This is a genomic window from Streptomyces sp. 3-6, assembly GCF_056323165.1.
Genome location: NZ_JBWHZP010000003.1, coordinates 287,534 through 345,204, shown reverse-complemented (window position 1 = coordinate 345,204; position 57,671 = coordinate 287,534). Strand labels below are relative to the sequence as shown.

46 protein-coding genes and 1 pseudogene (2 of these 47 running past the window's edge) are annotated in these 57,671 nt (G+C 73.9%); 22 read left to right on the top strand and 25 right to left on the bottom strand.

The features are described from left to right. Both AC02VZ_RS07555 and AC02VZ_RS07550 read right to left on the bottom strand, forming a co-directional pair. Positions 1–2,328 carry the 5' portion of a glycosyltransferase family 2 protein gene (locus AC02VZ_RS07555; RefSeq protein WP_476474896.1) on the bottom strand. Its footprint begins 1,590 nt before the window's first position, so 2,328 of the gene's 3,918 nt are visible here — the first part of the coding sequence; it begins with the start codon at positions 2,326–2,328; its stop codon lies beyond the left edge, outside the window. A 260-nt stretch (positions 2,329–2,588) separates the two neighbouring features. Beyond that, positions 2,589–2,852 carry a WhiB family transcriptional regulator gene (locus AC02VZ_RS07550; protein WP_362101865.1) on the bottom strand — a complete coding sequence of 88 codons (264 nt, stop codon included), beginning with the start codon at positions 2,850–2,852 and terminating at the stop codon, positions 2,589–2,591. Positions 2,853–3,587: 735 nt separating this feature from the next. On the opposite strand from AC02VZ_RS07550, the gene AC02VZ_RS07545 reads away from it, so the two are divergent. The 4 genes from AC02VZ_RS07545 to AC02VZ_RS07530 all read left to right on the top strand — a co-directional run bounded on the left by AC02VZ_RS07545 (position 3,588) and on the right by AC02VZ_RS07530 (position 7,646). Then, complete coding sequence (locus tag AC02VZ_RS07545; RefSeq protein ID WP_432056199.1) at positions 3,588–4,190, top strand: cysteine dioxygenase; 603 nt, start codon at positions 3,588–3,590, stop codon at positions 4,188–4,190. 33 nt (positions 4,191–4,223) lie between these two features. Further along, the gene (gene cofD, locus AC02VZ_RS07540; RefSeq protein WP_432056198.1) at positions 4,224–5,207 is read left to right on the top strand and encodes a 2-phospho-L-lactate transferase; all 984 of its coding nucleotides are present in this window, start codon (positions 4,224–4,226) and stop codon (positions 5,205–5,207) included. Then, the gene (locus AC02VZ_RS07535; protein ID WP_432056197.1) at positions 5,204–6,517 is read left to right on the top strand and encodes a coenzyme F420-0:L-glutamate ligase; all 1,314 of its coding nucleotides are present in this window, start codon (positions 5,204–5,206) and stop codon (positions 6,515–6,517) included. Before cofD ends, AC02VZ_RS07535 begins: the two co-directional genes overlap by 4 nt. Positions 6,518–6,608: 91 nt before the next feature. Beyond that, entirely contained in the window at positions 6,609–7,646 is a 1,038-nt protein-coding gene (locus AC02VZ_RS07530) for a DNA-3-methyladenine glycosylase family protein (protein ID WP_432056196.1), read from the top strand. 245 nt (positions 7,647–7,891) lie between these two features. Here AC02VZ_RS07530 and manB read toward each other — a convergent pair whose 3' ends face one another. After that, on the bottom strand, positions 7,892–8,974 hold the full coding sequence (gene manB / locus AC02VZ_RS07525) for a mannose-1-phosphate guanylyltransferase (RefSeq protein WP_432056195.1): 1,083 nt from the start codon (positions 8,972–8,974) through the stop codon (positions 7,892–7,894). Positions 8,975–9,109: 135 nt separating this feature from the next. Next, entirely contained in the window at positions 9,110–10,519 is a 1,410-nt protein-coding gene (locus AC02VZ_RS07520) for a peptidoglycan recognition protein family protein (protein WP_432056194.1), read from the bottom strand. Between the two features lie 129 nt (positions 10,520–10,648). On the opposite strand from AC02VZ_RS07520, the gene AC02VZ_RS07515 reads away from it, so the two are divergent. The 5 genes from AC02VZ_RS07515 to AC02VZ_RS07495 all read left to right on the top strand — a co-directional run bounded on the left by AC02VZ_RS07515 (position 10,649) and on the right by AC02VZ_RS07495 (position 19,070). Continuing rightward, on the top strand, positions 10,649–11,422 hold the full coding sequence (locus AC02VZ_RS07515) for a TIGR03089 family protein (protein ID WP_432056193.1): 774 nt from the start codon (positions 10,649–10,651) through the stop codon (positions 11,420–11,422). 376 nt (positions 11,423–11,798) lie between these two features. Further along, positions 11,799–13,091: an LCP family protein gene (locus tag AC02VZ_RS07510; RefSeq protein ID WP_476474895.1), complete on the top strand. Its 1,293-nt coding sequence runs from the start codon at positions 11,799–11,801 to the stop codon at positions 13,089–13,091. A gap of 243 nt (positions 13,092–13,334) precedes the next feature. Beyond that, a complete protein-coding gene (locus AC02VZ_RS07505; RefSeq protein WP_476474894.1) occupies positions 13,335–15,092 on the top strand; it encodes an LCP family protein in 1,758 nt (585 codons plus the stop codon). A gap of 489 nt (positions 15,093–15,581) precedes the next feature. Next, positions 15,582–17,318, top strand: coding sequence for an LCP family protein (locus AC02VZ_RS07500; RefSeq protein ID WP_476474893.1), 1,737 nt, complete (start codon positions 15,582–15,584; stop codon positions 17,316–17,318). 153 nt (positions 17,319–17,471) lie between these two features. After that, positions 17,472–19,070, top strand: a complete 1,599-nt coding sequence (locus AC02VZ_RS07495) for an LCP family protein (protein ID WP_476474892.1) — start codon at positions 17,472–17,474, stop codon at positions 19,068–19,070. 286 nt (positions 19,071–19,356) lie between these two features. Here AC02VZ_RS07495 and AC02VZ_RS07490 read toward each other — a convergent pair whose 3' ends face one another. Beyond that, on the bottom strand, positions 19,357–20,394 hold the full coding sequence (locus tag AC02VZ_RS07490) for a glycosyltransferase family 2 protein (protein WP_432056188.1): 1,038 nt from the start codon (positions 20,392–20,394) through the stop codon (positions 19,357–19,359). A 127-nt stretch (positions 20,395–20,521) separates the two neighbouring features. On the opposite strand from AC02VZ_RS07490, the gene AC02VZ_RS07485 reads away from it, so the two are divergent. Then, complete coding sequence (locus tag AC02VZ_RS07485) at positions 20,522–21,991, top strand: LCP family protein (RefSeq protein ID WP_476474891.1); 1,470 nt, start codon at positions 20,522–20,524, stop codon at positions 21,989–21,991. A 180-nt stretch (positions 21,992–22,171) separates the two neighbouring features. Here AC02VZ_RS07485 and AC02VZ_RS07480 read toward each other — a convergent pair whose 3' ends face one another. Further along, entirely contained in the window at positions 22,172–22,747 is a 576-nt protein-coding gene (locus AC02VZ_RS07480; protein ID WP_432056186.1) for an acyl-CoA thioesterase, read from the bottom strand. 117 nt (positions 22,748–22,864) lie between these two features. Here AC02VZ_RS07480 and AC02VZ_RS07475 point away from each other — a divergent pair, with 117 nt between their 5' ends. Beyond that, positions 22,865–24,142, top strand: a complete 1,278-nt coding sequence (locus tag AC02VZ_RS07475) for an LCP family protein (RefSeq protein WP_476474890.1) — start codon at positions 22,865–22,867, stop codon at positions 24,140–24,142. 227 nt (positions 24,143–24,369) lie between these two features. Here AC02VZ_RS07475 and AC02VZ_RS07470 read toward each other — a convergent pair whose 3' ends face one another. Next, positions 24,370–24,732, bottom strand: coding sequence for a four-helix bundle copper-binding protein (locus AC02VZ_RS07470; protein WP_476474889.1), 363 nt, complete (start codon positions 24,730–24,732; stop codon positions 24,370–24,372). Between the two features lie 236 nt (positions 24,733–24,968). On the opposite strand from AC02VZ_RS07470, the gene AC02VZ_RS07465 reads away from it, so the two are divergent. Next, a complete protein-coding gene (locus AC02VZ_RS07465; RefSeq protein WP_476474888.1) occupies positions 24,969–26,165 on the top strand; it encodes a phospholipase D-like domain-containing protein in 1,197 nt (398 codons plus the stop codon). Between the two features lie 251 nt (positions 26,166–26,416). Here AC02VZ_RS07465 and AC02VZ_RS07460 read toward each other — a convergent pair whose 3' ends face one another. Continuing rightward, positions 26,417–27,574, bottom strand: coding sequence for an acyl-CoA dehydrogenase (locus AC02VZ_RS07460; RefSeq protein WP_432056182.1), 1,158 nt, complete (start codon positions 27,572–27,574; stop codon positions 26,417–26,419). A 188-nt stretch (positions 27,575–27,762) separates the two neighbouring features. Between AC02VZ_RS07460 and AC02VZ_RS07455 the strand changes: the two genes are divergently transcribed. Beyond that, complete coding sequence (locus AC02VZ_RS07455; protein WP_432056181.1) at positions 27,763–29,106, top strand: UDP-glucose dehydrogenase family protein; 1,344 nt, start codon at positions 27,763–27,765, stop codon at positions 29,104–29,106. Positions 29,107–29,459: 353 nt separating this feature from the next. On the opposite strand, the gene AC02VZ_RS07450 is transcribed toward AC02VZ_RS07455, so the two are convergent. Continuing rightward, on the bottom strand, positions 29,460–30,017 hold the full coding sequence (locus AC02VZ_RS07450) for a CGNR zinc finger domain-containing protein (RefSeq protein ID WP_476474887.1): 558 nt from the start codon (positions 30,015–30,017) through the stop codon (positions 29,460–29,462). A 110-nt stretch (positions 30,018–30,127) separates the two neighbouring features. Between AC02VZ_RS07450 and AC02VZ_RS07445 the strand changes: the two genes are divergently transcribed. Continuing rightward, complete coding sequence (locus AC02VZ_RS07445) at positions 30,128–30,487, top strand: VOC family protein (RefSeq protein ID WP_432056179.1); 360 nt, start codon at positions 30,128–30,130, stop codon at positions 30,485–30,487. A gap of 73 nt (positions 30,488–30,560) precedes the next feature. Continuing rightward, positions 30,561–30,953, top strand: a complete 393-nt coding sequence (locus AC02VZ_RS07440; protein WP_432056178.1) for a VOC family protein — start codon at positions 30,561–30,563, stop codon at positions 30,951–30,953. A 100-nt stretch (positions 30,954–31,053) separates the two neighbouring features. On the opposite strand, the pseudogene AC02VZ_RS07435 reads toward AC02VZ_RS07440, so the two are convergent. Further along, positions 31,054–32,207: pseudogene (locus tag AC02VZ_RS07435) on the bottom strand (dipeptidase). Between the two features lie 390 nt (positions 32,208–32,597). Here AC02VZ_RS07435 and AC02VZ_RS07430 point away from each other — a divergent pair. Beyond that, the gene (locus AC02VZ_RS07430) at positions 32,598–32,882 is read left to right on the top strand and encodes a putative quinol monooxygenase (protein WP_476474886.1); all 285 of its coding nucleotides are present in this window, start codon (positions 32,598–32,600) and stop codon (positions 32,880–32,882) included. Between the two features lie 214 nt (positions 32,883–33,096). On the opposite strand, the gene AC02VZ_RS07425 is transcribed toward AC02VZ_RS07430, so the two are convergent. From AC02VZ_RS07425 to AC02VZ_RS07415, 3 genes are read right to left on the bottom strand one after another with little or no spacing between them, the layout of a single operon-like run. Then, positions 33,097–34,275 (bottom strand): dipeptidase, encoded by a 1,179-nt coding sequence (locus tag AC02VZ_RS07425; RefSeq protein ID WP_476474885.1) that lies wholly within the window; start codon positions 34,273–34,275, stop codon positions 33,097–33,099. Between the two features lie 14 nt (positions 34,276–34,289). Continuing rightward, positions 34,290–34,820, bottom strand: a complete 531-nt coding sequence (gene purE / locus AC02VZ_RS07420; RefSeq protein WP_432056174.1) for a 5-(carboxyamino)imidazole ribonucleotide mutase — start codon at positions 34,818–34,820, stop codon at positions 34,290–34,292. Then, positions 34,817–35,956: a 5-(carboxyamino)imidazole ribonucleotide synthase gene (locus tag AC02VZ_RS07415; RefSeq protein WP_476474884.1), complete on the bottom strand. Its 1,140-nt coding sequence runs from the start codon at positions 35,954–35,956 to the stop codon at positions 34,817–34,819. Before AC02VZ_RS07415 ends, purE begins: the two co-directional genes overlap by 4 nt. A gap of 208 nt (positions 35,957–36,164) precedes the next feature. Here AC02VZ_RS07415 and AC02VZ_RS07410 point away from each other — a divergent pair, with 208 nt between their 5' ends. Further along, positions 36,165–36,662, top strand: a complete 498-nt coding sequence (locus AC02VZ_RS07410) for a GtrA family protein (RefSeq protein WP_476474910.1) — start codon at positions 36,165–36,167, stop codon at positions 36,660–36,662. 135 nt (positions 36,663–36,797) lie between these two features. Here AC02VZ_RS07410 and AC02VZ_RS07405 read toward each other — a convergent pair whose 3' ends face one another. Continuing rightward, the gene (locus tag AC02VZ_RS07405; RefSeq protein WP_432056172.1) at positions 36,798–38,069 is read right to left on the bottom strand and encodes an ATP-binding protein; all 1,272 of its coding nucleotides are present in this window, start codon (positions 38,067–38,069) and stop codon (positions 36,798–36,800) included. Between the two features lie 52 nt (positions 38,070–38,121). After that, on the bottom strand, positions 38,122–38,799 hold the full coding sequence (locus tag AC02VZ_RS07400) for a response regulator transcription factor (protein WP_432056171.1): 678 nt from the start codon (positions 38,797–38,799) through the stop codon (positions 38,122–38,124). 555 nt (positions 38,800–39,354) lie between these two features. On the opposite strand from AC02VZ_RS07400, the gene AC02VZ_RS07395 reads away from it, so the two are divergent. Next, a complete protein-coding gene (locus AC02VZ_RS07395) occupies positions 39,355–40,893 on the top strand; it encodes a peptide MFS transporter (protein ID WP_476474883.1) in 1,539 nt (512 codons plus the stop codon). Between the two features lie 666 nt (positions 40,894–41,559). Here the strand turns inward: AC02VZ_RS07395 and AC02VZ_RS07390 are convergent. Both AC02VZ_RS07390 and AC02VZ_RS07385 read right to left on the bottom strand, forming a co-directional pair. Further along, positions 41,560–42,162: an ATP-binding protein gene (locus AC02VZ_RS07390; RefSeq protein WP_476474882.1), complete on the bottom strand. Its 603-nt coding sequence runs from the start codon at positions 42,160–42,162 to the stop codon at positions 41,560–41,562. A 253-nt stretch (positions 42,163–42,415) separates the two neighbouring features. Beyond that, complete coding sequence (locus AC02VZ_RS07385) at positions 42,416–42,793, bottom strand: STAS domain-containing protein (protein WP_476474881.1); 378 nt, start codon at positions 42,791–42,793, stop codon at positions 42,416–42,418. A 239-nt stretch (positions 42,794–43,032) separates the two neighbouring features. Here AC02VZ_RS07385 and AC02VZ_RS07380 point away from each other — a divergent pair, with 239 nt between their 5' ends. Next, positions 43,033–43,959, top strand: a complete 927-nt coding sequence (locus AC02VZ_RS07380) for an RNA polymerase sigma factor SigF (protein ID WP_432056167.1) — start codon at positions 43,033–43,035, stop codon at positions 43,957–43,959. Between the two features lie 181 nt (positions 43,960–44,140). Further along, positions 44,141–45,742 (top strand): ricin-type beta-trefoil lectin domain protein, encoded by a 1,602-nt coding sequence (locus tag AC02VZ_RS07375; protein ID WP_476474880.1) that lies wholly within the window; start codon positions 44,141–44,143, stop codon positions 45,740–45,742. A 129-nt stretch (positions 45,743–45,871) separates the two neighbouring features. Here AC02VZ_RS07375 and hutI read toward each other — a convergent pair whose 3' ends face one another. From hutI to hutU, 4 genes are all read right to left on the bottom strand, one after another. After that, positions 45,872–47,047 (bottom strand): imidazolonepropionase, encoded by a 1,176-nt coding sequence (gene hutI, locus AC02VZ_RS07370; RefSeq protein WP_476474879.1) that lies wholly within the window; start codon positions 47,045–47,047, stop codon positions 45,872–45,874. A 187-nt stretch (positions 47,048–47,234) separates the two neighbouring features. Then, positions 47,235–48,608 (bottom strand): formimidoylglutamate deiminase, encoded by a 1,374-nt coding sequence (locus tag AC02VZ_RS07365; RefSeq protein WP_476474909.1) that lies wholly within the window; start codon positions 48,606–48,608, stop codon positions 47,235–47,237. Next, the gene (locus tag AC02VZ_RS07360) at positions 48,605–49,822 is read right to left on the bottom strand and encodes an allantoate amidohydrolase (protein ID WP_476474878.1); all 1,218 of its coding nucleotides are present in this window, start codon (positions 49,820–49,822) and stop codon (positions 48,605–48,607) included. Before AC02VZ_RS07360 ends, AC02VZ_RS07365 begins: the two co-directional genes overlap by 4 nt. Further along, on the bottom strand, positions 49,819–51,483 hold the full coding sequence (hutU, locus tag AC02VZ_RS07355; RefSeq protein WP_476474877.1) for a urocanate hydratase: 1,665 nt from the start codon (positions 51,481–51,483) through the stop codon (positions 49,819–49,821). Before hutU ends, AC02VZ_RS07360 begins: the two co-directional genes overlap by 4 nt. Positions 51,484–51,604: 121 nt before the next feature. On the opposite strand from hutU, the gene AC02VZ_RS07350 reads away from it, so the two are divergent. After that, positions 51,605–53,107, top strand: coding sequence for a type III PLP-dependent enzyme domain-containing protein (locus AC02VZ_RS07350; RefSeq protein WP_476474876.1), 1,503 nt, complete (start codon positions 51,605–51,607; stop codon positions 53,105–53,107). 187 nt (positions 53,108–53,294) lie between these two features. Here AC02VZ_RS07350 and AC02VZ_RS07345 read toward each other — a convergent pair whose 3' ends face one another. The 3 genes from AC02VZ_RS07345 to AC02VZ_RS07335 form a co-directional block, all read right to left on the bottom strand. Then, positions 53,295–53,879: a hypothetical protein gene (locus tag AC02VZ_RS07345; RefSeq protein ID WP_432056162.1), complete on the bottom strand. Its 585-nt coding sequence runs from the start codon at positions 53,877–53,879 to the stop codon at positions 53,295–53,297. Positions 53,880–54,137: 258 nt separating this feature from the next. Then, on the bottom strand, positions 54,138–54,980 hold the full coding sequence (locus tag AC02VZ_RS07340) for a MurR/RpiR family transcriptional regulator (RefSeq protein ID WP_476474875.1): 843 nt from the start codon (positions 54,978–54,980) through the stop codon (positions 54,138–54,140). Positions 54,981–55,078: 98 nt separating this feature from the next. Beyond that, entirely contained in the window at positions 55,079–55,621 is a 543-nt protein-coding gene (locus AC02VZ_RS07335; protein WP_476474874.1) for a GNAT family N-acetyltransferase, read from the bottom strand. Between the two features lie 448 nt (positions 55,622–56,069). On the opposite strand from AC02VZ_RS07335, the gene AC02VZ_RS07330 reads away from it, so the two are divergent. Further along, on the top strand, positions 56,070–56,507 hold the full coding sequence (locus AC02VZ_RS07330) for a hypothetical protein (protein ID WP_432056211.1): 438 nt from the start codon (positions 56,070–56,072) through the stop codon (positions 56,505–56,507). A 515-nt stretch (positions 56,508–57,022) separates the two neighbouring features. Here AC02VZ_RS07330 and AC02VZ_RS07325 read toward each other — a convergent pair. After that, positions 57,023–57,671, bottom strand: partial view of a cystathionine beta-synthase gene (locus tag AC02VZ_RS07325; protein ID WP_432056159.1) — the end only. Its footprint extends 740 nt past the window's final position; only the last 649 of its 1,389 coding nucleotides appear in the window; its start codon lies off the right edge, out of view; its stop codon occupies positions 57,023–57,025.

Below are 57,671 nucleotides of genomic sequence, written 5' to 3'. Positions count from 1 at the left end.
CCCGAGCAGGGCGGCGGCCAGCAGGGCGAGGCCGTAGACCAGGGTGGCGGGGCCGGACCAGGCGGAGCCGTTGGAGAGGACCGCGAAGAGCAGACCCGCCAGGGCCGCCGCCCAGGCCGTCAGGATGCCCAGCCGCCGCTCGGCCCGCAGCAGGGCGGCGAGCGCGGCGAGCACCACACCCAGCAGCAGCGGGCCGCCCGCGGTGCCGGGGCCGCCCGGGTTCGCGCCCAGCAGGTCCAGGGCGGAGGCGGGGGACGGTTCGGCGTCCAGGCCGGCCTCGCGGAAGAACCCGAAGGGCAGCAGGGACAGCGACCAGGGGGCCAGGACCAGCAGCGGCACGCCGAGCTGGGCCAGGAAGCGGGGCCCGTAGCCGGCGAGGTCGCGGCGGCGCAGGGCGAGGACGCCGAGGCCGAGGACCAGCGCGAGGGGCCAGACGATCGGGGTGAAGGCGGTGGTGAGGGTCAGCAGCAGCGCGTACGCCCAGGTGGCGCGCCAGCTGCCGCGGGTGTCCGCGGGCCGGGTGAGTCCGGCGGCGGCGATGCCCGCGCGGGCGAGGAGCGGCAGCAGGACGGCGAGCACGGCGGTGCCGACGCGGCCGTCGGCGAGCGCGCCGGTGACGGCGGGCAGGAAGGCGTAGGCGACGGCCGCCCAGGCGCGCAGCAAGCGGGACTCGACCAGCGAGCGGGAGGCGAAGTAGGCGGTGAGGCCGGCCAGCGGCACCGAGCCGACGAGCAGCAGGGTGACGGCGAGGCCGGTGGAGCCGAGCAGCAGCGTCGCGAACGCGGCGAGCACGGCGAGGTAGGGCGGGGCGGAGCCGGTGCCGCCGGTGCCCACCGCGTGCCAGGCGTCGGTGTAGCGCGCCCACAGGTCACCGGCGTCGGCGGGGGCCGGGAGCAGGGCGCCGCCGGCGAGGGCGCCGCCGCCGAGGAGGTGGCGGCAGGCCGCGAGGGAGACCAGCAGGAGCAGCAGGAAGAGCACCGGGGCCGGCTTGCGGGCGATGCGCTTGAGGCGGGCGAACTGCTCGACCTCCAGGAAGTCGGCGTCGTCGCCGCCGGGGCCGGACTCGACGGCGCCGCCGTGCCGTCCGGCGCCCGGGGCGGTCTCCGGGTCGGAGCGTCCGACGAGGCTGCCGGCGACCTGCTCGACGGTGACGCGGACGGTCGCCCCGGGCGGCGGGAACAGCGGGCGCAGTTCGGCCTGGTCGACCTGCGGGGTGCCGCGGCGGCGCCGTCCGGCAAGGATGCGTTCGGGGCGCAGCAGGGTGCCCAGCAGGCCGCGGATCTCGTCGAGGGCCTGGCCGGGCACCTTGCCCACGAGGTGGGCGAGGGTGCGCAGCAGGGTGCCGAGGACGAGCCGCAGCAGGACCCAGGGCAGCGCGGCGGTACGGGTGTTGACGAGCAGGGTGTGGACCGCGCCGGCCTTGTCGACCTTGTGCGGGGAGGCGGCGGTGCGGCCCACGCAGTCGACGGTGCGCCGCTCGCGGGAGGCGGCCTCGGCGTGCCGGACGACCGCCTCGGGGGCGACGAGGACCCGGTAGCCGGCGGAGTGCGCCCGCCAGCACAGGTCGACGTCGTCGCGCATCAGGGGCAGGTGCGGGTCGAAACCGCCGAGTTCCTCGAAGACGTCGCGGCGGACCAGCATGCCGGCGGTGGAGACCGACAGCACGGTGCGGACGTGGTCGTGCTGGCCCTGGTCCTGTTCCCGGCGGTCCAGGCCGGTCCAGCGGCGGCCGGAGTTGGCGATGGAGACGCCGACCTCCAGCAGCTGCCGGCGGTCGTACCAGCCGCGCAGCTTGGGGCCGACGACGGCCACGTCCTCGCGGCCGAGTTCGTACTCGTTCTCCACCACCCGCAGCATCTGGGCGAGGGCGTCGGGTTCGGGGGCGCAGTCGTCGTGGAGCAGCCACAGCCACTGCACCGGTTCCCCGTGGGGCAGTTCGGGCAGGTCGTAGGCGTCGTCGCGCCAGGTGCGGGTGACCGGGTCCCAGCCGCTGGGCCGCTTCAGGTAGGGCAGGTCCTCGGGGGTGAGGTGGGGGGCGCTGCGCTCGCACTCCTCGACGGCCTGGCCGAAGCCGGTGCGCCGGGCGAGGTGCAGGACGTGGTCGTCGCCGAGGGCTTCGCCGAGCAGCCGGGCGGAGTCGTCGGCGCTTCCGGTGTCGGCGCCCATGGCGTACTGGACGGGCCGCTCCTGGCCGAGCAGCCCGGAGAGCGCCTGGGGCAGCCAGCGGGTGCCGTCGTGGGAGACGAGGACCGCGGTCACCACGTGACGCGGGAACTCGGGTGCGGCGGCGGCGTCTTGGGCGGCTGCCGGGTGGCTGTGCACGGACATCGAGGTACGGGCCCCGGTTCGGTGGACTGAGGTGGACGCCCGTGCGCGCTGGGGGCGGCGGGGCGTCTCGGACGAGCGACCACACTAGCGGCTGGTCCGCACAGCGGCCCGCCGCCTGTGGACAACCCACGGGCGACGGGCCGATCGTGACGTATGTACTGGTCTGGCGGGTCCGGGGCGGCGGTGCGGCCTCCCGGGCGCGGGGTCCCGCGGCCGTCGGGAGCGGGGCTCCCGCGGCGGCGGAGGTGCCGCGCGGAGGGTCAGACGGCGGCCTTCTTCAGGCGGCGGCGTTCCCGCTCGGACAGGCCGCCCCAGATGCCGAAGCGCTCGTCGTTGGCGAGGGCGTACTCGAGGCACTCGGAGCGGACCTCGCAGGCGAGGCAGACCTTCTTGGCCTCCCGGGTCGATCCGCCCTTCTCGGGGAAGAAGGACTCGGGGTCGGTCTGGGCGCACAGTGCGCGCTCCTGCCAGCCGAGCTCCTCTTCCGCGTCGTCGACCAGCAGTTCCTGCACCAGCTCGGTCATGTGCGCCCCTCGTCCGTCTTCCACGTCCCCGTGATGCAGCCGTTACCGTTCCCGGCTGAACGACACGAGTGAAATTACAAGTGTGCTGCTCCGGGCGAGTCAAGCCGAGATCTGCTATTGGGCCCCTTATTCACTCTGCGGAACCAAGGCCAAGCGGAAAGTGTTCAAATCGCCATAAACCTTGACACACAGACTGGGCCCGCGAAGCACCCCGCCCCGCGCGCAACCTCCACAGGGAAGGACGTCCGGCAGAAAGCACTCGTTCCGGCACGCGCGACGAAGCGAACCTGATCACAGTCGGATCACAGGATCACAACGACGTTCATGCTCCCGGTCGTGCGCACCATGTGTCCCGGGATCCGTATGAGCAAACCTTTCACCTGCGAGATGAACCGGATGAGGTGAACCGCGTCCCACGAACGGGGCGTCGAGTTGACAGTGGGGGTGTGAACCGCTGTCCTTGTGGGCATGCTCGCGAACTCGGCACTCACCTCGACCCGCTCCGCCGGGTCCCCCGGTGCTGCCCCCGTTCGCTGTAGCTGTCGCTCCTGCGGCTGTTGAGCCCTTCCCCCGCTCCGGCCGCCGCTGCCGTGTCGTACCCGACCCGGCCGCTGTGACCCCGCTCCCCCGCAGGGCGCCCCGCGCCGCCGTCCGCGATCCGGACGCCCGCGACACCGTCCTCGCACCGCCTGCCCCCGCCTGCCACCGCCTCTGAGCCGAGGAACCACCGCACCCATGAACAGCGACAGCGACCTCCAGATCGCCGGCGACATCCTCGAAGTGCCCCACCTGCTCCAGGCCCCGCGCCGACACCCCGCCACCGTCGCCGACTTCGTCGGCCTGGCCCGCTCCCTGGCCGCCGACCGCGCCCAGTGGGAGCATCTGGTCCGCTTCGACGCCACCACCCGCTGGTACCACCGCCTGCGGGCCGTGCCCGGGGCGCCGGAGCCGGCGCCGTCGGCCGGCGGGCCCCCGCACGATCCCGCCCGCACCCCCGGTTATGAGGTCTGGCTGCTGTCCTGGGTGCCGGGGCAGGGCAGCGGGCGGCACGACCACGGCCGCTCCTCCGGGGTGCTCACCGTCCTGGACGGCGCCCTCACCGAGCGCACCGCCCGCGGCTCCCGCGTGCTGACCCCGGGCTCCCAGCGGGTGTTCGCGCCGGGCTACGTCCACGAGGTCGTCAACGACGCCCTGGAGCCGGCCGTCAGCCTGCACGTCTACTTCCCCGGCCTGACCGAGATGCCGATGCACCCCGCGGCCGGGTCCGCGGCGGCCGGGCGGCCCTCCGCCGCCGCCCGCCACGCGTCCGGGGCGCTGCCCGGGTTCCCGACTGCCTGACACGGAGTCGGGGACGCCTGCCAGACTTGCCCCATGCGCATTGTGGTTCTGGCAGGCGGCATCGGCGGTGCCCGTTTCCTGCGTGGTCTGAAGCAGGCCGCGCAGGACGCGGACATCACGGTCATCGGCAACACCGGCGACGACATCCACCTCTTCGGGCTCAAGGTCTGCCCGGACCTCGACACGGTGATGTACACGCTCGGCGGCGGCATCAACGAGGAGCAGGGCTGGGGGCGGGCCGAGGAGACCTTCCACCTCAAGGAGGAACTCGCCGCCTACGGCGTCGGCCCCGAGTGGTTCGGGCTCGGCGACCGGGACTTCGCCACCCACATCGTGCGGACCCAGATGCTCGGCGCGGGATACCCGCTGAGCGCGGTCACCGAGGCGCTGTGCGACCGGTGGAAGCCGGGCGTGCGGCTGATCCCGATGACCGACGACCGGGTGGAGACGCACGTCGCCGTGACCCTCCCCGACGACGACGAGGGCGCGGGCGCCGGCGAACGCCGGGCCGTCCACTTCCAGGAGTACTGGGTGCGGCTGCGGGCGTCGGTGCCCGCCGAGGCGATCGTGCCGGTCGGCGCGGAGCAGGCGAAGCCCGCGCCGGGTGTCCTGGAGGCGATCGGCGCGGCCGACGTGATCCTCTTCCCGCCGTCCAACCCGGTGGTGTCCATCGGCACCATCCTCGCCGTGCCCGGCATCCGGGAGGCAATCGCCGAGGCGGGCGTGCCCGTGGTGGGCCTGTCGCCGATCGTCGGCGGCGCCCCGGTGCGCGGCATGGCCGACAAGGTGCTGGCCGCGGTCGGCGTGGAGAGCACGGCGGCGGCGGTCGCCGAGCACTACGGCTCCGGTCTGCTGGACGGCTGGCTGGTCGACACCGCCGACACGGCCGCGGTGGAGCGGGTGGAGGCGGCCGGCATCCGCTGCCGGGCCGTCCCGCTGATGATGACCGACGTGGACGCGACCGCGGCCATGGCCCGCCAGGCGCTGACGCTCGCCGAGGAGGTGCGCGCCCTGTGACCGGAACGCACCGGGAGCCCGGCTACCGCGTCTGGGCGGTCGCGGGCCTGCCCGAGATCCGCAAGGGCGACGACCTGGCCCGGCTGATCGCCGACGCCGAGCCGGACCTCGCCGACGGGGACGTCCTGCTCGTCACCTCGAAGATCGTCTCCAAGGCGGAGGGCCGCGTCGTCGAGGCCGCCGACCGGGAGGCGGCGATCGACGAGGAGACCGTACGGGTGGTGGCCCGTCGCGGCCCGCTGCGCGTCGTGGAGAACCGGCAGGGCCTGGTGATGGCGGCGGCCGGCGTCGACGCCTCCAACACCCCGTCGGGGACCGTGCTGCTGCTGCCGGAGGACCCCGACGCGTCGGCCCGCTCGATCCGGGACGGCCTGCGCGACGCCCTCGGCGTCGAGGTCGGCGTGCTCGTCACCGACACCTTCGGGCGCCCCTGGCGGACGGGGCTCACCGACGTCGCGATCGGCGCCGCGGGGGTCCGGGTCACCGACGACCTGCGCGGCGGCGAGGACACCCACGGCAATCCGCTGAGCGCCACGATCGTCGCCACCGCCGACGAACTGGCCGCCGCCGGCGACCTGGTGAAGGGCAAGACGGCCGGGCTGCCGGTGGCGGTCGTGCGCGGGCTGCCCCGTCTGGTCACCCCGGAGGACGGCCCCGGCGCCCGGGCCCTGGTCCGTGACGCGCGCGACGACATGTTCCGCCTCGGCACCTCGGAGGCGGTCCGCGAGGCCGTCACCGGGCGGCGCACGGTGCGCAGCTTCACCGACGAGCCCGTCGACCCCGAGGCGGTGCGCCGCGCGGTCGCCGCCGCGGTGACGGCACCCGCCCCGCACCACACCACGCCCTGGCGGTTCGTCCTGCTCCCGTCGCGGGAGTCCCGGACGCGTCTGCTGGACGCCATGCGGGACGCCTGGATCGCCGACCTGCGCGGGGACGGCAGGTCGGAGGAGTCCATCGCCCGGCGGATCCGCCGGGGGGACGTGCTGCGCAACGCCCCCTTCCTGGCGGTGCCGTGCATGGTGATGGACGGGTCGCACACCTACGGCGACGCCCGGCGGGACGGCGCGGAGCGCGAGATGTTCGTGGTCGCGACCGGTGCCGGGGTGCAGAACTTCCTGGTCGCCCTGGCCGGGGAGCGGCTGGGCTCGGCCTGGGTGTCGTCCACGATGTTCTGCCGTGACGTGGTCCGCGAGGTGCTGGACCTGCCGGCCCACTGGGAGCCGATGGGCGCGGTGGCGATCGGTCACCCCGCCGGGGAGCCCGGGCCGCGGCCCGCGCGGGACGCGGACGCCTTCATCGAGGTGCGGTGAGGTGAGGTGAGCCGGTCCCGCGAGCGCCTACCCTCGTAGGGTCCCGGCGCGGCCCCGGCCGCACCTCCGCCCCCGTCCCCTGGAATCCCTCGTGGCAGGACGTTTCGCCCCCCGGCCCCCGCGCCCCGACGGCGCGGGGCGGGCCGCCCCTGCTCCCGTGCCCGGGCGCGGGGGCCGGACCGTGGCGCCCGCCGCCGGGATACCCCGGCAGGCGCCGGCGCCCGCGCGGGTGCGCACCTGGGTGCCCGGCGGCCCGCTGGACCTCGGCCTGGTCCTCGGCCCGCTGCGGCGCGGCACCGGCGACCCGACGTTCCGGACCCTGCCGGACGGGTCGGCCTGGCGGGCCAGCCTCACCCCGGCCGGGCCGGGCACGCTGCGGGTGACCCGGCGCGGCGCGGAGGTGCGCGGCGAGGCGTGGGGGCCGGGCGCCGACTGGCTGCTGGACCACCTCCCGGAGCTGCTCGGCTCCGCCGACGACCCGGACGCCTTCGTGCCCCGCCACCGGCTGCTGGCGCACACCCGGCACCGGCGGCCCGGACTGCGGCTGACCCGGACGGGACTGGTGCTGGAGTCGCTGATCCCGTCGGTCCTGGAGCAGAAGGTCACCACCGGGGAGGCGTACCGGGCGTGGCGGCTCCTGGTCCGCAGGTTCGGGGAGCCGGCGCCCGGACCGGCGCCGGAGCGGATGTACGTGATGCCGCCGCCGCGCACCTGGGCGCTGATCCCGTCCTGGGAGTGGCACCGGGCGGGCGTCGACGACAAGCGGGCGTCGACGATCCTGCGGGCGGTACGGGTCGCGCCCCGGCTGGAGGAGGCGGTGCGGATGCCGCCGGCGGCGGCGCGGGAGCGCCTGGAACGGGTGCCGGGGATCGGACCGTGGACGTCGGCGGAGACCGTGCAGCGCAGTCACGGCGCGCCCGACGAGGTGACCGTGGGGGACCTGCACCTGCCCGGCATCGTGGGCTGGGCCCTCGCCGGGGACCGCTTCGCGGACGACGCGGTGATGCTGGACCTGCTGGAGCCGTACGCGGGCCAGCGGCACCGGGCGGCGCGCCTGATCCTGCTCAGCGGCCGGGTCCCGGAACGCCGGGCGCCGCGCATGCCCCACGGGGACATCGGCCGACTGTAGCCGGGACGGCCCGGACGACCGGAACGGAAGGGACGACCGGGACGACGGAGGCCGTCGGCGGTCCGGGGCACCGGGTACGGGGACGCGGCGTACGGGCACGGGCGTACGGAGCACAGGCACAGGCAGGACCCCGCCGCCCCGCCCGTGTACCGCTCGGCCCGTGCACCGCCCCGTCGCGGGCCCCGGCCGCCGTACGGCTCGCGCCCCTGGTCGCGGGCCCCGGGGCCGTCACCGACCCCGGGCGGTCACTGGTCCGAGGAGAAGCGCACCGCGCCGGCCGGGATGCGGGCGTCGCACCAGACCCGGGCCCCGTCGAGGAACTCGTTGCGGGCGCCGACGACCGCGCCGTCCCCTATCACCGCCCCGGTGAGCACCGACCGCTCCCCGACCCGGGCCCGGGTGCCGATCAGGGAGTCGGTGACGACCGCGCCCGGTTCTATGACCGCGCCCGGCAGGATGGTGCTGCCGAAGACGCGCGCGCCCTCCGCCACGAACGCGCCCTCGCCGACCACCGTGCCGCCCGCCAGCTTCGCGTCCGGTGCCACCGTCGCCGTGGGCAGCACCAGCCGGTCGCCGCAGCGGCCTGGCACGGCGGGCGACGGGGCCCGGCCGAGCACCAGGTCCGCGGAACCGCGCACGAAGGCCGCCGGGGTGCCGAGGTCCAGCCAGTAGGTGGAGTCGACCATGCCCTGCAGGTGCGCCCCGGCCGTCAGCAGCCCGGGGAAGGTCTCCCGTTCCACGGAGACGGGGCGCCCGGCGGGGATGGTGTCGATGACCGAGCGGCGGAAGACGTACGCGCCCGCGTTGATCTGGTCGGTGACGATCTCCTCGGGGGTCTGGGGCTTCTCCAGGAACGCCAGGACCCGTCCGGTGTCGTCGGTGGGGACCAGCCCGTAGGCGCGAGGGTCGGTCACCTTCGTCAGGTGCAGGGAGACGTCCGCGCCGGTCGTCTCGTGCGTGCGCACCAGCGCCTGGATGTCCAGGCCGGTGAGGATGTCCCCGTTGAAGACGAGCACCGGGTCGTCGGGGCCCGAGTGGAGGCGGGAGGCGACGTTGCGCAGGGCGCCGCCGGTGCCGAGCGGTTCCTCCTCCGTCACGTACTCGAGGTGCAGCCCGAGCGACGCGCCGTCGCCGAAGTGCGGTTCGAAGACCTCGGCCAGGTAGGACGTGGCCAGGACGATGTGCTCGACGCCCGCGGCTCTGGCTCTCGCCAGCTGGTGCGTCAGGAAGGGCACTCCGGCCGCCGGGACCATGGGCTTGGGCGTGTGCACCGTGAGCGGGCGCAGCCGCGTGCCCTTGCCGCCGACCAGGAGGATCGCTTCTGTCACCTGTCGTCTCTGCTTCCTGCCGGGACCGGCCGAACTGTCTTTCGGCCGGTCAGTGTATGCAGACCGTTCCACCGCGCATGCGACGGCCGTGGACTCCGGCAGGAAGGGACGTGCGGCCCGGCGGCTCCGCGTGCCTCAGCGGCCCTGGTAACGGGCCGCCGTGGAACGGGCGCTGCCGAGCTTCTTGTAGAGCTTCCCCCCGGGGCACGCGGTGTTGAACCCGTCCCGGTGACCGGAGATCACGTTCAGTCGCACCTTCTTGCCCTTTCGGTAGAGGTTGCCACCCGCCGACGTGAGGTATGTCTTCCCCTTGGGATTCATGCCGTGCAGCCCCAGCTTCCAGGCCGTCAGCCGGGACACGGCCTTCACCGCCGAGCCCGACGGCTTCCTGGCGCCGTAGGAGCCGATGACCGCGATGCCCATGCTGTTGCTGTTGAAGCCGAGCGTGTGCGCGCCCAGCACCGGCTTGGCCACTCCCCCGGCGCGGCCCTCGTAGATGCGCCCGCACTTGTCGATGAGGAAGTTGTAGCCGATGTCCCGCCAGCCGAGGCTCACCACGTGGTAGCGGTAGAAGCCCCGGATGAGGGAAGGCGCCTGGGAGCACGTGTAGGTGTTGCCGGAGGCGGTGTGGTGGACGAAGGCCGCCTTGACCTTCTTGGTGTAGGAGAAGCCCTTCTCCCGCAGGCTCTCGTTCGCCCCCCAGCCGCGCCGGGTGGTGATGGCGGGACGCGGCCCGATGTACGGCTTCGCCTGCCGGGCGCCCGGTGCGGCGGCCCCGCGGTCGGAGAGGAGCTCCCGCTCGGTCAGCTCGCGGCTCAGGGCGGGGATCTCGGTGGCGCCCAGAGGGGCGAGGGAGGCGTTGGCGGCGGAGGCGGCCATCGCCTCGGCGCCCGTCTCCCCGGCCCGGGAGGCGTCGAGGGGTCCGGCGGGCGGCGGGGTGCCCTCCCCGGGGTCGATGAGTTCGACCTGGAGCCCGGCCGGGAGCAGCGGGACCGCGGCGCTGCGGGGGGCCGTGGCGGGGCCGGCCGGGGTGCCGTCCGGGGCGCCGGTCGCGGGAGCGGCCGTCGCGCGGACCCGGATCTCGACGCCGTCCGACGCGCCCACCCACAGGGGCGCGGTGGCCCCGCGCCGGGTGCCGGAGGCGCGTTCCGGGGTGCCGGGGTCGGCCGCGTGGTCGGCGTTGTGGGTCTCGACGTCCTGCCAGCCGGACCAGTCGCCGGTGGTGACGGACCGGGTGCGGACCTGGACCAGGCCGTCGAGGTGGGCGGCGGGATCGTCCCAGACGACCCCGAGGAGGGAGAACTGCCGTACGGTCCGCGGGCCGAGGCCCTGGACCACGGTGCCCGCGGCGCGGTCGCCGCCGAGCGGACGGAGGGACAGGGACTGGGTGCTGCCGGGGACGTCCGCGTCGGCCGTACCCGCCGCGCGCGTGGCCGCTTCAGCCGTCGGCGCCGGTCCCGCGACCGCCGCGGCGGGCGGGGCGAGGGGGAGGGCGAGGGCGGCGGCACACGTGACACCGATTGAGGAAGCAAGAATTCCACGCATGCCCCTGAGCTTGGACACAGTCAGACATGTCTGTCCATCGCGGACATGACGGGCCGTCGGGCCCCGTTCCGCCGAACCGGTGGACCGGCCGAGCGGTGCCCCGGGGCCCGCCCGCGTACGCTTGCCCGGGTGAACGCCAGCGACCGTACCCCCGCCGACCTGCTGAGTTCCGCGCTCGCCGCGGACCCGGCCCGCCCCCTGGTGACGTTCTACGACGACGCCACGGGCGAACGCGTCGAACTGTCCGTGGCCACCTTCGCCAATTGGGTGGCCAAGACCGCCAATCTCCTCCAGGACGAGCTGTCCGCGGAACCGGGCGACCGGGTGGCGCTGCTGCTGCCCGCGCACTGGCAGACGGCCGTGTGGCTGCTGGCCTGCTCGTCGGTCGGCGTGGTCGCCGACGTGGCGTCCGCCGATCCGGGCGCGGCCGACGTCGTGGTGAGCGGACCGGACACGCTGGAGGCGGCGCGCGCCTGTCGCGGCGCCCGGATCGCGCTGGCCCTCAGGCCGCTCGGCGGGCGCTTCCCGCAGCCCCCCGAGGGCTTCGCCGACTACGCGGTGGAGGTGCCCGGCCAGGGCGACCGTTTCGCGCCGTACGCGCCGGTCTCCCCGGACGACCCGGCGCTGATCGTGGCCGGACGGGAGTTCAGCGGCGCCGAGGTGGTGCAGCGTGCCGAGGCGGAGGCCGCCGACCTGGGACTGACCGGGCCGGGTACGCGCATCCTGTCGGGGCTCGCCTACGACACCTGGGACGGGCTCAACGCGGGTCTGTACGGGCCGCTGGCGACCGGCGGTTCGGTGGTGCTGTGCCGCAACCTGGACCGGCTCGCCGCCGAGGACCTGGACAAGCGGGTGGAGAGCGAACGGGTCTCGGTCATCGCGCGCCTGCCCTCCCAGCCGTAGGCCACCGCCTGCGCGCCGGGGTCCGGGTCCCGGGCACGCCGGGTTCCGGGTCCCGGGCCCCGCCCCCGGCGCCCGCTCAGGGGACGCCCCGCGCCCGCGTCGCGCACCCGCTCAGGAGCAGCCCCGTCCCCGCGCCGCGCGCTCCAAACCCTGAGGCCGCCCCTTTCACCCGTCCGCACCGCTCCGTCCCTCGTTCGGCGCAGTTCCGGCCGCGCGCCGCCGCCCGGCCGGGTCATCGTCGTGAGCGACGGCACGGCACGCGACGCGCCGGACGCACCGCACGCGGTGCGCCGCCGACGCGGTGGGCGGCGGCTGCTGCCCGGCGGCGTCCGGTCCGTACGACGTCCCCGCGCGCCAGGGAGGGGTGGACCCGGTCATGAGCGACACCGCAGACGCGTCCCCCGGCGGGCCGGGACCGGCCAGGCGCGGGCTCGGCCCGGGCACCGGGGCCTCGGCGAGCGGGGCCGGACCGGACCGGCCGAGGCGCCGGCGGTGGACCCGGATCACCGCACTGTCGGCCGTCGGCGTGCTGGTGGCGGCGGCCGTCGCCGGCTGGGCCGTCTACGCCAAGCTGGAGGGCAACATCACGCCGGACGAGGCCGCCGCGGCCGAACTCGCCCGGTACGAGAAGGAACGGCCGACCGCTCTGGTCAAGGACGCCCGGAACATCCTGCTCATCGGCTCGGACTCGCGGGCCGGCGACGGCAACGCCCGCTACGGCCGGGACTCGGGCACGGAGCGGTCGGACACCGCCATCCTGCTGCACCTGGCGGCGGGCCGGCGCGACGCGACCGCGGTGTCCCTGCCCCGCGACCTGATGGTCGACGTACCGGGCTGCCTGCGCCCGGACGGCACCCGGACCCGGCCGATGTTCACCATGTTCAACCAGGCGTTCGCGGTGGGCGGTTCCGCCTGCGCCATCCGCACCGTGGAGAAGCTCACCGACATCCGCGTCGACCACCACGTCGTCGTCGACTTCCAGGGGTTCGAGAAGATGGTCGACGCCGTCGACGGCGTGGAGGTGTGCCTGCGGCGGCCCATCGACGACGAGGACGCCGGACTGAGCCTGCCCGCCGGGCGGGTGACCCTGAACGGCGAGCAGGCGCTCGGTTACGTACGGGCCCGGAAGTCCCTCGGGAACGGAAGCGACACCGACCGGATGGAACGCCAGCAACGCTTCCTCGGGGCGCTCGTCAACAAGGTGCGCAGCAATGACGTTCTGCTGAATCCGGCGAAGCTCTATCCCGTTCTGGACGCGGCCACCTCGTCCCTCACGACCGATCCGGCACTGGCGAGTCTGCGCGGTCTGTACGAACTCGTGCGCGGCTTGCGGGACATCCCCACGGAACGGGTGCAATTCCTCACCGTCCCGCGGGAGCCCTACGTCCACGACGCGAATCGGGACCAGCTGGTGCAGCCCGCCGCGCGGGAACTCTTCGAGCGGTTGCGCAGGGACGAGCCGCTGGTCGTGGCGCGGGGAGCGGCGCGGAACCCGGCCGGGGACGGCGGACCCGGCACCTCCGGCGAGAACTCGGGCCGCACTCCCGCACGGAGTGCGGGAAAGTCCGACGAAAAGGCCGGCGGAAAGGCCGTGGGGGAAGCCTCCGAGAACAGCTCGCCCGCCCCCACGTTCTCCGGCAACACGGCCGCCGAGGACAGCTGCACCTGAGGAATGCGGACCCACAACTCCGCGACGGGCGGGCACCGTCCGAGGAAATGGGCGAATTGCCCGCTTGAACACGCGTGGAATGTGTCACCGGCGTCGCCCTGGACTGATCCGTGCCGTTAGTGTGAGCCGACCCGGTGCGCAGCGCCTCGGGACCGGTCCTGAGGTCGCGCGCCGTGACACCGAGACCCGAGCGCCTGGGAGGGGAAAGGCGCCGCGTGGCCCCGACGGAGGATTCAGGCGACCGTGGACGCGCAAGGCCGTGGGCGGGCGGACGACATCGACCCCGCAGACCAGTGGGTGCTCAACCCGACGACGGGTGAATACGAACTGCGACTGAGCCCTTCCGCGGCGCAGTCGCCGGTCCCCGAACCCCGCCGGGCACGCAGCGCGCCGCCGGCCGCGCCGCGCGGCCGGACCCAGGCGCCGCCGAGGACCACCGAGGCCCCCGGCCGCCGCTCGCCCGAGCGCGAGGTGCCGCCGCCCCGCCGGCGGAAGGGCGCGCCCGAGGAACCGCCGCCGGGACGGCGCGGACGCCGGCCGGTCAAGAAGAAGGGGAAGGGGAAGGCGAAGCGGGCCCTGCTGTGGACCGGCGGGGCCATGGCGTTCGTGGTGCTCGTCACCGGTGCCGCCGGGTACCTGTACCTGGAGCACCTCAACGACAACATCACCTCGGTCCCCGACGACGGCGCGGGCACGGGCGGCTTCAGCAAGGACAAGGCCATCAACATCCTGCTGATCGGCACCGACAAGCGCACCGGCAAGGGCAACAAGGGGTACGGCGACGCCGGGAGCCCCGGGCACGCCGACACCACGATCCTGCTGCACGTCTCCAAGGACCGCACCAACGCGACCGCGTTGAGCATCCCGCGCGACCTGATCGTCGACGTCCCCGACTGCCCGACCACACAGGAGGACGGCAGCACGAAGGTCATCCCGGGCACCAGCGGGGTCCGCTTCAACACCAGCCTCGGTCAGGACGGCCGGACGCCCAGCTGCACCATGCGCACCGTCACCGAGCTGACCGGCATCACGCCGGACAACTTCATGGTGGCGGACTTCAACGCGGTCAAGACGCTGACCTCGGCGGTGGGCGGGGTCGAGGTCTGCCTCGCCAAGGACATCGACGACCCCGACTCGCACCTGAAGCTGACCAAGGGAACGCACACCATCGAGGGCGAGACGGCCCTGGCCTACGTCCGCACCCGCCACTCGGTCGGTTTCGGCGGGGACCTGAGCCGGATCGGGCTGCAACAGCAGTTCCTGAGCGCGCTGATGCGCAAGCTGAAGTCCAGTGACACCCTCACCAGCCCGTCGAAGATGGTCAAGCTCGCCGAGGCCGGGACCGAGGCGCTGACCGTCGACTCCCAGCTGGACAGCATCAACAAGCTGAAGGACCTCGGCCTGGAACTGGGCAAGCTCAACACCGAGAACCTGACGTTCACCACGGTGCCGGTGAAGGACAACCCGGCGGAGCGGGTGAAGGCGACCGTCGTCCTCGACGAGGCCAAGGCCCGGCAGGTGTTCGACCTCATCCGCAACGACGTGTCGTTCACGGACGTCAAGCAGCGGAAGAAGAAGGAGAAGGCGGCCGTCGCCGCCCGCCTCAAGGGCGAGAAGGCCCCGGCCGCCGAGGTGCGGGTGCGGGTCCTCAACGGCGGTGCCGCCCCGGGCAGTGCCCAGCAGACGCTGAGCTGGCTCCAGGTCGAGGAGGGCGTCACCAAGTCCGAGAACGGCGGCAACGCGCCGGAGGAACGGAAGAAGACCACGCTGGAGTACGCGCCCGACCAGGCCGCCCAGGCCCGCCGCCTCGCCGAGATCCTCGGACTGTCGGGGTCGGGGATGAAACCGGGCGAGAGCGTCACCAACGCGCAGGGCGTGCCCGCGATGACGCTGACGCTGGGCAAGGACTTCAAGGGGCCGGGCGTGTCCCTGACCCCGCCGGACAAGGCGCCGGACGACATCGACAAGTCCACGGCGGACAAGGTCGAGTGCGCCAAGTGACCCGCCGGGTCCGCCCCGTGTCCCACCGGGCGCGGGGCGGACCCGCGCCCGGCGTGCGGGCTCCGCGGCCGGGGCACGGTCACCGCTGGGGCGCCCGGCACGGTCACCGCTGGGGCGGCCGGGGCCGCCCGGGTGCCGCCGCGCGCGTCCCGGACACGCACCCCGGCCGGGTGGCGGACGCCACTCGGACGCCGCTCGGACGCCGCTCGGCGGTTTCCCGCCGGGCGGTGGCGGAGGGACGAGTCCCGGTCGCCGGTAGTGGGAAAACCCTTTGATCCAGGGTCGGATGGCAGGGAATGTCCCGTTTCGTGAGCGAGGAATTCGTCACTGCCTTCACTCCTTCACCGGCGGGGCAGCTAATGTGAGCGCTCCAGTGCCCCCGGCCGCGAGGACTGCCGCCCTCGCGTCGTGCACTGGGGTGACCAGCACCGCGGGCGCCTTCCGGAGGGGGGAGGGCGCCACGTGGTCCCGACGAAGGATCCGGACACCATGGACACGCAAGGCCGTGGGCGGGGGGACGACATCGATCCCGCAGACCAGTGGGTAATCAATCCGGCCACCGGGGAATACGAACTGCGACTGGGCCCTTCCGCTCCGCAACCGGCCGTGCCCCGGCCCCGCACGGGACCGAGGGACGGCGCGGGTTCGCGGGAGGGCACGGGTTCGCGGGAGGGCACGGGCCGCACGCGGTCACCCGGGCGGGAGACCGTCCCGCCGCAGCGGCGGCGGGAGCCCGCGGAGCCTTCCCCGGGGCGGCGCGCGGGCCGGGCGCCGCAGAAGAAGCCGAAGGGCAGGCGGATCCTGCTGTGGACCGGCGGCACCATGGCGTTCGTGGTGCTCGCCACCGGCACGGTCGGCTACTTCTACCTCAAGCACCTCGAGGGCAACGTCACCACGGCCGACGTCGGTGACGCCGCGAAGAGCAACTTCAGCAAGGACGAGGCGTTCAACATCCTCGTCCTCGGCACCGACAAGCGCACCGGCAAGGGCAACAAGGGGTACGGCGACGCCGGCAGCGTCGGGCACGCGGACACCACGGTGCTGCTGCACGTCTCCAAGGACCGTACGAACGCGACCGCGTTGAGCATCCCGCGCGACCTGATCGTCGACATCCCCGACTGCCCGACCACGCTGGAGGACGGCACCGAGACCGTCGTCCCCGGGGTGCAGGGCGCCCGGTTCAACCGGAGCCTGGGCGAGCAGGGCCGGGACCCGGGCTGCACCATGCGCACCGTGGAGGCGGCCACCGGCATCAAGCCGGACCACTTCATGATGGCGGACTTCAACGCGGTGAAGACCCTCACCACGGCCGTCGAGGGCGTCGAGGTGTGCCTGGCGAAGGCGGTGGACGACAAGAAGTCCCATCTGAAGCTGCCCGCCGGGAAGTCGGTGGTCGAGGGCGAGCAGGCCCTCGCGTTCGTCCGCACCCGCTCCAGCTTCGGCAACCAGGGCGACCTCGACCGGATCAAGGTGCAGCAGCAGTTCCTGGGCTCGCTGGTGCGCAAGATGTCCTCCGGCGACACCCTCACCAGCCCCACCAAGCTGCTGAAGCTGGCCGAGGCCGCCACCGAGGCGCTCACCGTCGACAAGGCCCTCGGCAACGTCAACACGCTCAAGGACGTGGCCCTGGAACTGAAGAAGGTGCCGCCGAAGAACATCTCCTTCCTCACCGTGCCGGTGAAGGACAACCCCGCCGAGCGGGTGAAGGCGACCGTCGTGCTCGACGAGGCGCGGGCGCCGCAGGTGCTGGACGCCATCCGGGACGACGTATCGCTGACCGAGGTCAAGCAGAAGCAGAAGAAGGAGAAGGCCGCGGTCGCCGCCCGGCTGAAGGGCAAGAAGGCGCCCGCCTCCGAGGTCCGGGTGCAGATCCTCAACGGCGGGGCCCCCTCGGGCAGTGCCCAGCAGACGCTGAGCTGGCTGCAGGTCGAGGAGGGCGTCACCAAGTCCGAGAACGGCGGCAACGCCCCGGAGCAGCTGAAGAAGACCACGCTGGAGTACGCGCCCGACCAGGCCGAGCAGGCCCGCCGTCTCGCCGCGATCCTCGGCCTGTCGGGGTCGGCCATGAAGCCCGGCGAGAGCGTCGTCAACTCCCAGGGCCTGCCCGCGATGACCCTCACCCTCGGCAAGGACTTCAAGCGCCCCGGCGTGAAGCTCGACGGCTCGGGCGGGGTCCCGCCGGAGGTCGAGAAGTCCACCGCCGACAAGGTCGAGTGTGCGAGCTGACGCTCAGGTGAGAGCGTCGCGACAGCCGGCTTCAACGTGTTGAAGTCGTTGTTGTTTCCTGTGCAACTGACGGGCCCTTCGTGCGTCTAACAGGACGCAGGACGGGCCTGTTTCACGACACGAGAGGTGCCAGGAGTGGCGAGAACGGGGGCAGTGACGCGGAACGCCGACCCGGGCACACCCGGTGAGGGTGACCCGGCCGCGGACCGGGAAGGCGGCCCGTCCGACGGGGACGGCGCCACGGCCCCGGCCGGCGACGACAGCCCCCGTCCGCGGCGGCGGCGCCGGGTGCTGAAGTGGACCGCGGCGGTGCTCGCGCTGCTCATAACCGGCTCCGCAGGGGCGGGTTACCTCTACTACCGGCACCTCAACGACAACCTCAGGAAGGACCCCCTGAACCTCGGCGACAACAAGATCGCCGCGCCCACGCCCAACGCGGCCGGGCAGACCCCGCTGAACATCCTGCTGATCGGCTCGGACGCCCGCGACACCAAGGAGAACCAGCAACTCGGCGGTGCCCGGGAGACGTTCGGCTCGACGCCGCTGGCCGACGTGCAGATGCTGGTGCACCTGTCGGCGGACCGCTCGAACATGTCGGTCGTCAGCATGCCGCGTGACACCCTGGTGCAGATCCCCAAGTGCACCGACCCCGAGGACGGCACGGTGTATCCGGCGAGCAACGGCCGGGTGATGACCAACCAGAGCCTCGGTCACGGCGGTCCGGGCTGCACGGTGGCCACCTGGCAGGAGCTCACCGGCATCCACATCGACCACTTCGTCATGGTGGACTTCGCCGGCGTGGTGTCCATGGCCGACGCGGTCGGCGGCGTGCCGGTGTGCGTGGACAAGAACATCCACTCCCGCGACAGCCGGGGGCACGGCTCCGGCCTGAAGCTGGAGAAGGGCACGACCTACATCAAGGGCGAGCAGGCCCTGCAGTGGCTGCGCACCCGGTACGGCTTCGAGGACGGCAGCGACCTCGCTCGCGCCAAGGCGCAGCACATGTACATGAACGCGATGGTCCGTCAGCTGCGCGAGAACGCCACCCTGAGCAGCCCCAACAAGCTGCGCAGACTGGCCGAGAAGGCCACCACCGCGCTGACCGTCGACCCCGGTCTGGACACCGTCAAGAAGCTCTACGACCTCAGCAACGAGCTGCGGAAGGTGGAGCCGAAACGTATCACCATGACCACCATGCCCAACCGGTACGTGGGCTCCCGCGTGGAGCCCACCGAGGACGCCGAGCAGCTGTTCCGGCTGGTGCGCGAGGACATCGCCCTGGACGGCAGGGACGCCGAGGAGGAGCCGGCCGTGGAGGACGCCCCCGAGGAACCGGCGGCCCCCGACGACGAGATCGCCGTGCGGGTCCTCAACGGCACCCGGACGGACACCCTGGGGCCCGCCGCCGGGCGGGCGGGCACCGTGGCCGGACTGCTCAAGGAGAAGGGCTTCACGGACGCCACGGCCGACACGGTCGGCATCACGCGGGAGAAGCGCACCGTGGTGCACTACCCGAGCGCCGACCTGGAGGGCGACGCCCGGCGGGTCGCCGAGGTGCTGGGCATCCCGTCGGACGCGGTGAAGCGGTCCACCGAGGTGTCCGGCGTCACGCTCGTCGTGGGCGCCGACTGGCGCGAGGGCGACACCTACCGGGCACCGGAGAAGGACGACACCACCCCCGAGTCGGCCCAGCCCCTCAACGGCGCCGACGACTCGGCGTGCATGGAGGTCAACCCGGCCTTCAGCTGGTAGCGGGGGCGGACGGGGCGGGCTCCCGCGCCGACACGGGCCGGGCGGGGGCCTCGCGCTGCCCGCACGGAAGGGTCGGGCACGGCGGAGCCTCGCCCCCGGACGGCAAGGGCCGGGCGCGGCCGGCTCTCGGGCAGGGCACGAGCCGCCCCGGCACGGGTCACGCCCGGCAGGGCACGGGCCGGGCTGTCGAACTCCGGGTGAGGCAGGGCAAGGGCCCGGGATACGTGACACGGCTCCGGAACGGTGTCACGGGCCCTCCCCGTCGGAAGGGCCCGGGAACGGTCCGTCAGGCCGCCGGGGCGTCCGCGCGGACGGCGGGGCGGCGCGAGGCGATGACCTTCTTCGCCAGCGAGCGCGGGCTGGTCAGGAAGCCCCAGCCCCAGGACATGTGCATGGTGGCCAGGGCCACCGGTATCCGCAGCCGCGCCGCCAGGGGCAGGCCCTTGCCCGCCGGCACCGAGCCCAGCACGATGGCCGCCAGGTAGCCGCCGGGCACCACGAAGCCCCAGGGGGTCAGCAGGACACCGGCCAGGGTGCCCGCCGCGATCGCGCACACCGCGGCCGGCGGGGCCAGGTAGCGCAGGTTGATGGACCCCGCGTGGTAGCGGGCCACCACGTGCCGCCAACGGCCGTAGTCCTTGTACTGCTTGGCCAGGGCCCGCACCGTGGGCCGCGGGCGGTAGGACACCTTCAGCTCCGGCGAGAACCAGATCAGCCCGCCGGCCTCGCGGATGCGGAAGTTCAGCTCCCAGTCCTGGGCGCGGATGAACTCCACGTTGTAACCGCCCTGCTGCTCCAGCGCCTCGCGCCGGAACACCCCCAGGTACACCGTGTCGGCGGGACCGGCCTCGCCCCCGGTGTGGAAGGCGGCGTTGCCGACGCCGATCCGGGACGTCATCGCGGCGGCGACCGCGTGCTCCCAGTCGTTCTCGCCCTCGGCATGCATGATCCCGCCCACGTTCTGCGCGCCGGTCTCCTCCAGGAGCCGCACCGCGGTGGCGATGTAGTTCGGGGAGAGCATGCCGTGCCCGTCGACGCGGACCACGACCGGATGGCGCGAGGCCTTGATCGCCGCGTTGAGGGCGGCCGGGGTGCGGCCGGTCGGGTTGGGCACGGTGTGCACCCGCGGGTCCTCGGCGACGAGCTCGGCGGCGATCTCGTCCGTGCGGTCCGTGGACGGACCGAGGGCGATCACGACCTCCATCTCGCCGTCGTACTCCTGGGCGAGGATCGCGCGGACGGCGCCGCGCAGATGCCGCTCCTCGTTGAGGACCGGCATGATCACGGAAACGGCGGGGTGCCGCACGTCGGGATTGGCGTTCATAGGAGGCTCACGTTACCGCGTACGGGGGACACCGATGCGCGCGCCGGGGGCGATGAGCCGGGCCGCAGATCGTATCGGCCTACGGTGCTCAAGATCCACGCACGGCCGTCGTCCGGAGGTGTCCCCTTTGCCCACGCCGCCGCGGTCCCCCCGGCCCCGTACCACGCCCCGGCGCCCGCACCGACCGTCCCGCGGCGCCCCGCGTCCCCCCGCCCGCCGCCGGGCGCGCTGGGGGATGCGGGCCGTCACCACCGTGTCGGTGGTGGTGCTCGCCTCGGCGGGCATCGGGCACACGGTGCTCACCGGTCTGGAGTCGGGCATCGACCGGGTCGACCCGTTCCGGGACATGAAGAACCGTCCCGAGGCCGGCCACGGCATGAACATCCTGGTCGTCGGCACCGACGGACGCGACGGGATCAGCGAGGAGGAGCGGCGCAAGTACCGCCTCGGCGGGGCGCCCTGCCACTGCACCGACACGATGATGATCGTCCACATCTCCGAGGACCGGGACCGGGCCAGCGTGGTGAGCCTGCCCCGCGACTCCTACGCCATGACGCCCGCGCACACCGACCGGGTCAGCGGCGAGCGGCACGAGGGGCACCCGCTGAAGCTGAACGCCGCCTACGCCGAGGGCGGGCCGCAGCTGACCGTGCGCACGGTCGAGAAGATGACCCGGGTGAAGATCGACCACTACCTGGAACTGGACTTCACCAGCTTCATGAAGACCGTCGACGTCGTCGGCGGCGTCGAGATCTGCACCGACCGGCGGCTGAAGGACTCGCACACCGGCCTGGACCTGGCACCGGGCCGGCACACCCTGGACGGCGGGCAGGCGCTGCAGTACGTCCGCGCCCGGTACGTCGACGCGGCGAGCGACCTGGGCCGGATGAAGCGCCAGCAGCGCTTCATGGCCGCCCTGGTCGAACGGGCCACCTCCTCCGGGATCCTGCTCAACCCGATGAAGTTCCGGGACGTGACCCGGGCGGTGCTCGGCTCGGTCCGCGCCGACAAGGGCTTCGGCACCGACGAACTGCTGGACCTGGGGCGGGCGATGCGGAACTTCTCCCCCTCGTCCTCCGAGTTCACCACGGTCCCGATCGGGAAGATGGGCCACCGCGTCGAGGGCGTCGGCTCCACGCTGAAATGGGACCCGGAGAAGTCGGAGCGCATCTTCGAGGCGCTGCGCCGGGACGACCCGCTGTCCCCGCCGAAGGCGAAGGGCGGGGCGCTGCGGGTGGCCGTGGACCCCGCGCAGATCCGGGTCCAGGTGGAGAACGGCACCACCACCGCCGGGCTGGGCCGCCGTGTCGACGCGGCCCTGGCCGCGACCGGCTTCGCCACCACCCGGGCCCCGGCCAACGCCGCGACCCGGGACGTGACCCGCACCGTCATCGCCTACGACCCGCGCTGGGACCGCTCCGCGAAGTCCCTCGCGGCGGCCCTGCCGGGCAGTGAACTGCGCGCGGTCAAGGGCCAGGGCGCCACGCTCAAGGTGATCGCCGGGACCGACTTCGAGAAGGTCCGCAAGGTGCGGCCCGCGGACCCGGGCCAGGACGAGTTCGGTGTGGTGCGCGGCGACGAGGTCGGCTGCACCTGAGCGGCCCGGCCGGACCCGGCCACCGAACCGGCTGCGCCCGCCCACCGGACGGGCCGGGTCGGACCGGGGCGGGCCGGGGCCGGCCGCGTCGGACCGGACCGGCCGCACCGGACCGTCGGCCGCCCCGGCCACACCGGTCGCGACCGCCCCACGACCGCGACCGCCCCACGGCCGCGCGGCTCAGTCCTCGTAGCCCTCGGCGGCCCGCCGCTCGCGCAGCTCCATGATCGCCCGGCGGCGGGCCAGCCGGTGCGTGCGGCGGATCTGCGCCTCCTGGTAGCGGCGCCGGTCCCGGTCGGTCTCCGGCAGGACCGGCGGCACGCGGCGCGGCTTGCCGTCCGCGTCGACGGCCGCGAACACCAGGTAGGCGGAGCCGACCTGGGTGGCGGGGGCGGACTCGTTCCAGCGCTCCGCCAGCACCCGCACGCCGACCTCCATCGAGGTCCGGCCCGTCCAGTTGACCTGGGCCTTGACGTGCACGAGGTCGCCGACCCGGACCGGCTCCAGAAACGCCATCTCGTCCATCGACGCGGTGACCGCGGGCCCTTCGGAGTGCCGCCCGGCGACGGCGCCCGCCGCGTCGTCGACCAGCTTCATGATGACGCCGCCGTGCACCGTCCCCAGCAGGTTGGTGTCGCTGTGGGTCATGATGTGGCTGAGCGTCGTACGGGACGCGGACGTGGGCTTGCCCGGGATGTCCTGGGTGTCCGGGGTGCCCGGGGTGTCCGTCTGAGGGGCGGGGGCCTGGTCTGTCATGGCCTCCACCTTATGCCGAGGGACATCCCGGGAATTTGTGTCAGCTTCGCTACAGCGGCGACCTTATTTTCCGACGACCCTGTATGACACGGCGTCCGGACCTGCACACTGTTGCGCATGACTGATTGGCCCGACGCACGGCCCGACGACCACCGCGGCAGCCGCTACGGCCGCGGCAGCGCGAGCGCACAGCCCGAAGGCGCCCGCGTGATGCGGCAGGTCCGCCGCGGCCCGACCGCCCCGCCCGCGCACGGCGGTTACGGCGGTGTCCCGCAGCAGCCCTCCTACGTCGACGGCCAGGGCCACGGCGGCTACGGCGGCGGCCAGGGCGGTGACTACAACACCGGCCAGGTCTACGGGCGGCCCTCCGGGCCCGGCGGCCCGGGCGGCCCCGGCACCTACCCGCGGCAGTCCGCGCCGGACTGGCGGCGCCGCATCAAGGTGACCGCGATCACCGTCGCCACTGTGCTGATCGTCACCCTGGTGGGCACCTACTTCTGGGCCGACTCCAAGCTGAACCGCGAGGTCGACCTGTCCAAGGTGATCGAGCGGCCGGAGAAGGGCGCGGGTACCACCTACCTGATCGTCGGCTCCGACAGCCGCGCCGGGCTCAGTTCCGAGCAGAAGAAGAAGCTGCGCACCGGGTCCGCCGAGGGCAAGCGCACCGACTCGATGATGATCCTGCACACCGGTGACAACGGCCCCACGCTGATCTCGCTGCCCCGCGACTCCAACGTGGAGATCCCCTCGTTCAAGGGCTCCGACTCCGGCAAGACGTACCCGGGGACCGGCCGTCAGGTGAAGCTCAACGCCGCCTACTCCGAGGACGGGCCCGAACTGCTCGTGCGCACCGTGGAGTTCAACACCGGGCTGCACATCGACCACTACGTCGAGATCGGCTTCGCCGGCTTCGCGAACATCGTGGACGCGGTCGGCGGCGTCGAGATGGACATCCCGCAGGACATCAAGGACACCAAGTCCGGCGCCGACCTGAAGAAGGGCAAGCAGACGCTGGACGGCCAGCAGGCCCTCGCCTTCGTCCGCACCCGGTACGCGCTCGCGGGCTCGGACCTGGACCGCACCAAGAACCAGCAGAAGTTCCTCTCGGCCCTGGCCAACCAGGTGGCCACGCCGGGCACGGTGCTCAACCCGTTCAAGCTGTACCCGACCCTGGGCGCCGGCCTGGACTCGCTCATCGTCGACAAGGACATGGGCCTGTTCGACCTCGCGACCATGTTCTGGGCGATGAAGGGCGTCAGCGGCGGCGACGGCACCTCGATGAACATGCCCATCGCGGGCTCCACCGGCGGCAACCTGCTCTGGGACAAGGCCAAGGTCAAGCAGCTGGTGAACCAGCTGAACAACGACGAGAAGGTCACCGTCAAGGGCAACTGACGGACGCCACACGGCGGCTGACGGTACGTCGACGGACGAGGGGCATCCCACGACGGGGGGCCCCTCATCCGTTCCGCCGCGACGGCGGGCGGGCGTGGCGGTGCCGGGCTGGTGCCGTCGGTCCGGTGCCGTCGGTCCGGTGCCGACCCCGGTGCCGACTCCGGTGCCAACCCCGGTATGCCTGCCGTCGATGCGGTGTCGGTGTCGGTCCGGTGTCGGTACCGGCGTCACATCGTGGCGCCGGCCATCGTGCGGCAGGAGTCGGCGCAGCGGCGGCACGCCTCGGCGCAGCGCGTCATCTGCTTGTCGTCCGGCATGCTCATACACGCCTGGGCACACGTGTCGCAGGCCGTGGCGCACATCGCGCACATGTCGGGTGCGAGCGGCGAGCGGCGCATCATCATGTCGGCGCACAGCCGGGTCGTCTCGGCGCAGTCGATGAGCGCGCGCATGATCATGACCGGTGCCTCGCCGCCCATCTGCAGGCAGTGGCTCATGGTCTGCTCGCACATGCCGTGGCAGGTCATGCACGCGTCGATGCAGTCCTGCATCTCCTTGCTCAGCGGGGCGGCGGCGGATTGCTGCGTCATGGTTCCTCCCGGGAGTCCGCGAGGACCGGGGGGCGGCCCCCGCCCCTCCGTCCTACGCCCCTCGCCCCATGACCACCACAGGAACGGCCCCGCACCGGTCCCGCACCGGCCCCGCTTTCCGCGCCCGCCGGGCGACGGCCTGCTTGGGAGCGCCGACAACGGCAAGAAGAAGTGAGGCGCCCCGGTCGGAGCGACCACGCCGGGAGGAATCGACGAGCGGCCCAGGGAGAGCATCCATGACCCAGGTGACACCGGACACGGACCCCGCACGGACAGCGGAGGCGGAACGCAAACGGCTGCGCAGACGGCTGGAGCGGCTGCTCGGCATCGCGGCCACCGAGGGCAACGAGCTGGTGCCGTTGCGCAACGGCGACCGGATCTTCCCCGAGATGCTGGCCGCGGTCCGGGCCGCCGAGCACACCGTCGACATGATGACCTTCGTCTACTGGCGGGGCGACATCGCGCGGGAGTTCGCCGAGGCGCTCTCCGAACGGGCCCGCGCGGGCGTGCGCGTCCGGCTGCTGCTGGACGGCTTCGGGGCCAAGGAGATAGAGCCGGACCTGCTGGACGCCATGCGGCGGGCCGGCGTCCAGGTGGCCTGGTTCCGCAAGCCGACCCGGCTGTCACCGATGCGGCAGAACCACCGCTGCCACCGCAAGGTCCTGGTCACCGACGAGCACACCGCGTTCACCGGCGGTGTCGGCATCGCCGAGGAGTGGTGCGGCGACGCCCGCGGCCCGGGCGAGTGGCGCGACACCCACGTGCGGGTCCGGGGGCCCGCCGTGGACGGGATAGCGGCGGCCTTCGCCCAGAACTGGGCGGAGTGCCACGACGACCTGTACGACGACCGCGACCGCTTCACCGACCAGGACCAGCCGGGCACCGCCACGGTCCAGGTGGTGCGCGGTTCGGCGAGTTTCGGCTGGCAGGACATGCAGACGCTGCTGCGGGTGATGATCACCTCGGCCCGCGAGCGCTTCCGCCTCTCCACCGCCTACTTCGCGCCCGACCCCTATTTCGTCGACCTGCTGTGTGCCGCCGCCCGCCGCGGCGTGCGGGTGGAGATCCTGCTGCCGGGCCCGCACACCGACCAGCGCGCCTGCCTGCTGGCCGGACGGCAGCACTACGCGACCCTGACCGAAGCGGGCGTGGAGGTGCGGGAGTACCAGCCGACGATGCTGCACACGAAGATCATCACGGTGGACGGGGTGTGCTCCCTGATCGGCTCCACCAACTTCAACCGCCGCTCCTTGGAGCACGACGAGGAGGTCATGCTGGCCGTCCTCGACGAGGACTTCACGGCGGCCCTGGACGCCGACTTCGACGCGGACCGCGAGCTGAGCGAGCCGATCGACCCGGACCGCTGGCGGCGCCGCCCCCTGCCCGCGCGTCTGGCCGAGGCCGCGGTCACCCCGATCCGGCGTTTCCTGTGAGCCGCAGGCGGTGAGTGTCCGGCGTGGCGGTGTCCCCCACGGAGCGCGGCTCGGGGCCGCGGCCGGGGGCGGCCGGGGGACTCCCCCGACCCGACGACCTGCTCGACCAGCTCCGGTCGGACGTCGTGCCCGGCCCGAGCGGGCTGGCTCACGGCCCTCCCGGGCCGGGTGACGCGCCCGCCGCCGGGCCCGGACGGCAGCGGGGGGTGCCCCGGTCCCCCGGGGCACCCCACCTTCCGCCTCGCCCGCTGTTACGGCAGGTTGCGGGCCATCACGATCCGCTGGACCTGGTTCGTACCTTCGTAGATCTGGGTGATCTTCGCGTCCCGCATCATCCGCTCGACCGGGTAGTCACGGGTGTAGCCGTAGCCGCCGAGGAGCTGGACGGCGTCCGTGGTGACCTCCATGGCGACGTCGGAGGCGAAGCACTTGGCGGCGGCGCCCTGGAAGGTCAGGTCGGCGTCGCCCCGCTCGGACTTGGCCGCGGCGGCGTAGGTCAGCTGGCGCGCGGCCTCGATCTTCATGGCCATGTCGGCGAGCATGAACTGGATGCCCTGGAAGTCGGCGATCGGCTTGCCGAACTGCTTGCGCTCCTGGACGTAACCCTTGGCGTAGTCGAGGGCGCCCTGGGCGATGCCGAGGGCCTGGGCCGCGATGGTGATGCGGGTGTGGTCCAGGGTCTTCATCGCCGTGGCGAAGCCGGTGCCCTCCTCGCCGATCATGCGGTCGGCGGGGATGCGGACGTTGTCCAGGTAGACCTCGCGGGTGGGCGAGCCCTTGATGCCCAGCTTCTTCTCCGGCGCGCCGAAGGAGACGCCCTCGTCCGACTTCTCCACCACGAAGGCGGAGATGCCCTTGGAGCGCTTGGTGGGGTCGGTGACCGCCATGACGGTGTAGTACTCGGAGACGCCCGCGTTGGTGATCCAGCGCTTCACGCCGTTGAGGACGTAGTGGTCGCCGTCGCGGACCGCCTTGGTCTTCATGCCGGCCGCGTCGGAGCCGGCGTCCGGCTCGGAGAGGCAGTACGAGAACATCGCGTCGCCCTTGGCGAGCGGGGTCATGTACCGCTTCTTGAGTTCCTCGGAGCCGGAGAGCAGCACGGGCAGCGAGCCCAGCTTGTTGACGGCGGGGATGAGGGAGGAGGACGCGCAGGCGCGGGCCACCTCCTCGATGACGATGACGGTGGCGAGCGCGTCGGCACCGGCACCGCCGTACTGCTCGGGCACGTGGACGGCGTGCAGGTCGTTGGCGACCAGCGCGTCGAGGGCCTCCTGCGGGAAGCGTGCTTCCTCGTCCACCGCGGCGGCGTGCGGCGAGATCTTCGCCTCGGCCAGGGAGCGGACGGCGTCACGGAGCATGTCGTGCTCTTCGGACGGGCGGTACAGGTCGAAGTCAGCCGATCCGGCCAAGGTCTCTCACGCTCCAAAACGCGGCGGTACTGGCGCTAACTACTGTTAAGTAACACCAATTTTAGAGCTCCGCGCGCCCTCGTGGATAGGTGAGCTTGACGACAGCGGTCCGCCTGCCCCGCGCGGCCCCTCCGCGCGGCCCGGATATGCTCGGGCGCGCACTGTGCCGTAGACCCCTGGAGCACCCCATGGCCCTCAAGATCACCGTGATCGGGACCGGTTATCTCGGCGCGACGCACGCCGCGGCCATGGCGGAGCTCGGGTTCGAGGTGCTGGGCCTCGACGTCGTCCCCGAGAAGATCGACATGCTCCGCCGCGGCGAGGTCCCGATGTACGAGCCGGGGCTGCAGGAGCTGCTGCGCCGGCACGTGGCCGGGATCGAGGGCTCCACCGGGCGGCTGCGCTTCACCATGGACTGGGCCGAGGTCGGCGAGTTCGGCGACGTCCACTTCGTCTGCGTGAACACTCCGCAGCGGCACGGCGAGTACGCCTGCGACATGTCGTACGTGGACGCCGCCTTCGCCTCGCTGGCCCCGCACCTGAAGGGTCCGGCCCTGGTCGTCGGCAAGTCGACGGTGCCGGTGGGGTCGGCGGACCGGCTGGCCGCCTACCTGGCGGAGCACGCCCCGGCCGGCGGGGACGCGGAGCTGGCGTGGAACCCGGAGTTCCTGCGCGAGGGCTTCGCGGTGAAGGACACGCTGCACCCGGACCGGATCGTGGTGGGCGTGCGCGGTGAGCGGGCCGAGAAGCTGCTGCGCGAGGTGTACGCGACGCCGATCGGTGAGGGGTCGCCGTTCGTGGTGACCGACTTCCCGACCGCGGAGCTGGTGAAGACGTCCGCGAACTCTTTCCTGGCGACGAAGATCTCCTTCATCAACGCCATGGCCGAGGTGTGCGAGACCGCGGGCGGCGACGTCGCCAAGCTGGCGGAGGCGATCGGGTACGACGACCGGATCGGGGCGAAGTTCCTGCGGGCGGGGATCGGCTTCGGCGGGGGCTGCCTGCCGAAGGACATCCGGGCGTTCATGGCGCGCGCGGGTGAGCTGGGCGCGGACCAGGCGCTGACGTTCCTGCGGGAGATCGACTCCATCAACATGCGCCAGCGGGGCCGGATGGTCGAGCTGACCCGGCAGGAGCTGGGCGGCGGGCCGTTCCTGGGCCGGCGGGTGGCGGTGCTGGGCGCGACGTTCAAGCCGGACTCGGACGACGTGCGGGACTCCCCCGCGCTGAACGTCGCCGGTCAGATCCACCTCCAGGGCGGCCAGGTCACGGTGTACGACCCGAAGGGCATGGACAACGCCCGTACGGTCTTCCCGACCCTGGGGTACGCCGATTCCGCGCTGGAGGCGGTGCGGGGCGCGGACGTGGTGCTGCACCTGACGGAGTGGCGGGAGTTCCGGGAGCTGGACCCGCAGGCGCTGGGCGAGGTGGCCGCGGAGCGGCTGATCCTGGACGGGCGCAACGCGCTCGACGCCGAGGTGTGGCGGCGGGCGGGGTGGCGTTACCGCGCGATGGGACGGCCCACCGCCTGACGGGGTGGGTGCGGCCCACCGCCTGACAGGGCGGGGGCGGCCTACCGCCTGACGGAGCGGGGACGGCCCCCTGCCTCACGGAGTGGGTCGGAGGCGGTCCGGCTCCTGACGGGGCGGGTGCGGGCGGTCCGGCGCCTGACGGGGCGGGGGCTCGGCGCCCCCGGTCGACGACGGAGGACGCCGGTTCGGCCGAGGCTCAGTCGGCCGAACCGGCGTCCTGTTGCATTCTGCACCACGCGGGGCCACGGGGGTGTGGTCACGGCCACTCCCGCCGCCGAGGGCCCTCGCCGGCCCCGCCCCGGCGCCGGTCCCCGGTCGGCGGCGCGCCGGCCCCGGGCCCCGGCCGGCCCCTCTCAGGCCCGCCCCCGCGCTCCCGCTCCCCCGCCGTCCGGTGACGGCCGCTCCTCCGTCCCCCGGGCCCGGTAGCGACGCATCTTGGCGCGGGCCCCGCACACCTGCATCGAGCACCAGCGGCCCCGTCCGGCCGGGCTGCGGTCGTAGTACGCCCAGTGGCAGGTGACCGCCTCGCACGCCTTGAGCCGGGCCCAGGTGCCCGTCGAGACGGCTTCCGCCACGGCCGCGGCGACCCGGGAGAGCAGGGGTGCGCCGTCGAGCGGCGCGAGGGCGGCGGAGCCGTCGGCCGGGTCGACGGTGACGACGAGGGGGGCGGCGGCGAGCAGGTCGCCGAGCGGGGTCACCGGGCGGTGCGGCGGGTGGCCGGCGTGGGCGAGCAGCGTGGCGCGCAGCGATTCGCGCAGTTCCCGGGCGGCGGGGAGGTCGTCCTCGGTGAGCCCGTAGGGCGCGCGGCCGTCCGCGGTGTCGAGGGCGTCGGCGCCCGACTCCAGGTCCACCGTGTTGACCAGGGCCTGGATCAGGGCCGGTCCTCCGGGCGGGGCGGCTCTCTCACTCATGCGGGGACGGTACCTCTCGTATATCCCTTGCGAGGTTACCGGCTCTACGGGAGCATGCAGTAACCGTTACCGGTTACCCGCATCTGGGGGTAACCCGCGAAGGAGGAATCATGTCCGTAGCCAAGGTGGGCGCCGTCGTCCTGGACTGCCGGGACCCGCGGGCCCTGGCGGGTTTCTACGCCGACGTGGTCGGCGGCACCCCGGAGGGCGAGGGCGACTGGGTGCAGGTGCAGGTGCCCGGCGGCCCGCTCCTCGCCTTCCAGGGCGCCCCCGGTCACGTACCGCCGCAGTGGCCCGCGCCCGACCACTCGCAGCAGTTCCACCTCGATCTGGAGGTGGAGGACCTGGACGCGGCCGAGAAGGAGGTGCTGGCGCTCGGCGCCCGGCCGTTGGACACCGAGGACCGCACGCGGACCTTCCGGGTTTACGCGGACCCGGCGGGGCACCCGTTCTGCCTCTGTGCCTGCTGACTCCGTGCCCGCTGACTCCGTGCCCGCTCACTCCGTGCTTGCTGACTCCGTGACTGCTGCCCCGGGAGGAACCATGGCCGCCGTGGCCCGTCTGCGCTCCGTCGTCGTCGACTGCCCCGAGCCCCGTGAACTGGCCCTGTTCTACGCGGCCGTCGGCGGCGGCGTCCCCGAGGAACAGGACCGCGACTGGGTGGTGCTCCAGCTGCCCGGCGGGCCGCGGCTCGCCTTCCAGCGGGCCGAGGGGTACGCCCCGCCGGCCTGGCCGAGCGCCGACCACGACTCGCAGCAGTTCCACCTCGACTTCGACGCCGGCGGGACGTGGGCCGAGGTGGACGAGGCCGAGCAGAAGGTCCTGGCGCTGGGCGCGCGGGTGCTGGACCGGGAGGACGACGAGACGAAGGGCTTCCGAGTGTACGCCGACCCGGCGGGACACCCCTTCTGCCTGTGCCGCGTCGAGCAGCCCTGACGTCCCGGGACGCCTCGGCCGGCCGGGGCCGGACGGGGGCCTCACCGGCCCCGGCCGGGACGGACACCTCGTCACCGGCCCCGGCCCCGGCCGGACCGCGTCACCGGCCGCTGCCGTCGAGATCCGTGATCGTGGCCGTCGACGGGGGCCGCCGGTGCCGGGCCGCGCGGGCGGTGAAGTCCGCGGCGCGCAGCACCCGCTGCACGTTCCCCCAGGTCACGAGGCCCACCTCGGCCTCCGACCAGCCACGTCGCAGCAGCTCGGCGACCAGCGTCGGGTAGCCGGAGGTGTCGGGGAGTTCCTGCGGGTGGGCCGAGCCGGTGTCGTAGGTCCCGGAGAGACCGACGGACTCCGGCCCGGCCGTCCGGCGGACGTGGTCGAGGTGGTCGGCGACGTCCCGGACGGTCGGCCCGGTCTGCTCGGCGGTCAGCGGCACCAGGCACAGTCCGCCCGCCGCACCCACCTCGGCGAGCAGGTCGTCGGGCAGGTTCGCGGGGTGGGGGCGCAGGGCGCGGGCGGCGGACCGGCTGAACAGCGCGGGCGCCCGGGAGACGGTGAGGACCCGGCGGACCGTCCGGGCGGAGGCGTCGGTCAGCTCCGGCAGCACGCCCAGCCGGTTCATCTCCCGCACCACCTCCTCGCCGAACCGGGTCAGCCCGGCCGGGCCCGCCCAGGACGTGCCGTGCAGGGAGAGCACCCGCAGCCCGAGGCCGTGCAGCACACGCAGCACCGCCAGCGAGTCACCCATCGCCGACGCGTTCACGGTGCCCGAACAGCACCGCGATCCGGCCCCGGTGGCGGGCGTCGGCGACCTCACCGGCGCTGCCCGCCGGGAGCAGGCCCTCGTCGTGCGCGGCGACGACCGACCGGGCCAGGTCCAGCTGGTCCAGGGCCGCCACCACCGCGCGTCCGCCGTCACCCGCGTCGGGCAGGTCCAGGGTCCAGAACACCGCGCCGACCTGTCCCGCGCGCAGCCGCGGCAGGTCCGCCTCGACGGCGCTGTCCCCAAGGTCCAGGTCGTACCACGGCAGGGACCGCAGCACCTGCGGCAGCCCGCTGCACCCGTCGGCCACGGGGTGGACGGTGAGGACGGCACGGGCGCGGGTGAGCAGGTCCTCGTCCGGGTCGGAGAGGGGCCGGGCGGGGTCCGGGGGGACGACGACCCCCCTCGTCGACGAAGGCGGACGGTTCGGTCCGCTCGTCGAGGCGGCCGACCTCGCTCGCGGGGTGCAGGTCGTCCTGGAGATCGGCCATGACGGGCTCCGTACTCGTGACCTCGGGGCGCGACCACCGGAACCGACCGCGCGTCCGGGTGCTCGCTGTGCTCGCAGTACGGCCACCGTGGCACGGCGCGCCGGGAGACTGCCTGGTGGACGGGGCGTATGGGGGTACGGAGGCGGGCAGGGCGGGGAGGCACCCCGGCTGGACGCGGCGCCCCCGGTTCGACGGGCTCGACCGACGGGCTCAGGCCGGCGGGTTCAGGCCGACGGGTTCAGGCCGACGGTCCCGCTCCTGCGGTTCGTGCCGCCACCGATGAGTCCCATGCTCCGTCGGGGTCCACCCCCCGGGGTGGCCGCGCCGTGCATGGTCACCCCCGCACATCGCCTCGCCCGTGGAGCGAGGAACCGCCGACCGAGGAGTGACGTGATCATCATCGCCGGGAGACTGCGGGTGGACGCCGCGGAGCGCGACGCCTACGTGGCCGGATGCGCGAAGGTCGTGGCGCAGGCCCGGACCACCACCGGGTGTCTGGACTTCGCCCTGTCCGCCGACCCGGTCGAGCCGGACCGGGTCAACGTCTACGAACGGTGGGAGAGCGAGGAGGCCCTCGCCCGCTTCCGTGGCTCCGGTCCGGACACCGGGCAGACCGCCCTCATCCGCGAGGCCGACGTGAGCACCTACCGGATCTCGGACGTGGGGGCCCCGTAGGACCGCGGGCGCCGCGTCCCACAGCCCGCGCCTCCCGTTCCGGGACCGGGGCCGGCCACCCGGGGCTCGGCCCCGCGGCACCCGCCGCGTCCAGGGACCGGCCGACCGACGCCTGCGCCGGTGCCCGGTTCCGGGACGCGGTCCCCGAAACGGCTCCGCAACGAGGCCGGTTACGGGGTGAGGATGAACCCCTCACCTTCCGCCGACCCCGCCCTCAGCCGTCGAGATCCTCGAGGGTGGCGTTCGACGGGGGGCGGGTGGTGCGCAGGTCGCGGGAGACGTCCTCGGCGGCGGCCAGGACCCGTACCGCGTTCTGCCAGGTCAGCTTGGCCAGGTCGGTCCGGGACCAGCCGCGGTCCAGGAGCTCGGCGAGGAGGTTCGGGTAGCCGGAGACGTCGTCCAGGCCGTCGGGGGTGAAGGCGGTGCCGTCGTAGTCGCCGCCGATGCCCAGGTGGTCGATGCCGGCCGCCTCGCGCATGTGGTCCAGGTGGTCGGCCACCGTGGCCGTGGTGGCGACCGGGCGGGGGTGGCGCTCCTCGAAGGCGCGGTGCACCTTCATCGCCTCGGGGGTGGTGTCGAGGTGGTGGAAGCCGTGGGCCCGCATGTTCTCGTCGGCCGCGGCCGTCCAGTCGACGGCGGCCTGGAGCACGAACTTGGGCACGAAGGTCACCATCGCGATACCACCGTTGGCGGGCAGCCGCTCCAGGACGTCGTCGGGGATGTTGCGCGGGTGGTCGCAGACGGCGCGGGCGGAGGAGTGCGAGAAGATCACCGGTGCGGAGGTGGCGTCCAGCGCGTCCCGCATCGTGGTGGCGGCGACGTGGGAGAGGTCGACCAGCATGCCGAGCCGGTTCATCTCCCGCACGACCTCGCGGCCGAACGCCGTCAGGCCGCCCGCCCGGGGCTCGTCGGTCGCCGAGTCGGCCCAGTCCACGTTGTGGTTGTGGGTGAGCGTCAGATAACGCACGCCGAGGTCGTACAACCCCCGCAGGGTGCCGAGGGAGTTGGCGATCGAGTGGCCGCCCTCCGCGCCCATCAGGGAGGCGATGCGGCCGTCGGCCCGGGCCGCCTCCATGTCGGCGGCGGTCAGCGCGGGCGCCAGGTCCTTCGGGTGGCGTGCCAGCAACTGCCGTACGCAGTCGATCTGTTCGAGGGTGGCGGGAACGGGGTCCGGCTGGTCCGCGCGGACGTACACCGACCAGAACTGCGCGCCGACGCCGCCCGCCCGCAGCCGGGGGATGTCGGTGTGCAGGTGGGCGGACTGGTCGGCGGCGATGTCGCGGGCGTCGAGGTCGTAGCGGACCTGTTGGCGCAGCGCCCAGGGCAGGTCGTTGTGCCCGTCGACGACGGGGAACTCGGCCAGCAGCGCACGGGCGTCGTCGAGGGACGTCATGGCACCCACCCCGCTCACGTGCCGAAGCCGAAGCCGGCGCCGGAGCCCTCGGCCCTGGCCCGCAGGCGCCTGCCCTTCTCGGTGGCCTGGTCGTTCAGCTCCTGCTGGAAGTCCCGCATGCGGGCGAGGAGTTCGGCGTCGTGGGCGGCGAGCATGCGGGCCGCGAGCAGGCCGGCGTTGCGCGCGCCGGCGACGGAGACGGTGGCGACCGGGACGCCGGCCGGCATCTGCACGATGGACAGCAGGGAGTCCATGCCGTCGAGGTACTTCAGCGGCACGGGCACGCCGATCACCGGCAGCGGGGTGACCGAGGCGAGCATGCCGGGCAGGTGGGCGGCGCCGCCCGCACCGGCGATGATCGCCTTCAGTCCGCGGTCCGCGGCCTGCTCGCCGTAGGCGATCATCTCGCGGGGCATGCGGTGCGCGGAGACGACGTCGACCTCGTAGGGGATCTCGAACTCGTCGAGGGCCTTGGCGGCGGCCTCCATGACGGGCCAGTCGGAGTCCGACCCCATGACGATGCCTACGACCGGGCTCGGGCTCATTCGGTGATCGTCCCTCTCAGGTAACCGGCTGCGTGACGGGCGCGCTCCAGCACGTCGTCGAGATCGTCGCCGTAGGTGTTGACGTGGCCGACCTTGCGGCCGGGCTTCACGTCCTTGCCGTACATGTGGATCTTCAACTGCGGGTCGCGGGCCATGCAGTGCAGGTACGCGGAGTACATGTCCGGGTAGTCGCCGCCCAGGACGTTGACCATGACCGTCCACGGCGCGCGCGGGCGCGGGTCGCCGAGCGGCAGGTCGAGGACGGCGCGCACGTGGTTGGCGAACTGCGAGGTGATCGCGCCGTCCATGGTCCAGTGGCCGGAGTTGTGCGGGCGCATGGCCAGCTCGTTGACGAGGATGCGACCGTCGCTGGTCTGGAACAGCTCGACCGCGAGGTGGCCGACGACGCCGAGTTCCTTGGCGATGTTCAGTGCCATCTCCTCGGCGCGCAGCGCCAGCTCCTCGTCCAGGCCGGGCGCGGGCGCGATGACCGTGTCGCAGACGCCGCCGACCTGCTGGGACTCGACGACCGGGTAGGCGACGGCCTGGCCGTGCGGGGAGCGCACCACGTTGGCGGCCAGCTCGCGCACGAAGTCGACCTTCTCCTCGGCGAGCACGGGAACGCCCGCCTTGAACGGTTCGGCGGCCTCCTCGACGGAGTCGACGACCCACACGCCCTTGCCGTCGTAGCCGCCGCGGACGGTCTTCAGCACGACGGGGAACCCCTCGCCCTCCCCGGCGAACGCGGCCACGTCCTCGGGGCCGGCGACGATGCGGTGCCGCGGGCAGGGCACGCCGATCGCGTCCAGCTTCGCGCGCATCACGCCCTTGTCCTGGGCGTGCACCAGAGCGTCCGGGCCGGGGCGGACGGGGATGCCGTCCGCCTCCAGGGCCCGGAGGTGCTCCGTGGGGACGTGCTCGTGATCGAAGGTGATCACGTCGCAGCCGCGCGCGAACGCACGCAGCGTGTCCAGGTCGCGGTAGTCGCCCACGACGACGTCACCGACGACCTGCGCCGCGGAATCCTGCGGAGTGTCGCTGAGGAGCTTGAACCTGATGCCGAGCGGGATGCCCGCCTCGTGTGTCATACGAGCGAGCTGACCCCCGCCGACCATGCCGACTACCGGGAATGTCACCTCCCCAGGGTATCCGCCGCGGCCAGGTGGCCGGTTCCGTCGGGTGCTGCCCGCCGGTCCGCCGCACGTCACGCCCGGCCAGGCCCGTCGCGCGGCCCGCCCACCGGCGGTTTCCGGCCCGTTCGTCCATCCGTCCGCAGGAAGATCGCGCGAGCGGGTGGTTAGCATGGCTGGGTTGACGCATCCGACGGACGGGAGCCTGCTGGCGATGGAACGCGGTTCCTCGGGGCTCCGACGGCTCTTCCGCGAAGTGGCCAAGTTCGGCGCGGTGGGCGGGGCGGGCGTGCTGGTCAACCTGGGTGTGTTCAACCTGGTGCGCCAGGTGACCGACCTCCAGGTGGTGCGGGCGAGCGTCATCGCGACGATCGTGGCGATCGTCTTCAACTACGTGGGCTTCCGCTACTTCACCTACCGCGACCGCGACAAGACCCGGCGCACCCGCGAGATGTCGCTGTTCCTGCTGTTCAGCGCGGTCGGCCTGGTGATCGAGAACGGTGTTCTCTACACCGCGACGTACGGCTTCGGCTGGGACAGCCCGCTGCAGAGCAACATCTTCAAGTTCCTCGGCATCGGCGTGGCCACGCTGTTCCGCTTCTGGTCCTACCGCAGCTGGGTGTTCCGGGCGCTGCCGGTGCGCGAGCCCGCGGCGGGTCCGGTCGCCGGGGGCGGTCCGCAGCGGGCCGCCGCCCGGCAGCGCGTGCCGTAGGAGGACGTCCCGGCACGTGCCGTGACGAGGCGGCCCCCGAGCGCCATCCCCCTGCGTCCCGGCCTGGCCGGCCGGCCCCCCGAGCGCACCACCCCGGCCCACGGCGTCCGCCGCGACCCGCGGTCGGCGGACCGGTCAGCGGACCGTGCGCCCGCCCTCGTCGGGGGACTTCTGCGGGGGTGTCCGGGACAGGAACAGGCCGAACACCGGGGGCTTGGCCTGCAGCATCTCCAGCCGTCCGCCGTCCGCCTCTGCCAGGTCACGGGCGACCGCGAGGCCGATGCCGGTGGAGTTGTGGCCGCTGATCGCCCGCTCGAAGATGCGGGCCCCCAGCTCGGCGGGCACCCCGGGCCCCTCGTCGGTGACCTCGACGACGACCTGGTTGCCGGTGACCCGGGTGCGCAGGGCGACCGTGCCGCCGCCGTGCATCAGGGAGTTCTCGATCAGCGCGGCGAGCACCTGGGCGACCGCGCCCGGGGTGCCCACGGCCCGCAGGTTGCGCTTGCCGGAGCTGACGATGGCGCGGCCCGCACTGCGGTAGGCGGGGCGCCATTCGGCGAGCTGCTGCTGGATGACCTCGTCCAGCTCGAAGGTGACCGCGGAGCCGGTGCGCGGGTCGCGGGCGTTGGTGAGCAGCCGCTCCACCACGTCCGTCAGCCGTTCCACCTGGGTGAGGGCGATGGTCGCCTCGTCCTTCACGGTGTCCGGGTCGTCGGTGAGGGTGATCTCCTCCAGGCGCATGGACAGCGCGGTGAGCGGGGTGCGCAGCTGGTGGGAGGCGTCGGCGGCCAGGCGCCGCTCGGCGGTCAGCATGCGCGCGATGCGCTCGGCGGAGGAGTCCAGCACGTCGGCGACCCGGTCCAGCTCGGGCACGCCGTAGCGCCGGTGCCGGGGGCGCGGGTCGCCGGAGCCGAGGCGTTCGGCGGTCTCGGCGAGGTCGGTGAGCGGGGAGGCGAGCCGGTTGGCCTGGCGCACGGCCAGCAGCACCGCGGCGATCACCGCGAGGAGCGCCACCAGGGCGATGATCAGCAGGGTGCGGCCGACCTCCCGGGTCACCGAGGAGCGTGGCTCCTGCACGGTGACCGTCTCGCCCTCCTTGCCGGGCGCGGAGGCGCTGATGACGTCGCCCTCCGGCTTGGTGCCGATCTCTATGGGCTCCCGCCCGGGGATCGCGACGACGGCGTAGCGGTCCTCGGTGATCTGATCGCTGAGGACCTCGGCGCTGATCTTCTCCTCGACCAGCAGCCGGCTGTCGACGATGCTGGCCAGCCGCACCGCCTCGGACTCCACGCGCTCGCGGGCGGCGTCGCTGATGGTGCGGGTCTCCACGATCACCAGGGAGACGCCGAAGACGGCGATCACGACGAGCACCACGGCGAGCGTGGACTGGATCAGACGGCGGCGCATGGCCTGTTACGCAACATGTCCTCGTATCCGGCACCGGCCCCGGCGTGGGGGCTCAGCTCTTCTCGAAGCGGAAACCGACACCGCGCACGGTGGCGATGTAGCGGGGGTTGGCGGCGTCGTCGCCCAGCTTCTTGCGCAGCCACGAGATGTGCATGTCGAGGGTCTTGGTCGACGACCACCAGGTGGTGTCCCAGACCTCGCGCATCAGCTGGTCCCGGGTGACGACCCGGCCCGCGTCCCGGACCAGCACCCGCAGCAGGTCGAACTCCTTGGCGGTGAGCTGGAGTTCCTCGTCGCCCATCCAGGCCCGGTGCGACTCGACGTCGATCCGGACGCCGTGGGTGGCGGGCGGCTGCTGCGGCTCGGCGGCGCCGCGCCGCAGCAGGGCGCGTACGCGGGCGAGGAGTTCGGCGAGGCGGAACGGCTTGGTGACGTAGTCGTCGGCGCCGGCGTCCAGGCCGACGACCGTGTCCACCTCGTCGGCGCGGGCGGTCAGGATCAGGACGGGGACCGTGTGCCCCTCCGCGCGCAGCCGGCGGGCCACCTCCAGCCCGTCCATGCCGGGCAGCCCGAGGTCGAGCACCACCAGGTCGACGCCGCCGCGCATCCCGGCGTCGAGCGCGCCGGGTCCGTCCTCGCGCACCTCCACCTCGTACCCCTCCCGGCGCAGGGCGCGGGCCAGCGGCTCCGAAATGGACGCGTCGTCCTCGGCGAGCAGTACACGGGTCATGGACTGATGGTAGTCCCGCCGTCCCCGGGGCCAGGGCTGTGATCGCCGGGCGGGGCTCCCACCGGTGCCTCGGGTGCTCCCCCGCCCCCGTCGTGAACGGTGCGGGGGCTCGCGGCGCCCCGGTGGCCGTCCTGCGGCTGTGGGGTGCGAAGGTGGGGAGGGCCTTCGAAAGGGCGATCGACACGCCCGAAAACCTGTGATTCACGTCTCAAGTCCGTCGATGTCCCGCGCTGTCCCGCACTGTCCTGCCGTATGGTGAACCAACGCCTGTTGCACCACGGGGACCTTTGGCGCAGTTGACGCCGAAGGTCTCTTTCGCGTGCGGTCCGGTGCGGGTTCCGCCCCGCCGGTCCCGGAAGGAATGACCTGTTGCCGGGCCTGTCGCGTGCATCGCCGCGCGGAAGGCGTGGATCCCGGTGGCCGCCGTCCGCCGCTCCGCGATCCGGAGCGGGATCCCCCGGGCGTGGGGTGGACGGCACGGCCCGCCGGTGCCGGCTCCCCCCACCGGGCGCGTGCACCCTCGCGCGGACGCGTCCCGACCAGCAAGGAACGACCATGGCGTCCAGCCTGACGAAGGACTCGGTGAGTCCGGGTACCCCCGGCGCCGAGAAGACCTTCTTCGGCCATCCCCGCGGACTGGCCACTCTGTTCATGACCGAGATGTGGGAGCGGTTCTCCTACTACGGCATGAAGGCCCTGCTCACCGTCTACCTGTTGTCCGGCGGTCCGGACGCGGGCAAGGACAGCATGGGCGGCGGCCTGGCCATGGACGTGGCCACCACCACCGTCATCGTCTCCGTCTACTCGGCGATGGTCTACCTGCTCGCGATGCCCGGCGGCTGGCTCGGCGACCGCGTCTGGGGGCCGCGCCGCACGGTGGCCATCGCCTCCGTCACGATCATGTCCGGCCACGTGGTGCTGGCCCTGCCCGGCGGCCAGGCGCCGTTCTTCGCCGGCCTGGCGCTCGTCGCGGTCGGCTCGGGCCTGCTCAAGGCCAACATCTCGACCATGGTCGGCCACCTGTACGACGGCCCGGAGGACCCGCGTCGCGACGGCGGCTTCACGATCTTCTACATGGGCATCAACATGGGTGCCTTCTTCGCCCCGCTGGCCATCGGCACCGTCGGCCAGCAGGTCAGCTGGCACCTCGGCTTCGGCATGGCCGCGGTCGGCATGGCGATCGGCCTCGCGGCCTTCCTCCTGGGCACCCGCAACCTGAGCCCGCGGAGCAGTGTCGTCCCCAAGCCGCTGGCGGCCGAGGAGCGCGTGGCCTGGCTGCGCAAGGGCCTGATCTGGACGGCCGTCACCGCCGTCTTCTACGGCATCGTCGGCTTCACCGGCCACTTCACGCTGAACTGGGCGATGATCCCGCTGACCGTCATCGGCCTGCTCGTCCCGACGGGTGTGCTGGTGCGCATCAAGCGGGACAAGGAGCTCTCCTCGGACGAGCAGTCGAAGATGACCGGCTACATCTGGTTCTTCGTCGCCGCCGCCGTGTTCTGGATGATCTACGACCAGGGCGCGTCCACGGTCCAGGCGTTCGGTGAGGGCAAGGCCTCCGGCTCCCTGCTGGGCTTCGACTTCCCGTCCTCCTGGTACCAGTCGCTGAACCCGCTGTTCATCATGGCCCTGGCCCCGGTGTTCGCCTCGCTCTGGCTGTGGCTGAACCGCAGGGGCAAGGAGCCGAGCACGATCGTGAAGTTCTCGATGGCGCTGGTCCTGATCGGCGTGTCGTTCTTCTTCTTCCTCATCCCGCTGGGGATGGCGGCCGGCGGCACCGCGGTCAGCCCGATGTGGCTGGTGGGCGTCTACTTCATCATGACGGTGGGCGAGCTGTGCCTCTCGCCGGTCGGCCTGTCCGTGACGACGAAGATGGCCCCCGCCAAGTACGCCGGCCAGATGATGGGCGTGTGGTTCCTCGCCGTCACCGCCGGCGACTCGATCACCGGCCTGATGTCCAACCCGGCGGTCGGCGGGGTGGACCTCAGCGGCTCCGCCGCGGTGGCCGTGCAGGCGACCCTCGCCGCCCTCGCGGGCGTGGCGGTCTTCATGTACCGGCGCAACGTCAAGTCCCGCATGGGCGACGTCCGCTGACGTCGCCCGACGACCGCGCGAAGGGCCGCCGCACCTCCGGGTGCGGCGGCCCTCGCCGTCTGCGGCCCCCGGCGGCGAGGGCCACCGGTGCCGGCCGGCCGTGGCGCCCGCCGGACGGGCCGTCAGGCGGGCAGGCCGTCAGGCCGTCAGGCCGTCGTGCGTGCGCTCCGGGGGCGGGTGGGGCTGCCGCACGGGAGCGGGTGGAGAGCGGGGAAGAGCCCGGGGGAACGGCGGACATCGCACGTCCCGGTCGTCGGCTCCTCACCCGGCTTCTGCCCCGGCCTCCGGAGGGTCCATGCTCACGTGCGGGCACGGTCCCGGACCACCGGCACCCGGCTGCGCGCTGACGGCGCGTCGGACCGGCGTGAATCGGACGGGCGCGCATCGGACCGGGGTGCATCGGACGGGGGCGCTGCCGGACCGGGAGGTACCGGACCGGGGCGCGTCGGACCGGGGCGTACCGGTACGCCCGAAGCCGTCAGGAAGCAGGCGGGACGGGACACACGGGGAAACCCAACAACGGGAAACTCAGCAGGAGTCGAGGCGCGCGCCGGGTCCGCGGTGGCCCGGGGAGGCGCGGGGGAAGGGGAGAGAGGGCGCACGCCGGATCCGTGGTGATCCGGCGAGTGCGTGCGGGGTGACGAGGGCCGGGAGGCCCGGGAGGTGTCAGGCGGGGGTGCCGAGTTCCGCCCAGACGGTCTTGCCGGGCATGCCCGGTGTGCGGACGACGCCCCAGTCCAGGCAGAGGCGCTGGACGATGAACATGCCGTGGCCACCGGGCCGGCCCGCCCGGTGCGGGGTGCGCGGGGCCGGATGACCGGTGCCCCGGTCGGTGACCTCCACGCGGATCACCTTGTTGTCGCAGGTGATGCCGAGCTGGTCGGGCCCTTCGGCGTGCAGGCAGGCGTTGGTGACCAGTTCGGACACGACGAGCAGGACGTCCTCGGCGGCGGCCCGCTGCTCGGCGCCCGCGGCGGGCAGCCAGCCCCACGCGTACAGCGCCTGGCGGGTGAAGTCCCGGGCGAGCGGGACGACGCCGCTCTGGTCGTCGAAGGTCAGTCTGCGGGTCTGCCGTCCTCCCGGCCCGGGCGTCCCGCCGGCCGCGGGCGGCGGGGAGTCCGTCGCCTTCGCCGCGGCGGGCTGCCCGGACGGCGCCCCCCGCGCGCCGCCGGACGCCTGCGTCATCCGTGCGGTGCCCCCGGACGCACCGGAAGCGCCGCTGGGCTCCGCACCGCGGTCGCCCGGCGGGTAGGGCCGGGTGGTGCTCATCAGCGCTTCACCTCACCGTGTCACCAGTTCACCATTCAAAATTTCCATGCTCAGTCAGTCACGCCGTGAACGGCCCGGCCGGTTCTCGCCGGTGCCATGACCACGGCTTCCGATCCGTTCAGCATGTCTCCTGCCCGGGGGCACGGACGGAACACCCCCGTATTCGCACGAAAAGAGGCGTCGGCGGGATCACGCGTGTCACCGCGGCCGCCGGGGCGCCCCTCGCCGCTCACGGCCGGCCCGCCCGTACGGATCACGCGGGATCGTCGGCCAGAGCCGCCTCGAGCGTGTCGTGAACGGTGAACACGGCGTCCGCCCCGGTGATCTCGAACACCCGCGCCACCACGGGCTGCATGCCCGCGAGGTGCACCCCGCCACCGGCGGCCTCGGCCTTCAGCCGGGCGCCGAGCAGGACATTGAGCCCCGTGGAGTCGCAGAACTCCAGCCGGGAGCAGTCGATGACCAGCCTCTTGAATCCCTTGGCGAGGCAGCCCTCCAGCGGCTCGCGCAACAGGTCGGCGGTGTGGTGATCCAACTCACCCGCCGGTGTCACAACGGCACTGGGGCCTTCTTCTCGCACCTCGACCAGAAGCCGGCCCGACTGTGCGCTGCCGACCGTCCCGCGGTCCATGCCGCTCTCTCTCCTGCCGTCGTGACTGCTTGCTGACGCTCTCGAACATTACGCCTTCCCGCCGCGCTTCGACAGCCGAACAATCCCCCGCAAACGGACATAAACCAACAAAACGCACTTGCGGCGGGCTCGGCAAAGCGGGTAGGGCTAGTAAAGACACGTACCCGACACGGCCGGCTTTGGAGGCGCCGCACACCGCAGTGCACGTATTTGGCTTCGGCAGCCATATGCCGAGAACGATGGAGGACATCATGTCACCCCGGCTCGACGCATCGCCTACCCATACAGCGACGTCGACACGCTCTCCGGAACATCTGATTCCCCTCGAGCCGGACGACGACCCCGTCGTCCTGGACGATCTGCTCGCCGGTCTCCCGGAGATCCCCCCGTACGACGAGGTGGCCCCGGTCGACGCCCGGGCCCTGTCCAAGACCCTCTTCGAGCGCCTCGAAACGCTGGACGAAGGCACCCACGAGTACTCGTACGTACGCAACACGCTCGTCGAACTCAATCTCGCCCTGGTCAAGTTCGCCGCCTCTCGCTTCCGCTCCCGCAGCGAGCCGATGGAGGACATCATCCAGGTCGGCACCATCGGCCTGATCAAGGCGATCGACCGCTTCGAGCTGTCGCGCGGGGTGGAGTTCCCCACGTTCGCCATGCCGACGATCATCGGCGAGATCAAGCGCTTCTTCCGCGACACCTCGTGGTCCGTGCGCGTCCCGCGCAGGCTCCAGGAACTGCGGCTGGACCTGGCCAAGGCCGGTGACGAACTGGCCCAGCAGCTCGACCGCGCGCCGACAGTGGCCGAGCTCGCCGCACACCTGGGCATCACCAACGACGAGGTCGTCGAGGGCATGGCGGCGTCCAACGCCTACACCGCCTCCTCGCTGGACGCCCAGCCGGAGGAGGACGACGCCGAGGGCGCGCTGGCCGACCGGATCGGCTACGAGGACCACGGCCTCGAAGGCATCGAGTACGTCGAGTCCCTGAAGCCGCTGATCGCCGAGCTACCGGCCCGCGACCGGAAGATCCTGTCGCTGCGCTTCGTGGCCGGCATGACGCAGTCGGAGATCGGTGAGGAGCTGGGCATCTCCCAGATGCACGTCTCCCGGCTGCTCTCCCGCACCCTGGTGAAACTGCGCAAGGGTCTGACCGTCGAGGAGTGACCCGACAGCGTCCCGCGTCCGCCCGGCACCGGGGCACCGGACTCCGGACGGGCGCGGGGCGCTCTCGTTACCCACGGTCACCCCTATCTTCACACGCCGTCTTCCTCCACTATGGGCTCGCCAAACTGGCCGGTAGGTCAGGAACGCCGGGGCACGGACCCGGTGACGCGAGGAGGCGTGCATGGCTGCGGGCGACGACGAGACGGTCCACGGTGACGGCGCGACACCCCCCGGCCCGCACACGGGCGCGTCCGACACCCGGCTGACCGACCTGCTGCGAGGCGACACCGCGGCCGCCTACGCGGCCCTGCGGGAACTCCGGGCCCGGCACGGCCCCGCCGTGCACGCGTACGCCCGCCAGTGCGCCACCGGCGAGTCGACGGCACGTCAGCTCGCCGCCCAGGCCTTCACCCTGGCGGCCCGTCAGACCGCGCACGGCAGCGACCCCGGCGGCCCGCTCCGCCACCACCTGCTGCTGCTCACCGCCCGCGTCGCCGCCTCCTGGGCCGCCGACGGGCGGGCCGGCGGGCTCGACCCCGGACTGCACCTGCTGCTCACCTCCGCCGGCCCCGGCGGGCCGGTGCCGCCCATGCTGGCCGCGTTCCGCACCCTGCCGTACCGGACCCAGGGGCTGCTCTGGTACGGGGTCGTGGAGCGGGAGAGCGCGGACCGCACGGCCGCCCTGCTAGGCGTGGCCCCCCGGGACGTGGCCCAGGGCACCGACTCCGCGCTGCGGTCGCTCGGCCAGGCGTGCCTGCGCGGCCGGCTGGCCGCCTCCGACGACCCCCGCTGCGCCGACTTCCGGCGGCTCATCACGGAGGCGGTGCGCCCCGACGCCCCGCGCGACAGCGCGGACCTGCACACGCACCGGGCCCGCTGCTCCGTCTGCACGGCGGCGTACGAGGAGCTGTGCGCGCTGCGCGACGCCCCGGCTCCCACCCTCGCGGAGGGCCTGCTGCCGTGGGCGGGCACCGCCTACGCGGCCCGTGCCGGCCGGGCCCCGGCGCCGCCCGGGCCGGACTCCGCCGGCGCCGGGGCGGGCGCCGCGGCACCGGCCGGGGCCGGGTTCGCCGCCCTGCGGTCGCTGCCGCGGTCCCGGCGCCTGGTGCTGGCCTCGGCGGTGCTAGGGATGGGCGTGCTGCCGCTGCTGCTGTTCCTGAGGCCGCCCGCCGAGCCCGCGGCCGAGGACACGGCCGGCTCGTCCGTCCCCCTGCCCGTGCCGCCGCCGGTGACGGTGACGGCCACGCCGTCGTCGTCCGCCCCGCCCTCCCCGTCCACGAGCACCCCGTCGCCGTCACCGTCGCGGACCCGGCCGCCGGGCCCCTCGCAGCCGCCCCGGGCCACCCCGTCCCCGACCCGCGAGGCGCCCACGCACCCGCCGCCGGGCGCCGCCTACGCCCCGGTCGTCAACGTCGCCCGGGGCCTGTGCCTGGACATCCGCGGCGGCGTCCTGGAGAAGCGCACCGACGTGGTCACCGCGCCCTGCGACTCCTCCCCCACGCAGCGGTGGCGGTTCGACCGCGGGCGGGGGGTGCTCCAGTCCGCCGCCGATCCCGACTACTGCCTGGACAGCCGGGGCGCGGTGGGCCGCGGGGTCGGCATCTGGGAGTGCGACTCGGTCGACGGGCGCAACGGGCAGAACCTCCGGTTCGCCGTCGACGCCCGCGGGGTGATCCGCCCCGCGATCGCCCCGGGCCACGCTCTCACCCCGTCCGGCGGTGACGCGGTGTCCCTGGTGGCCGAGACGGGACGGGCCGACCAGCGGTGGCGGGCGGGGAGCTGACGGACCGGCACGGCGGCGGGCCGGGGTACGGCGTCCCGCCGGTCGCGGGCGCGGCGGGGGCGGGGAACCCGCCCGGCGTCCGCGCCGCCGCACCCCGTCGGTCACACCCCGTCGGTCACACCGCGCCGGTCACACCACGCGCACGCCGCTCCGCCACACCCCCGCGACCAGCGGGACGCCGGGGCGGTAGGCGAGGTGCACGTGACTGGGGGCGTCGAGGAGCACCAGGTCCGCCCGGGCCCCCGGGGCGATGCGGCCGACGTCGGTACGGCGCAGGGCCGCCGCGCCGCCCGCGGTGGCCGACCAGACGGCCTCGTCCGGCGTCATCCCCATGTCCCGCACCGCGAGGGCGATGCAGAACGCGACGGAGGACGTGAACGAGGAGCCCGGGTTGCAGTCGGTGGACAGCGCCACGGTGGCCCCTGCGTCCAGCAGGCGGCGCGCGTCGGGCCAGGCGGCCCGGGTGGAGAACTCGGCGCCGGGCAGCAGCGTGGCGACGGTCCGGCTGTGGGCGAGGGCGTCCACGTCGGCGTCGGTGAGGTGGGTGCAGTGGTCGGCGCTGGCCGCGTCGACCTCCACGGCGAGCTGGACGCCGGGGCCGTGGGTGAGCTGGTTCGCGTGGATGCGGGGGCGCAGGCCCCTGGCCCGGCCCGCGGTGAGGACGGCGCGGGCCTGGTCGCCGTCGAAGGCTCCCTGCTCGCAGAACACGTCGATCCAGCGGGCGTGCGGCGCGCAGGCGTCCAGCATCTCGCCGGTGACGAGGTCCACGTAGGCGGCCGGGTCGTCCGCGAACTCGGGGGCGACGATGTGGGCGCCGAGGTAGGTGACCTCGTCGGTGTGGCGGGCGGCCAGGCGCAGGGCGCGGGACTCGTCGGCGACGGTCAGGCCGTAGCCGGACTTGGTCTCGAAGGTGGTGGTGCCCTGCCGGAGCGCCTCGGCGAGGTAGCGGGTGAGGTTCGCCTCCAGTTCCGCGTCGGTGGCGGCGCGGGTGGCGGCGACGGTGGTGCGGATGCCGCCCGCGCTGTAGGGGCGGCCGGACATGCGGGCGTTGAACTCCTCGGTGCGGTCGCCCGCGAAGACCAGGTGGGAGTGGGAGTCCACGAAGCCCGGGACGACCGCCCGGCCGCCGGCGTCGACCCGGTTGTCAGTGGCGGGTGCTTTGCTTGCCTCACCGGTCCACACGACGTGGTCGCCGTCGATGACGACGGCCGCGTCGCGGATCAGGCCCAGGGGGGAGTCCCGTTCGAGGGAGGGGTCGTTGGTGACCAGTGCGGCGATGTCGGTGATGAGGGTGCTGCTGCTCATGGTGTCCTCGTGGATGGCTCGGCGGGCGCTTCCGGCGGGCGGCAGGCGGTTGTCGGGAAAGCGGCCTTCGGGCGTGCGGGCGGCGGGGGTGCGGGCGTCGGGCGGGCGTTCTTCCGGCGGGTGGTCTTCCGGCGGGTGGTCTTCCGGCGGGTGGTCTTCCGGCGTGCGGTCGTCGGGAGTGCGGGCGTCAGGCGTGCAGGGCCCGGACGGCGTCCGCGAGGGCCCGCGGCACGTCGGGGACGAGGGTGTGCACTCCGTCGCGCACGACGTGCCGGCCTCCCACCACCGTGTGGCGCACATCGGCCGCCGTCGCGGCGAAGACGGCCGTCTCGGCGCCGAGCCGGGCCGGCGGTCCGGCCGTCCTGACCGAGTCCAGGGCGAGCGTGGTGAAGTCGGCGAGCGCTCCGGTGTCGAGGGCGCCGGTCCGGTCCCAGCCGAGGGCGGCGTGCCCGTCGGCGGTGGCCGCGCGCAGCAGGGCGTTGGCCGTCCAGTGGCCGCGGGTGCGGGTGCGCAGCCGCTCGTTCAGCTCCAGGGCGCGGGCCTCCTCCAGCAGGTCGACGACGGCGTGGCTGTCGGAGCCGAGGGAGAGCGGGGACCCCTCGCGCTGCAGGGCCGCCGCGGGGCCGATGCCGTCGGCGAGGTCGCGTTCGGTGGTGGGGCACATGCAGGTGCCGGTGCCGCTGCCGCCGATGAGGGAGATGTCCTCGTCGGTGAGGTGGGTGTGGTGGACGCCGGTGGTGCGCGGGCCGAGCACACCGTGGTCGGCGAGCAGCCGGGCCGGGGTGCGGCCGTGTGCCCGGTGGCAGGCGTCGTTCTCGGCGGTCTGCTCGGACAGGTGCACGTGCAGCGGGGCCCGCCGCTCCTCGGCCCAGCCCGCCACGGTCGCCAACTGCCCGGCGGGCACGGCCCGTACGGAGTGGATGGCGGCGCCGATCCGCGCGTGGTCCCGCGCGGTGAGGCGGGAGGCCCGGTCGGCCCAGGCGTCGGCGGTGCCGTCGGAGAAGCGCAGCTGGTGGTGGTTCGGGGGCTTCCCGAAGCCGGACGAGAGGTAGCAGGTGTCGAGGAGGGTGATGCGGATGCCCGCCTCGGCGGCGGCGGCGATCAGGGCCTCGCCCATCGCGTTGGGGTCGGCGTAGGGGGTGCCGCCGGGAGCGTGGTGCAGGTAGTGGAACTCGCCGACGGCGGTGATCCCGGCGAGCGCCATCTCGGCGTAGACCGCGCGGGCGAGGGCGTGGTAGCTGTCCGGGGTGAGCCGGTCGGCGACCGAGTACATGACCTCCCGCCAGGTCCAGAAGGTGCCGCTGCCGACCTGGACGGTGCCGCGCAGGGCGCGGTGGAAGGCGTGCGAGTGGGCGTTCGCCAGTCCGGGCAGGGTGAGCCCGCGCAGCACCTCGGCGCCGGGCGGCGGGGTGCCGGTGCCGGGCACGACGGCGGTGAGGACGCCGTCCCGGACCTCCGCCGTGACGCCCGGTTCGACCCGGTCGCCGAGCCAGGCGTGCTCCAGCCAGTAGGTCCGCGCGGCGCTGCCGCCCGTACCGCCGCCCGTGCTGTCCTGCGTCACCTGCACGCCAGTCCCTCCAGTACGTCGGCGAGCGCGGTCACCCCGGCCACGCAGTCGTCCTCGGCGGCGAACTCGGCCGGGGAGTGCGAGACGCCGGTGGGGTTGCGTACGAACAGCATGGCGGTCGGGACGCTCGCGGAGAGGATTCCGGCGTCGTGTCCCGCGCCGGTGCCGAGGACGGGCACCCGGTGGCCGGTGTCCCGGGCGAGGATGCGGCCGAGTTCGTCGCGCAGCGCGTGGTCGAAGCCGACCTCGGGCGTGAAGGACTCGCGCACCACGTCCAGGTCCACGCCGTGCGCGGCGGCGTGGTCGCGGGCGGCCTTCTCCACGGCCGCGGTCACCGTGTCGAGGGCGTCCTGGTCGGCGGCCCGGGAGTCGAGCCAGCCGCGCACCAGGGAGGGGATGGCGTTGACCCCGTTGGGCTCGACGGCGATCTTGCCGAAGGTGGCGACGGCACCGGCGCGTTCGGCCTCCCGGCGGGCGGCGAGGACGGTCTCGGCGTACGGCAGCATGGGGTCGCGGCGGTCGGCGAGGCGGGTGGTGCCGGCGTGGTTGGCCTCGCCCCGGAAGTCGTAGCGCCAGCGGCCGTGCGGCCAGATGGCGGAGGCGACGCCGACCGGGTCGCCGGACAGGTCCAGGGCGCGGCCCTGTTCGACGTGGAGTTCGACGAAGGCGCCGATGCGGGCGAGGCGTTCGGGGTCCGGGCCGATCGCGTCCGGGTCGTACCCGGCGGCCTCCATGGCCCGCGGCAGGGTGACGCCCTCGGCGTCGGTGAGGCGGTGGGCCTGTTCCCGGGTGAGCTGCCCGGCGGTGAGGCGGGAGCCGACGCAGGCCAGGCCGAAGCGGGCGCCCTCCTCGTCGCCGAAGTTGACGACGCCCAGGGGCCGGGTGGGCCGGGCGCCCCGGTCTCGGAGTGCGTCAAGGGCGGCGAAGGCGGACACCACGCCGAGGGGGCCGTCGAAGGCGCCGCCGTCGGGCACGGAGTCCAGGTGCGAGCCGGTGACGACGGCGTCCCCGGCGGCCGGGTCGCCGAGCCAGGCCCACTGGTTGCCGTTGCGGTCGGTCTCGCAGGCCAGGCCGCGGGCGCGGGCCTGCTGCTCGAACCAGGCCCGGCAGTCGGCGTCGGCCGCGGTCCAGGCGTAGCGGCGGTAGCCGCCGGTGCCGGTGTCGCGGCCGAGGGGCAGCAGCTCCGCCCACATGCGGTGGAAGCTCACGCCAGGTCACCCTCCCGCATGGGGATGCGCACACCCCGGCTGTCCGCCACCGACTCCGCGAGGTCGTACCCGGCGTCGACGTGCCGGATCACGCCCATGCCGGGGTCGTTGGTGAGCACGCGCCGGATCTTCTCCCCGGCGAGCGGGGTGCCGTCGGCGACGGTGACCTGCCCGGCGTGGATCGAGCGGCCCATGCCGACGCCGCCGCCGTGGTGGAGGGAGACCCAGGAGGCGCCGGAGGCCACGTTGACCATGGCGTTGAGCAGCGGCCAGTCGGCGATGGCGTCGGAGCCGTCCCGCATGGCCTCGGTCTCCCGGTACGGGGAGGCGACGGAGCCGCAGTCCAGGTGGTCGCGGCCGATGACGACCGGCGCGGCCAGTTCCCCGCTCGCGACCATGTCGTTGAACCGCTCGCCGGCCCGGTCGCGTTCGCCGTAGCCGAGCCAGCAGATGCGGGCGGGCAGGCCCTGGAAGTGGACGCGTTCACCGGCCATCCGGATCCAGCGGGCCAGCGACTCGTTCTCGGCGAAGAGGTCGAGGACCGCCCGGTCGGTCTTCGCGATGTCGGCCGGGTCGCCGGAGAGGGCCGCCCAGCGGAAGGGGCCCTTGCCCTCGCAGAACAGCGGCCGGATGTAGGCGGGGACGAAGCCGGGGAAGGCGAACGCCCGGTCGTACCCGGCGAGCCGCGCCTCGCCGCGGATCGAGTTGCCGTAGTCGAAGACCTCGGCGCCGGCGTCCAGGAAGCCGACCATTGCCTCGACGTGCCGGGCCATCGACTCGCGGGCGCGGGTGGTGAAGCCGGCCGGGTCCTTCTCGGCGGCCTCGGCCATGTCCTCGAAGGCCAGGCCGGCGGGCAGGTAGGCGAGCGGGTCGTGCGCGGAGGTCTGGTCGGTGACGATGTCGACGGGCGCGCCCATGGCGAGGAACCTCGGCAGCAGTTCGGCCGCGTTGCCCAGCACGCCGATGGACAGCGGGCGGCGGGCGTCGCGGGCCTCGACGGCCAGCTGGAGGGCGTGCTCGGGCGAGTCGGCCTTCACGTCCAGGTAGCGGTGCCCGATGCGGCGGTCGATGGCGCGCGGGTCGCAGTCGACGCAGATCGCCACGCCGTCGTTCATGGTCACCGCGAGGGGCTGGGCGCCGCCCATGCCGCCGAGCCCGGCGGTGAGGGTGATGGTCCCGGCGAGCGTGCCGCCGAACCGCTTGGCGGCGACGGCGGCGAAGGTCTCGTAGGTGCCCTGGAGGATGCCCTGGGTGCCGATGTAGATCCAGGAGCCGGCGGTCATCTGCCCGTACATCGTCAGGCCGAGGGCCTCCAGACGGCGGAACTCCTCCCAGGTGGCCCAGTCGCCGACGAGGTGGGAGTTCGCGATGAGGACCCGCGGCGCCCACTCGTGGGTCTGCATCACGCCGACAGGCCGCCCGGACTGGACGAGCATCGTCTCGTCCTGCTTGAGGGTCCGGAGCGTGCGGACCATGGCGTCGAAGGAGCGCCAGTCGCGGGCGGCCTTGCCGGTGCCGCCGTAGACGACCAGCTTGTCGGGGTGCTCGGCGACCTCGGGGTCGAGGTTGTTCTGCAGCATCCGCAGCGCGGCCTCCTGCTGCCAGCCGAGGGCGCTCGGTTCCGTGCCGCGCGGCGCTCGGACGGTGCGGGGTCCTGACATGGTCTGCCTCCTGGACGGCCACGACTGCTGCTACGGATATTCACATCCTCGCCGCCTGAATAGAACTAGTCAATACATCGGTGGGCCGACACGGGCGCGCGCCGGATGTTTGGCTGGACCCATGGGCACCGACGGGAAGAACGACGGCGGCTTCCGCCACGGTGACGGGGACGTGCCCGGCCACGGGGACCTTCCCGGCCACGGCCTCGGTGACGATGTCGGCCACGGCCTCGGTGACGACGACGCCCCCGGCGCGGACGGGGAGGCGGCGGGGCGGCGGGACGCGGCGGTGCGGGCGGCCGTGGAGCAGGGGCTGCTCGACCCGGACCGGCCCCTGGTGGCGCTGCTCGACGTCACCGGGATCCGGCGGTCGGCGGCGGCGCTGCGGGCCGCGTTCGCGGCGGTGACCCCGCCCGGGACGCCCGTCCTGCACGCCTTCGCGGTGAAGGCCGCCCCGCTGGTGCCGGTCCTGCGGCTGCTGTACGCGGAGGGCGTCGGCGCGGAGGTGGCGAGCCCGGGCGAGCTGGCCCTGGCCCGGGCGGCGGGAGTGCCGCCCCGGCACACCGTGCTGGACTCGCCCGCCAAGACGCCGGGGGAGCTGCGCGAGGCGCTGGCCCTGGGCCTCGCCGTCAACGTGGACAACCCGCAGGAACTGGCCCGCCTCGACACCCTGGTCCCGCGGTCCGGCACCCGCTCCCCGCTCGGCCTGCGGGTGAACCCGCAGGTCGGGGCCGGCTCCATCGAGGCCCTGTCCACGGCCACGGCGACGTCGAAGTTCGGGGTGGCGCTGCGCGACGAGGGCGCCCGCGCCCGGGTCGTGCGGGCCTACCTGGACCGGCCGTGGCTGACCCGGCTGCACGCGCACACCGGTTCGCAGGGCGTCGCCCTGTCGCTGATGGCGCGTGGGGTGGCGGAGGTGTACGCCCTCGCGGAGGAGATCAACCGGCGGGCCGGACGGCAGCAGGTCGACACCCTCGACATCGGCGGCGGACTCCCGGTCAACTTCGCCTCCGACGCCATCGACCCCACCCACGCGCAGTACGCGCGGCTGCTGAGCGAGGCGGTCCCGGGCCTGTTCGACGGGCGGTACGGGCTGGTCACCGAGTTCGGCCGGTCACTGCTCGCCAAGCACGGCACCGTCGTGGCACGGGTCGAGTACGCCAAGCGGGCGGGCGGCCGGCCGGTGGCGGTGACGCACGCGGGCGTGCAGGTGGCGACGCGCACCGTGTACGCGCCGGGGGCGTGGCCGCTGCGGATCGCCGCGTACGACGCCGAGGGCCGGCCGAAGGAGGGCCCGGCCGTGGTGCAGGACGTGGCGGGCCCGGCCTGCTTCGCGGGCGACCTGCTGGCCCGTGAGCAGGCGCTGCCCCTGCTCGAACAGGGCGACTACGCGGCGGCCCTGGACACCGGCGCGTACTACTTCGCCCACCACTACGCCTACAACTCGCTCCCCCGGCCCGCCGTCCACGGCTTCGCCCCCGACGGCAGGGGCGGCATCGCCTTCTCCCCGGTCCGGCGCGCGCAGACCGTCGAGGAGATCGTCGCCGAGTCGGGCGGCGGCACCCCGGACGCCCTGACCCGTCTCCCGCCGGGTCCGCCGGGTCCGCCGGGTCCGCCGGGCTGACGCCCTGACCCGTCTCCCACCGGTCCCGCCGGGCTGACGGCTGCCGGTCCGCCGGTCCGCCGGTCTGCTGATCTGCCGGTCTGCTGCCGGTCTGACGGCCTGCCGGCCGCACGGCGCTGCCGGGCCCGGGCCCGGGCGCCCCCGCGCCGGGCCCGGGGTTCCGTCCGGTCCAGGCGCGGGCCGCGGCTCAGACGGCCACCGGAGTGCGGCGGCGGGCTCCGCCGGGGGCCGCGTCGCCCGCGGCGATGCCGGTGGTGCGGTAGCCCTTGACCCGCTTGCCGGCGGCGCCGCCCGCGCGGCGGTCGAGCCAGTCGACGCGCACCCAGAGCAGGGTGTCGTCGGCCTGCTCCAGCCGCCCGACCCAGGCCGCCTTCAGCCACAGGCCGACACCCCAGCCCGCCATCAGCAGACCGCCCGCGGCGGGCAGCACGAACGCGCTGCCGACGGCGGCGAGGAAGGCGAGCAGCAGCCACCAGCGGTGCCCGCGGCGCCAGTTGCGCGCGCTCACCGCACGGTCCTGGAGCACGTCGTGCTTGCCCGCGCGGGCCGCCGAGCGGGCCAAGGCGCGGTACCGTCCCCGGCGCGTGTACGCCACGGCGGCCACCGCGACGAGGAACAGCACCGCACCGGCCAGCACGCCGATCCGCCGTCCGGTCAGGCCCGGCACCAGCGCCCCGGTGCCCGCCGCCACCACTCCGGTCCACCACAGTGGCGCGGCTCCGGCCCGTACGACGACGGCCACCCGGGCCAGCCCCTGTCCTCCGCGCGTCACGTCCGGCCTCCTGTTCTCCCGTCCCACACGTCCGTCCCCCACGTCTGTCACACCCCTCGGGGTGCTCCCGGGCAGTGGTCCCGGGAGGGGCAGGCTAACGAGCCAAGGTGAGACGAGTCTGAGAATCGGCGCGGCCCGCCGCCACCCCGGTCACCCGTTCTCCGGTCGACGGGACCCGACAGACCCCGCGCTCCCGGACTTCCCGGGGCCCCCTTCGCTCCGGTGGCGTCCGGTGGCGCGCTCCCGCGTCCGCCGCCGTCACTCCACGAACAGGCCGCGCGCCGCCGCCCGGGTGTCGAACTCCTCCAGGCGGGCCTGCGCGTCGGGCAGCCCGTCGCACATCGCCTCCAGCAGCACCCGCCCGAGCAGCATCGGCGCGCACGCCGTGTCGAAGGCGAGCCCGGTGCCGACGGCGGCGGGCAGCAGCAGGTCGGACACCTTGGCGACCGGCGCGAAGGCGGAGTCGGCCACCGTCACGACGGTCAGCCCCACCTCCTTGGCGCGGGTGAGGGCCTCGACCACCTCGCGGGGGTGCCGGGGCAGGGCGAAGCACAGCAACGCGTTGGCACCGGCCCGGGCGGCGGCGTCGATACGGTCGTGGAGCATCGTGCCGCCCTCGTTCAGCAGCCGCACGTCGGGGTGGACCTTGGCCGCGAAGTAGGCGAACCCGTGCGCCTGGGCGGCAGCCGCCCGCAGCCCCAGGACGGGCAGGGGGCGGCTGTGCGCGAGCACCCGGCCGGCCCGGCGGACCGGCTCCGGGTCGGCCAGGGCGTCCGCCAGGTGCCGCAGGTTCTCGATCTCGGCCTCGACGGCCTGCTGGTACTCGTTGGCGTCCGCGGCCGGCGGCGCGGCGTCGGCGGGCGCCACCTCGCGCAGGTGGCGGCGCAGGGCCGGGTAGCCGTCGAAGCCCAGCGCCACGGCGAACCGGGTCACCGACGGCTGGCTCACCCCGGCCAGCTCGGCCAGTTCCACACTGGACAGGAACGGCACGTCGGCGGCCCGCCGCACCATGCTGTGCGCGATGCGCCGCTGCGTCGGCGTCAGCCGGTGCCCCTCGAAGAGCGCCTGCAGACGCGCGGCGGGGCTGTCGGTGACGCTCATGCGCGGCTCCCCCTCGACCTCTTCACCTTCGCGACCTCTTCACGTCCCGCGGGTCCTGCATGACTCCATACAACCGCACCGGGAGCCGGGCGGACGGGTCAGGGAAGGTTTCGGCCCCAGGTCTGCAGGGCGTAGGGACGTCCCTTCTCCTCGCCCTCGATCAGCGGGACGTCGAGCGGCCGGAAGCCCGCGCGGGTGGCGACGGCGACGCTGGCGGCGTTCTCGGGCTCCAGTTCGAGGATCACCCGGTCGGCACCCAGCTCCTCGTGCGCGTACGCGGCCATCACCCGCACCGCCCGCGCGGCGAGCCCCTGGCCGCGGTGCGCCGGGCCCACCGCGTAGCCGAGTTCGACACCGCCGTCGCCGCGCCGGAGCATCACCTCGCCGCAGGGGGCGCCGCCGTCGACCGTGATGGCGAGCAGGATGACGCTGCCCTCCGCCCGCAGACGCCGATCCCGTTCCAGCCGGGCGCGGGCGGCGGCTCCGTCGAAGGGGCTGGCCAGGGGCGTCCAGTAGGCGATGTCCGGGTGGTCGAAGAGCGCGGGCATGGCGGACAGGTCGTCCTCCGTCCAGTCCCGCAGCACGAGCCCCTCCCCCCGGAGCTCGATGCGGGCGGGAAAGGGCGGGGCGGCGCTCGGCATGGTGCGGGACCCTCCTGATCGGCCTGATCGGTCTGGTCGACGCGGACGACCGGACGACGCGGACGACGCGGACGACGCGGACGACGCGGACGACGCGGACGACGCCGCAGGATATCCGGGCCGGCGCGGCACCCGGCCGGGTTCTTCCGGGCCCGGCCTCGGAGCCGGCGCCGACCGCATGCCGCACGTCCGCGCCTCCGGACCCGCCCGCGACGGCCGTACGTCCCGCACCCGGGCGCACGGACCCGCCGCGCAACGGCCGCACGAGCCGCACGACCCGCGCGTCCGCCCGCCCCTACGACCCCGGCGACCGCAACCGTCCTTCGACCCTCGTCCCGGCTCCCAGGTCCTCGGCCGCCGGCACACGGCAGGCAGCCCGAGCCGGAGACGGGGGTTACCCCCAGTGCCGTCGGAGGGGCACCTGCCTACCGTGGCTCCCATGACCGGTATGGAAGCGCTGGACGCCGAGGCGAAGAAGGAACTCGCCGCCACCCTGCAGGCCCGCAGGGAACTGGGCGAGGAGTACGAGTCCGCGCTGGTCGACTCGTTCCTGGAGAAGGTCGACCAGCGCATCGACGGCGCGGTGGAGCGGCGGGTGCGCCGGCAGATGGCCGAGCAGCAGATGGCGGCCACCCGGGACTCCCGCGCCCCGAGGGCCACGGACAGCTGGGGCGAGCGGTTCGGGTTCGGGATCGTCTCCCTGGTGCTCGCGGTGCCGCTGTCCGCCATCGGCGGCGGTGTGGGCCAGCTGCCCGGCCTGCTCGTCACCTGGGCGGGCATCGTCGGCGTCAACGTGGTGCAGGCGGCCCGCATGTATCCCGGCCTCTTCGGCGGCCGGGGCCGGGGTGGCCGCGGGTCCGGCACGGACGGCGGCTGGGAGGACTGACCCTCACCGCACCGACGGCTCGTACGGACCGACCCGCCTCACGCGGCGCGCGCCCACGGGGTGCGTACGGCCGAGATGCGCGGGGACCGCCGTTCCCCCGTTGCCGGGGGACGGGACGACAGCGGTCCCCGCGAGGGACGCGGGCCGGCCTCACGGCCGGGAGCGCGTCCGTGGCGTCCGTGGAGATCCGGGAGCCGCTCCGGAAGGTCCTGACGCCGCTCGGTGCCGGCCGGGAGCGACGTCTCCCCCGGCGCTGTGCGCGCCCGGGAGGTGCGCCACCGCCCCTTGCCGACACCCTCACTGTGCCGGACGCGTGTTAAGCGCGTGCTGCGCGGACGTGACACCCGCGTACCAGGTGCGCGAAGACCCCGGCGCCCTGCCGCCCGGCCGACGGTCCGCACGACCGACGGTCCGGCCGCACGGCCGACGGGCGCGAGGCGCACGGGGTCCTCACGACGGCCCCGGCCGACCCGGCGGTCAGCACCGGGCGCGTGCGGCGGGCGTGAGCCCTTCCGTCACTTGCCGCCCTTGGCGAGGAAGGCCAGCAGGTCCTGGCGGCTGACCACGCCGGTCGGCTTGCCCTCGACGAGGACGATCGCCGCGTCGGCCTTGCCCAGCACGGCCATCAGGTCCTCGACCGGCTCGCCCGAGCCGACCTGCGGCAGCGGGGCGGACATGTGCTTCTCCAGCGGGTCGTCCAGGGAGGCGCCCTTGCTGAACAGGTGATCCAGCAGTTCCCGCTCCACCACGGAGCCGACGACCTCGGCGGCCATCACGTCCGGGTGACCGGCGCCGGGCTTGACGACCGGCATCTGCGAGACGCCGTACTCGCGCAGCACCTCGATGGCCTGGCCGACCGTCTCGTCCGGGTGCATGTGGACCAGGGACGGCATGTGGTCGCCGGCCTTGTCGTCCAGGACGTCGCCGACCCGGGCGCTGGGACCCGCGTCCTCCAGGAAGCCGTAGTCGGCCATCCACTCGTCGTTGAAGATCTTGCTGAGGTAGCCGCGCCCGCTGTCCGGCAGCAGCACGACGACCACGTCGTCCTCGTCGAGCCGCGAGGCCACTTCGAGGGCCGCCACGACCGCCATGCCGCAGGAACCGCCGACCAGCAGGCCCTCCTCCTTGGCGAGGCGGCGGGTCATCTGGAAGGAGTCCTTGTCG

Bases quoted from the DNA above. Each gene is read 5' to 3' on its own strand.
- AC02VZ_RS07490 (WP_432056188.1), bottom strand. From the start codon at position 20,394: ATGAACGCCAATCCCGACGTGCGGCACCCCGCCGTTTCCGTGATCATG.
- purE (WP_432056174.1), bottom strand. From the start codon at position 34,820: ATGAGCCCGAGCCCGGTCGTAGGCATCGTCATGGGGTCGGACTCCGAC.
- AC02VZ_RS07330 (WP_432056211.1), top strand. From the start codon at position 56,070: ATGGAAGCGCTGGACGCCGAGGCGAAGAAGGAACTCGCCGCCACCCTG.
- cofD (WP_432056198.1), top strand. From the start codon at position 4,224: ATGCGCATTGTGGTTCTGGCAGGCGGCATCGGCGGTGCCCGTTTCCTG.
- AC02VZ_RS07385 (WP_476474881.1), bottom strand. From the start codon at position 42,793: ATGGACCGCGGGACGGTCGGCAGCGCACAGTCGGGCCGGCTTCTGGTC.
- AC02VZ_RS07375 (WP_476474880.1), top strand. From the start codon at position 44,141: ATGGCTGCGGGCGACGACGAGACGGTCCACGGTGACGGCGCGACACCC.
- AC02VZ_RS07520 (WP_432056194.1), bottom strand. From the start codon at position 10,519: ATGCGTGGAATTCTTGCTTCCTCAATCGGTGTCACGTGTGCCGCCGCC.
- AC02VZ_RS07335 (WP_476474874.1), bottom strand. From the start codon at position 55,621: ATGCCGAGCGCCGCCCCGCCCTTTCCCGCCCGCATCGAGCTCCGGGGG.
- AC02VZ_RS07550 (WP_362101865.1), bottom strand. From the start codon at position 2,852: ATGACCGAGCTGGTGCAGGAACTGCTGGTCGACGACGCGGAAGAGGAG.
- AC02VZ_RS07450 (WP_476474887.1), bottom strand. From the start codon at position 30,017: ATGAGTGAGAGAGCCGCCCCGCCCGGAGGACCGGCCCTGATCCAGGCC.
- AC02VZ_RS07395 (WP_476474883.1), top strand. From the start codon at position 39,355: ATGGCGTCCAGCCTGACGAAGGACTCGGTGAGTCCGGGTACCCCCGGC.
- AC02VZ_RS07380 (WP_432056167.1), top strand. From the start codon at position 43,033: ATGGAGGACATCATGTCACCCCGGCTCGACGCATCGCCTACCCATACA.
- hutU (WP_476474877.1), bottom strand. From the start codon at position 51,483: ATGTCAGGACCCCGCACCGTCCGAGCGCCGCGCGGCACGGAACCGAGC.
- AC02VZ_RS07545 (WP_432056199.1), top strand. From the start codon at position 3,588: ATGAACAGCGACAGCGACCTCCAGATCGCCGGCGACATCCTCGAAGTG.
- AC02VZ_RS07405 (WP_432056172.1), bottom strand. From the start codon at position 38,069: ATGCGCCGCCGTCTGATCCAGTCCACGCTCGCCGTGGTGCTCGTCGTG.
- AC02VZ_RS07455 (WP_432056181.1), top strand. From the start codon at position 27,763: ATGGCCCTCAAGATCACCGTGATCGGGACCGGTTATCTCGGCGCGACG.
- AC02VZ_RS07425 (WP_476474885.1), bottom strand. From the start codon at position 34,275: ATGACGTCCCTCGACGACGCCCGTGCGCTGCTGGCCGAGTTCCCCGTC.
- AC02VZ_RS07350 (WP_476474876.1), top strand. From the start codon at position 51,605: ATGGGCACCGACGGGAAGAACGACGGCGGCTTCCGCCACGGTGACGGG.
- AC02VZ_RS07400 (WP_432056171.1), bottom strand. From the start codon at position 38,799: ATGACCCGTGTACTGCTCGCCGAGGACGACGCGTCCATTTCGGAGCCG.
- AC02VZ_RS07440 (WP_432056178.1), top strand. From the start codon at position 30,561: ATGGCCGCCGTGGCCCGTCTGCGCTCCGTCGTCGTCGACTGCCCCGAG.
- AC02VZ_RS07470 (WP_476474889.1), bottom strand. From the start codon at position 24,732: ATGACGCAGCAATCCGCCGCCGCCCCGCTGAGCAAGGAGATGCAGGAC.
- hutI (WP_476474879.1), bottom strand. From the start codon at position 47,047: ATGAGCAGCAGCACCCTCATCACCGACATCGCCGCACTGGTCACCAAC.
- AC02VZ_RS07465 (WP_476474888.1), top strand. From the start codon at position 24,969: ATGACCCAGGTGACACCGGACACGGACCCCGCACGGACAGCGGAGGCG.
- AC02VZ_RS07445 (WP_432056179.1), top strand. From the start codon at position 30,128: ATGTCCGTAGCCAAGGTGGGCGCCGTCGTCCTGGACTGCCGGGACCCG.
- AC02VZ_RS07475 (WP_476474890.1), top strand. From the start codon at position 22,865: ATGACTGATTGGCCCGACGCACGGCCCGACGACCACCGCGGCAGCCGC.
- AC02VZ_RS07410 (WP_476474910.1), top strand. From the start codon at position 36,165: ATGGAACGCGGTTCCTCGGGGCTCCGACGGCTCTTCCGCGAAGTGGCC.
- AC02VZ_RS07480 (WP_432056186.1), bottom strand. From the start codon at position 22,747: ATGACAGACCAGGCCCCCGCCCCTCAGACGGACACCCCGGGCACCCCG.
- AC02VZ_RS07390 (WP_476474882.1), bottom strand. From the start codon at position 42,162: ATGAGCACCACCCGGCCCTACCCGCCGGGCGACCGCGGTGCGGAGCCC.
- AC02VZ_RS07340 (WP_476474875.1), bottom strand. From the start codon at position 54,980: ATGAGCGTCACCGACAGCCCCGCCGCGCGTCTGCAGGCGCTCTTCGAG.
- AC02VZ_RS07500 (WP_476474893.1), top strand. From the start codon at position 15,582: ATGGACACGCAAGGCCGTGGGCGGGGGGACGACATCGATCCCGCAGAC.
- AC02VZ_RS07510 (WP_476474895.1), top strand. From the start codon at position 11,799: ATGAGCGACACCGCAGACGCGTCCCCCGGCGGGCCGGGACCGGCCAGG.